The sequence below is a fragment of the Frateuria flava genome, assembly GCF_017837635.1.
Classification (GTDB): Bacteria; Pseudomonadota; Gammaproteobacteria; order Xanthomonadales; family Rhodanobacteraceae; genus Frateuria_A; species Frateuria_A flava.
In genome coordinates this window covers 229,476-287,146 of the sequence record NZ_JAGJRS010000013.1, presented here as the reverse complement: position 1 = coordinate 287,146, position 57,671 = coordinate 229,476, and the positions used below count along the sequence as shown (strand labels likewise).

The window sequence follows — 57,671 nt, the reverse complement described above, 5'->3', positions numbered from 1 at the left end:
CGGCAAGGTCGGCGACATCCCGATCGCGCAGCGTTGAAGGATCGACCCGGCACCTGCCGGGTTTCCACCCCAAGGAAGGAACGACATGCGTACCCTGCTCGTCGGCAGCCTGTGGCTGCTCGCTTTTGCCGCCACCGCCTCGGACACCCTGCGTGTCGGCAGTCACCTGCTGGTCGCCGGCGACAGTGCCGCGAAGGTGCGCGAACTGCTCGGCCGGCCCACGCGGGTAGCGCGCCACCGCACGCGACGCCACGGTCGCGGCGTCGTGGTGGTCACGCCCGCCAGCGAAAGCTGGATCTATCGCGACAGTGGGCACGAGATCACCATCACGCTGGTCGACGGCGAAGTGGCGGAAATCGAGCAACGCCCCTGAAACGCGGCGGGCATGACCGATGGCACGGCATGACGCCTGGCCCATGCCGGTGACGTCGGCTGGCGGGAAGCTGGCGCCATCGTCACCGCGGAGCCGGCCCATGCGCACGCTGATCCTTTCCCTCGCAATCGCCACCGGTCTGGCGCTGGCCGGGCCGGCGCAGGCGGGCGGGCTGCATGTGAACCACGAGCAGTGCAGCTTCGGCACCGACTACGACGTGCTGGTCAAGCCCGCGGGCATCACCTTCGAGCGCCAGGACGGCACACCCGGCAGTGTGTTCATGCACGACGGCGCGCTGCGCATCGACGGCCGCGACGTGGCCGTGTCCGGTGCCGATGCGGGCCGCCTGCGCGAGTATGAAAGCCAGGTGCGCACGCTGTTGCCCGAAGTCGCCTCGATCGCCCGCGAGGGGGTGGACATCGGCTTCGACGCACTCACCACGGTGGTCGCCAGCTTTGCCGACGATCCGACCGAACGCAGCCGGTTGATCACCCGGCTCAACGACCAGCACAAGCAGGCACTGACCAAGATCGACGAAGGCCTGGGCCGGGGACAGTGGCGCCAGCACAGTGTCGAGGACTTGATGGAAAACCAGGTTGGCGACGCGGTCGAGTCGCTGGTCAGCACGGTCACCGCCAAGGCGGTGAAGGCTGCGCTGAGCGGCGACCAGAGCCAGGTTGCCGCGCTGGAAGCGCGTGCCGACGCGTTGGACAAGACCATCGACGAGCACGTCGACGCCCGCGCGGACGCGCTTTCCGAGCGCGCCGAGGCACTGTGCCCGCACATGGCGCGGCTCGACCAGTTGCAACAGCAGTTCGAATTCCGCCTGAAGGACGGCTCGCGCCTGGCGCTGGTCGACCATCAGCCGGAGCACTCCAACGAGGCTTCCGCCAAGACGAAGCCCCAGACCCGCTAGCCGCCCCCCCGGCTCGCGGGCCGGCCGCTCCCCCACAACCATCCATGCGGCCCATGCGCCGCGCCGGTTTCCCCAGACCGGCGCGGCGCTTTTTTTCGCCTGCGCACGGCCGCCTGCGGGGCATCGTCACGGCACGCCCTGTTAGGCTTCGGGGCTGGTTCGACCGCGGAGTGACGCCATGCCCGACCTGCTTGCCCGGATTCACCTGTCCGAGAACGCCACACTGCTGGGGATCAACATCCTGATGGCGCTGCTGATCCTGCTGATCGGCTTCTGGCTGGCGGCGCGGGTGGCCAACCTGGTCCAGCGTGCGATGCACCGCGCGAGCATGGACGAGACCCTGATCGGCTTCCTGCGCAACCTCATCTACGGCGTGCTGGTGGCCGTGCTGGTGGTCAGTGCGCTGATCACCGCGGGGGTGCCGTCGGCGCCGCTGGTCGCGGCGCTGGGCGCCAGTGGCCTGGCGATCGGACTGGCCCTGCAGGGCTCGCTCAGCAACCTGGCCTGGGGCGTGCTGCTGATCATATTCCGGCCCTTCCGCGCGGGTGATTTCATCCATGCCGGCGGCCTGGACGGCACCGTCGAGGCGGTCAACCTGATGTACACGTTGCTGTCGCTTCCCGATGGCCGCGAGGCGATCGTGCCCAACGCCAAAGTGGGTAGCGACGCGATCATCAATGCCAACCGCCGTGGCACGCGCCGCTTCGAGCTGAAGGTCGGCATCGGCTACAAGGACGACATCGGCCAGGCGATCGGCGAGATCGAAAAGCTGTTTGTGGCCGATCCACGCATCCTGAAGGAGCCGCCGCCGACCGTGGTGACCGGCACGCTGGCCGAAAGCTCGGTCGAGTTGATCATCCGTGCCTGGACGCGCAGCGAGGACATGTGGGGTGCGCAGACCGAACTGCTGCGCAAGATCAAGGAACACTTCGCCGAGGCGGGCATCAGCATTCCGTTCCCGCAACGCGAGTTGACGGTGGTGCAGGGTGCCTTGCCGGAGGCAAAGGCCGGCTGAGATTCGTCGGGCGGGCTTCAGCCCACCGCCTGCATGCGGCGGGACGACGGTGCGCTGAAGCCCAGCCGACGTGATCCATGCCGCGGATGCGCGGCAACGCCATGCGAGGTGCGCAAACCCAGGAGAGGGGCGCAGTGCGGCAGGTCGCGTGGTTGACCCATTGCAGGGGAAAGGCGCAGGCCCTTGCCCTCGGCGCAGCCGTCTCCCAGGCCTACTGCACCGTCACCGGCCGCGGTTGTCGCCGGACACACGATCGATCAGCTCGTTGAACGGATCGATCCCGGCCTCCGCCGGCGTGCCGTCGACGGTTACCGTGAGGGTGCTCTCGCCCGCCGGTAGCAAGCGCTTTTCCAGGTACAGCGGCTTGCCGTCGCGACCCTTGCCCGGCGAGGCGGCGAACACGCCGATCTCCACCGGCACGTCCGGTTCGGCCGGTGTCTCCCTGCCGGAGCCATCGACGTGGACCTTGCCCGCGTGCACCTTGAGCGTCACCTCGTAGCGACCGTCCGGCCGTTTTCTTGCCGTCGCCTCGCTGATGCGGTTGTCGAACAGGGCGATCCTCCAGAACAGATCATCCAGCAGCCCCTTCCACCGCGGTTCCAGTGCGCTGGCGAGCGTGTCCATCAGATCGCGCGAACTGGGGTAGGGCGGGCCGCGGAACTGCCAATGCTGCAGGAACTGCTTCAGTGCCCCGTCGAGGACGTTCTCGCCGACGTAGTCCTGCAGCGCGTAGAACACCAGCGAGCCCTTGTTGTAGTGGATGTACTGCTGGTTCTCCACCTTCGCCAGCGGCTCCTCGGCGACCTTCTCGGTCGCGCGGCTCATCAGGTACTTGTCCAGCTCGTACTTGAGGAACTTGCGCATCTGGTCGGCGCCGTACTTCTGCTTCATCACCATCAGCGCCGAGTACTGCGCCAGCGACTCGCTGAGCATGGTCGAGCCCTGCATGTTCGCGCCAATGGCCTGGTGCGCCCACCACTGGTGCGCGACCTCGTGCGCGGTGACGTAATAGACGTAGTCCACCCTGGATGCATCGCGCAGGTCGGCGATGAAGCCCACGCTTTCCGAATACGGGATGGTGTTGGCAAAGGACTGCGCGAAGTGCGCGTAGTTGGGGAACTCCAGGATGCGCACCTGGCGGTACTGGTAGGGCGTGAAGTGGGCCTGGTAGTAGGCCAGCGCGTCCTTGGTCGCCTGGATCATGCGGTCCACGTTCCAGGCGTGCGCGCTGTCGTAGTAGACCTCGATGGCGATGCCGTCGTAACTGTCCTTCTTCACCGTGTACCGCGCGGACAGCCACGCGAAGAAGTCCAGCATCGGCCGCTCGGCGGTGTAGGTGAAGTAGCGCCGGCCGTTGGCGGTCCAGCTTTTCTGGAGCACGCCCGGCGCGAGCGCGATCTGGTCGGCAGCGGTGGAGACGGTGGTGCTGAAGTCGATCCAGTCGGCATCGTTGCTGATGTAGTTGTTGGCCAGTGCCTTGCTGTCGCCCAGTTTCGGCATGCGCGGCACGTCCGGCGGCAGGCCGTACTTGCGCCGGTCGCCGCGGTCGGTCAGCTGCACCTGGCTCTGGTAGCCGAAGCGTGGCAGTACCTGGCTGTTGAAGAAGCTGCCGTTGGCGACCAGGAACTTGCCGGAGGGCTCGTTGGTGAAGCCGCGCGGCGCGTAGGCGAGGCGGAAGTCGAACGCCATCGAGGCGCCCGGCGGGAGCGGCCTTTTCAGGCGGTAGATCGCGTAGCCCAGCCGCTTGTCGTCGCTCACGGTGTCATGCGGCGCGAAGCGCAGCGACGCGAGCGTGAAGTCGGTATCGGTGTTGACGTGCAGCGTGTCGATCGGCTGGCTGCTGCGGTTGACCAGCGTGTAGTGGCCGCGGATCTCCAGTCGCCGCTGGTACGGATAGATGTCCACGTCCGTCTTCACTGCGGTGATGCGTGGCTGCGGAAGGCCCTCGTACCTGGCGTATTTCTTTTCGTAGTCGGCACGCTGGCGCGTGTCGTCGTCGCTACTGGTGTAATGGTTGAGCACGTTGGTGTTGTAGAAGATCCACACGCCGGTCGCGACGAAACCAGCCAGCGCCAGCCCCAGTGCGATCGCCGCGGGCCGGCGCAGCCGGGTGCGCGCTTCCTGCAGGCGCTCGCGCCAGGTCGTGCCAGTGCCGCGCACGTTGAACAACGCGGCAACCACCAGCATCGCCACCGCTGCAAAACCCCAGTAAAGGTCGAACCACAACGCCGCGGCGAGGAAATGGCCGAAGCCGTTCATGTCCGAATACGGCACCGACGAGGCGTGGCCGAAGATAGTCAGGTTGTGGTCCCAGTGCAGCAGCGGGAAGCCGATCAGCGAGGCCACCAGCCAGACGATGCCCAGCAGGTAGCCCATGAACTTGCTGCCGGCCAGCGTCTGGAACAGCAGCATCAGCACCGCCAGCAGCACGAACGGCGCCGCGTCCAGTCCCAGCGTGGCCAGGTACAGGCCAATCTGCAGATGCGTGTAGCCGTGGCCGAGCTGCCAGAGGATGCCGACCAGGTCGCCGATCACCAGGTACGCCAGCACCACCGCGAACAACGCCAGCAGCCGCGCGGTGAGCGGGAGCCAGTCCGGCAGCGGAAACGCATCGACCACCTCGGCGGTGTGCCGGTCGCGCTCGCGCCAGACCAGCTCACCGGCGTAAAAGGTCACGATGATCGCCAGCAGCCAGTGGAAGCTGCCCTGGATGGTCTCCAGCACCGTATGGGTCACCGGATAGACCGGCGTGCCGTAGAACTCGCTGCTGAAGGCCAGCGCGAACAGCAGGTTGACCAGCCCGAACACCAGCATCACCAGGAACGGCACGCCGCGCAGCACCTGGCCGATGTCGAAGGCCAGCAGCGCGCGCAACTGCGCAAGCCGCGCGCGCAGGTCGTGCGCCAGCCGCACGCCCGGCACGCCGGTGTGCACTGCGCCGGCCATGGGGCGCAGCAGCGGCGGCTCGGCACGGGGCTTGCGCCCGGGCAGGCGCAGGCCCTCGCGGTTGGTGCGGAAGAGCACGAATGTCGCGCCGGCCAACAGCAGCGAGATGCCCAGCCACAGCAGCCGGTTCCACAGCAACAGCCCTTCCAGCGGCGGCAGGCGATGGTTGAGTTCGTCGGCCGACCAGTAGCGCGTGACGATGCCCAGTGTGCGGCCGCCGAACGGGTCGAGCAGGGCCGCGACGATGTGGTGGTTGACGTCCCGCGTCAGCAGCCCCGACAGCGACAGCAGCACGATGAAGGCGATGATGCCGATGTAGGTCGCCAGCAGCGAGCGGGTCACCGTGGCGAGCAGGAACAGCAGCGAGGCGACGAACAGCATGTCCGGCAACACCATCACGCCGAACGCCCAGGCGTAACCCTGCCAGCCGGACGGGCCCAGGCGCGCCGGGTCGACCCACGGCATCGCGCCGCCCAGCGCCACGCCCAGCGCCACCGCCAGCATGATCGCCACCGCCGCCGCGTAACCGGCGGCCAGCCGTCCACCCAGGTAGGCGCCGCGACCGACCGGCGTGGCGAACACCAGCTCGGCGGTGTTGTGGTCGAAGTCGCGCAGCGCCGCGCCGGCGACGAATACGCCGCCGGCAAGCATGCCGAAGATGGTGAAGGCGCTGACCAGCCGCACGATCACCATCGGCGCGTTGCGCAGCACGTTGCCGCTGGCGCCGCCGATCACCACCGCATCGGTGCTGGCCACCGCGAAGGCAAGCCCGCCGAAGGCCAGCGCCATGATCCAGAACAGCGGCGCGCGCCACTGCTGGCGCCATTCGAAGCGGAATACTTCTCCCAGCATGGCGTCAGGCCGCACGCGCCGTGGCCTGCGCGCGCAGGCGGCCGAAATAGACGTCCTCCAGGTCAGGCACCACCGGTTCGAATCCCGGCTCCGGCGGCGCGTCGGCCAGCACGTGCAGCAGCGTGCGTCCACCGGCCAGGCGGGTGGAGAGGATGGTCATGCGGGCGCGGTAGTTGTCCAGCTCCGCCTTGTCGATCGTGCGCCGCCATACGCGCCCGTCCAGGCTGCGGATCGCTTCGCGCGGTTCGCCGGTCAACAGCACCTGGCCCTGGCCGATGATCGCCATGCGCGGGCACAGGTCGGTGACGTCGGCCACGATGTGGGTGGAGAGAATCACCACGACCTTTTCGCCGATCTCGGCCAGCAGGTTGAGGAAGCGGTTGCGTTCCTCCGGATCCAGGCCGGCGGTCGGCTCGTCCACGATCACCAGTTTCGGGCTCCCGATCAGCGCCTGGGCAATGCCGAAGCGCTGGCGCATGCCGCCGGAGAAGCTGCCCAGCTTGCGCTTGCGCACGTCCCACAGGTTGACCTGGCGCAGCAGTGCCTCGGTGAGCTCGCGCCGCTCGCCGCGCGCGGTGACGCCCTTGAGCACGGCGAAGTGTTCCAGCATCGCCTCGGCGGACACCTTCGGGTAGACGCCGAATTCCTGCGGCAGGTAGCCGAGCAGTCGGCGGGTGGCCGGCTTGTCGGCCAGCAGGTCCGTGCCGTCGAGCTCGATGCTGCCCTGGTCGGGGTCCTGCAGCGTCGCGATGGTGCGCATCAGCGAGGATTTGCCCGCGCCGTTGGGGCCCAGCAGGCCGAACATGCCCTGCGGGATGTCCAGGTCGATCCCGCGCAACGCGTGCACGCCGTTGGCGTAGGTCTTGGACAGGTGGCGGATGGTCAGCATGCAGTCTCCTCCGCGCCGCCCCGCGCGGCACCGACGGGGGCCAGCATAGGGAGCACGGCCGGCGGGCACATCGGCACAAGGTCATGCCTGCGACGGGGAGGCGCGGAACGAACCGCCAGCGGAGGTGCCACACGCGGCGCTTTTTTTGTCGATGTGGAACGCGCAGGAAGGACGGGGAGCCTTGGCGGGCCCGCTTCCGAACATTCCGCCAAGAGCGCCCCCATCCGCCTGTCGGCACCTTCCCCCGCGTACGCGGGGGAAGGCCCCAGCGGGGGCTTGCCGCGAGATATCCCTCCGTTACGAAGAGGCTCGAGCGCGGGCTTGCCGCGCGATCTCCCTCCGCTGCGACGAGGCTCGAGCGGAGGCGTGCTGCGAGATCCCTTCGTCCGATCACGGGGAAGGTGCCCTAGGCGGATGGGGGAAGCCTCGCCACGGCCCGTCCCGACCATCCCGCCCGGAGCTACCGGCCTGCTGATGCCGCGCACCGGATGTGCGACCGCCGGATCGCCATCCACCGGCAAGGCCTACGCATCGGGCGGCCGTTCGCTATCATGGAAGCCTTGCGCGCCGCCATCCCCGGGCGCTGCGCCCTTGCCATCGCAGGAGACCCCATGGCCGACCTCAAAGAAGCACGCGTCCCCGACATCGGCGGCCACGACAACGTGCCGGTGATCGAAGTGCTGGTGAAGGCCGGCGACCGCGTGGAGAAGGAACAGAGCCTGATCACGCTTGAATCGGACAAGGCGACCATGGAAGTTCCCTCGCCGGTCACCGGCGTGGTGAAGGAGGTCAAGCTCAAGGTCGGTGACGAGGTTTCCGAGGGCGCGCTGATCGCCGTCATCGAGGCCGAGGGTGCCGCCCCGGCTCCCGCACCCGCCGCGGCGCCGAGCGCCTCCGCCCAGCAGGCCAGGGCGGCCGAGCCGCGCTCGGGCAAGGGCGCCGTCGACGAAGCGCCGCCGCAGCCGCTGCCCGCCGCGGCCCCGGCCGGCGGTGGCATGCGCGAGGCGCGCGTGCCGGACATCGGCCACGACAACGTCCCGGTGATCGAGGTGCTGGTGAAGGTCGGCGACACGGTGGCCAAGGACCAGAGCCTGATCACGCTGGAATCGGACAAGGCCACCATGGAAGTGCCCGCGCCGTTCGAGGGCGTGGTGAAGGAGCTCAAGCTCAAGGTCGGCGACGAGGTCTCGGAGGGCGCGGTGATCGCCCTGATCGAGACCGGCGCCGCCGCGCCGGCTGCCGCCGCGCCGTCGCCCGCGGCCTCGCCCGATGCGCAGTCGGCCACTGGCCTGCCGGTCAGCGGCGGTGGTCCCAAGGCGTCGCAACAGCCGGCCCCGGTCGGTGGCCGCGGCGTGCAGCCGGGCAACGTGCCCGAGGGCGATGTCGCGCCGCGCGCACGACCGCCGCTGGACGCCAGGGTGATCATGCCCGGTGACGCGCCGTATGCCAGCCCGGCGATCCGCGCCTTCGCGCGCGAGCTGGGCGTGGACATCGCGCAGGTGAAAGGTTCCGGTCGCGGCGGGCGCATCCAGCGCGAGGACGTCAGCGCCTACGTCAAGCACGCGCTGGCCTCGGGCGCGCGTCCGGTGCAGGGTGCGCCGGTCGCCGCCGGCGGCGGGCTCAACCTGCTGCCGTGGCCGAAAGTGGACTTTTCCAAGTTCGGCCCGGTCGAGGAGAAGCCGCTCACCCGTATCCAGAAGATTTCCGGCGCGAACCTCTCGCGCAACTGGGCGATGATCCCGCACGTCACCCAGCACGAGGACGCGGACATCACCGAGCTGGAGGCGTTCCGCAAGCAGCTCGGTGCAGAGAACAAGGACCTGAAGGTCACCCCGCTGGTGTTCCAGATCAAGGCGGTGGTGGCGGCGCTCAAACAGTTCCCGCAGTTCAATGCCTCGCTGGACGAGACCGGCGAGAAATTGATCCTCAAGAAGTATTTCCACATCGGCATCGCCGTGGACACGCCCGACGGCCTGGTGGTGCCGGTGATCCGCGACTGCGACCAGAAGGGCCTGCTGGACCTGGCCCGCGAGCTGGGCGAGATCTCGAAAAAGGCGCGCGAGAAGAAGCTCGGGCCCAGCGAGATGTCCGGCGGCTGCTTCTCGATCTCCTCGCTCGGCGGCATCGGCGGTACCGCGTTCACGCCGATCGTCAACGCGCCGGAAGTGGCGATCCTGGGCGTCTCGAAGGCCTCCATCAAGCCGGTATGGAACGGCAAGGAGTTCGCGCCGCGCCTGATGCTGCCGCTGTCGCTCTCCTACGACCACCGCGTGATCGACGGCGCGCTCGCCGCGCGCTTCGCCGCCTTCCTCGCCACCCAGCTCGGCGACATCCGCCGGCTGCTGCTCTGACGGAGGCGCGGCCATGGCGAACACGATCGAAGTGAAGGTTCCGGACATCGGCGGCCACGACAACGTGCCGGTGATCGAGGTGCTGGTGAAGGCCGGCGACCGCGTGGAGAAGGAACAGAGCCTGATCACGCTGGAGTCGGACAAGGCCACGATGGAGGTGCCTTCGAGCGCCGCCGGCGTGGTCAAGGACGTGAAGCTGAAAGTCGGCGACGAGGTGTCCGAGGGCGCGGTGATCCTCAGCCTCGAGGCGAGCGACTCGCTCCCCTCTCCCGCCGGGAGAGGGGTCGGGGGTGAGGGTTCGGGCGAAGCGAAAGCTCCCGCTCCGGCCGCACCCTCTCCCGCCCCTGAGCGGCATCCTCTCCCGACGGGAGAAGGCAAGGCGCCGCAAGCTGCCAGCCATTCCGGCCGCCGGCCGGACATCGAATGCAAACTCGTCGTCCTCGGCTCCGGCCCCGGCGGCTACACCGCCGCGTTCCGCGCCGCGGACCTGGGCGTCGATACCGTGCTGGTCGAACGCTACGCCTCGCTCGGCGGCGTCTGCCTCAACGTCGGCTGCATTCCGTCCAAGGCGCTGCTGCACGCCGCCGCGGTGATCGACGAAGCCGAGGCCATGGCCACGCACGGCGTGAGCTTCGGCAAGCCGAAGATCGAACTGGACAAGCTGCGCCACTTCAAGGAGCAGGTGGTCGGCAAGCTCACCGGCGGCCTGGCCGGCATGGCCAGGCAGCGCAAGGTGCGCACGGTGCAGGGCACGGGCAGCTTCGTCTCGCCTAACGAGCTGGAAGTAAAGACGGCCGAGGGCACGAAGCTGATCCGCTTCGAGCAGGCGATCATCGCTGCCGGCTCGCAGGCCGTGCGCCTGCCGATGTTCCCATGGGACGACGAGCGCGTGATGGATTCCACCGGCGCGCTGGAACTTGCCGAGATCCCCAAGAAACTGCTGGTCGTCGGCGGCGGCATCATCGGCCTGGAAATGGCCACCGTTTACGCAGGCCTCGGCAGCGAAGTGACCGTGGTCGAGTTCATGGACCAGCTCATCCCCGGCGCCGATGCCGACCTGGTCAAGCCGCTGGCCAAGCGACTGGGCGGCAAGCTCAAGGGCGTGCACCTTAGAACGAAGGTGGTCGAGGCCAAGGCGACGAAGAAGGGCATCGAGGTCCGCTACGAGGGCGAAAGCCTTCCCGACACCACCGTGTTCGACCGCGTGCTGGTCGCCGTTGGCCGTTCGCCCAACGGCGGCAAGATCGGCGCCGACAAGGCCGGTGTCGCCGTGAGCGAACGCGGCTTCATCAATGTCGATTCGCAGATGCGCACCAACGTGCCGCACATCTTCGCCATTGGCGACCTGGTCGGCCAGCCGATGCTGGCGCACAAGGCCACCCACGAGGCGCGCGTCGCCGCCGAAGTGGTGGCGGGTGAGAAGAGCCACTTCGACGCCCGCGTGATCCCGTCGGTCGCCTACACCGATCCGGAGATCGCCTGGGTGGGCGTGACCGAGCGCGAGGCCAAGGAAAAAGGCCTCAAGGTCGGCGTCGGCAAGTTCCCGTGGGCCGCCTCCGGCCGCGCGATCGGCATCGACCGCACCGAGGGCTTTACCAAGCTGCTGTTCGACGAGGAAACCCACCGCGTCGTCGGTGCCGGCATCGTCGGCCCGCACGCGGGCGACCTGATCTCCGAGCTGGCACTGGCCATCGAGATGGGCGCCGAGGCGGCCGATATCGCGCTGACCATCCATCCGCACCCGACCTTGAGCGAGTCGGTCGCGATGGCGGCGGAGGTCTACGAAGGCACGATCACCGACCTGTACATCCCGAAGAAAAAATAGCGGCGGACGTCGCGCCTCGCGCAGGAAGACTCATGGATCGAGCACGCGTCGTACTGCTCACCCTGCTGGCCGCATGGCCGGTCGGCGGATTTGCCACGGACACGGACGCGGCCCTCATGAAAGCCTGTCCCGGACTGGCGGCCTGGGCAGAGCAGCATCCCCATGGGGATGCTGCGGCTGCGAAGGCGGATGGCGGCCGCCATGCCTTGGCACCGACGTTGCGCGAGGCGCTGGCAGTGCGCGCGGCGGCCGACGCACGCGTGCGCGACGCCGCGATGGCCCAGGGCACGCCAAGCCAGGACGCCATGCAGGCGGTACTGGCGGTCGATCGCGACAACCTCGCCTGGCTCAAGGGCGTGGTGGCGCGCCAGGGCTTTCCCACCCTGGCACAGGTGGGAGCGCAGGGCATGGCCGACGCCTGGTTGCTGGCGCAGCACGCCGACCGCGACAGTGCATTCCAGCTCCAGCTGCTGCGCACGCTGCAGGCGCGAGGCGCCGATGCCGGCGTACGCAAGCAGGACCTGGCGATGCTCACCGACCGCGTGTTGCTGGCGCAGGGCAAGCCGCAGCGCTACGGCACCCAGTTCAAGCCCGATGCGAGCGGCGCGCTGGCGATGCAGCCGGTCGAGGATGAAGCGGGACTGGACGCCCGCCGCGCTTCCGCCGGGCTGATGCCATTGGCGATCTACCGCTGCGTCCTGGGCGCCTCCTACGCCCTGCCGGTGGCGCAGTAAATCGACCCGAACTGCCTGGCCCCGTCGGGGCCGGCCAGCCAGCTTCGGCGGGTTTCCCGATCGCCGCCCGAGCCGCCGACGCCAGCCGAACCCTGCGAATTCCAGACGCGGTCACGCTCGCTGGTCAGTCGGGTGTCCGGACGGTTTCGAACAGGTCGCGCTGCGCGGCAAAGTCGTCGCGATCGACAAAGCCGGCCAGGCCCACGCCGACCAGCCGGTAGCGCGTGTTGACCGGACGGTCCACCCGTGCGCGCAGCGCGCAGGCGAGCTCGGCCAGCGCGTGCGCCGAGTCGGGCAGGGTGGCGGGCGACAGGCTGCGGGTCAGCGTGCGGAAATCGGCGGTCTTGAGCTTGAGCACGATGGTGCGCGCGATGCGTCCCTGCTCGCGCTGGTGCCCGGCCCAGGTCTTCTCGGCGAGGCGGTGGATGTGCGGTTCGAGCTCGTCCAGCGTGAGGTCGTGCTCGAAGGTGTCCTCCGAGGACACCTGCAGGGTGAGCCGGTCCGGCTGAACCGGGTGGTCGTCGATGCCCCAGGCAAGCTGATGCAGGCGCCGGCCCCAGCGGCCGAAGCGTTGTTCCAGCTCCGCTTCACCCAGCCGCCGCAGGTCCGCCGCGGTGGCCACGCCCATGGCCGCGAGCCTGCCTTCCATGACCTTGCCCACGCCCGGCAGGCGGCCGACCGCGAGCGGGGCGAGAAAGGCCTCGACCTGGTGCGGGCGGATCACGAACAGCCCGTCGGGCTTGCGCCAGTCCGAGGCGATCTTGGCCAGGAATTTGTTCGGCGCCACGCCGGCGGAGGCGGTCAGGTCCGTTTCCTGCCGAATCGCCGCGCGGATCGCCTCGGCCGTCGCGGTCGCCGAGGCCAGGCCGCTCTTGCTGGCGGTGACGTCCAGGTAGGCCTCGTCCAGCGACAGCGGCTCGATCAGGTCGGTGTGCCGCGCGAAGATCGCGCGCACCTGCCGCGACACCGCCTTGTAGCGGGTGAAATCCGGCGGCACGAACACCGCCTGCGGACAAAGCCGCTCCGCGCGCACCGCCGGCATGGCCGAGCGCACGCCGAACACGCGCGCCTCGTAGCTGGCCGCGCACACCACCGAGCGTGCGCCGCGCCACGCCACCACCACCGGCCTGCCGCGCAACGACGGATCGTCGCGCTGCTCCACCGACGCATAGAACGCGTCCATGTCGATGTGCAGGATCTTGCGCGGGGAAGGGGACACGCTGGGTAGCCGGGGATGCCTGGCGCCCATTCTAGGCGAGCGGCGGCTTGCGAGCGGCCGTCGCCCGCGTCATCGGCACATGCGCGGTTTGACACGCGATTGATAGCGGCCGGACTAGCGTGCTCGCGTAAAGTCGGAGGCCCGCCATGAATGATTTCGCCGAACAGCGCCAGCGCATGGTCGAGCGCCAGCTGGCCGGGCGGGGCATCAGCGACGCGCGGGTGCTGGAGGCAATGGGCACAATTCCGCGCGAGGCGTTCGTGGGCGGCAGCCTGCACGAGTTCGCCTACGAGGACTCGCCGCTGCCGATCGAGGCCGGGCAGACCATCTCGCAGCCGTTCATCGTCGCGCGCATGCTCGAAGCGGCCCAGTTGCGCCCGAGCGACAGCGTGCTGGAGATCGGCGCAGGCTCGGGGTATGCGGCGGCGGTGATGGCGGCCATCGCCGCGAGCGTGCACGCGATCGAGCGCCACGCGGAGCTCGCCGACCTCGCGCAGCAGCGCTTCGATGCACTGGGTTACCGCAACATCCGCCTGCGCGTGGGCGACGGCAGCGGCGGCTGGCCGGAGGCGGCGCCGTTCGACGCGATCATCGCGGCGGCCGGCGGCCCGGCGGTGCCGGACGTGCTGCGCCGGCAACTGGCCATCGGCGGGCGGCTGGTGATGCCGGTAGGCGGGGCGCTCTACCGGCAGCGTCTGGTGAAGGTCATCCGCGTGGCGGAGGACCGCTTCGACGAGGAGCCACTGGACGAGGTGCGCTTCGTGCCACTGGTCGGCAGCTACGGGTGGAGCGAGCAGGACGCCAGCGGCACGCCGCGCATGGAGCCGGTCGCGATGCGGGCGCCGGCCGATGGCGTCGGCCTCGCAGGGCTGATCCGCGCGGCCGTCGAGCCATTGCCGGACCTCGATGACCCGGCCTTCGGTCGGATGTTCGACCGCTACGGTGATGCACGCGTCGTGCTGCTGGGCGAGGCCAGCCACGGCACCAGCGAGTTCTATCGCGCCCGCGCGGCCATCACGCGCCGGCTGATCGAGGCGCACGGCTTCGGCATCGTCGCGGTGGAGGGCGACTGGCCGGATGCGGCCGTGCTGGACCGCTACGTGCGCGGACGCCCGGCTGCGCACGAGGAACCGATCTTCCAGCGCTTCCCGACCTGGATGTGGCGCAACCGTGACGTCGCCCGCTTCATCGACTGGCTGCGCGACTACAACGCGGACAAGCCGGCCACCAGGCAGGCCGGTTTCTACGGGCTGGACCTGTACAGCCTGGACAGCTCGATCCGCGCGGTGATCGATTACCTGGACAAGGTCGACCCGGAAACCGCGCAGGTCGCCCGCCATCGCTATGGCTGCCTGATGCCCTGGAGCAAGGAGCCGGCGCAGTACGGCCGCATGGCGTTGAACGCCGGCTACCCGCTGTGCGAGAAGGCGGTGGTGCAGATGCTGCGCGAACTGCTCTCGCGGCGCATGGAATACGCGCAGGCCGACGGCGAGCATTTCCTGGACGCGGCGCAGAACGCGCGCCTGGTCAGCAACGCGGAGGCGTACTACCGCGCCATGTACTACGGCTCGGCCGAGTCGTGGAACCTGCGCGACAGCCACATGTTCGAGACCCTGGAAAACCTGCTGGCCGCCGGCGGTCCGCGCTCGAAGGCGGTGGTGTGGGCGCACAACTCGCACATCGGCGACGCGCGCCACACGGAGATGGGCCAGGTGCGCGAGGAGTTGAACCTCGGCCAGCTCTGCCGCCAGCGCTTCGGCGACGACGCGGTGCTGCTCGGTTTCGGCACGCACACCGGCACGGTGGCCGCGGCGGACGACTGGGGCGAGCCGATGAAGGTGATGGACGTCAAACCCTCGCGCCCGGACAGCTACGAGCGCCTGTTCCACGACGCCGGCCAGCCGCGCTGCCTGCTCGACCTGCGCGGAAACGCCAACCGCGAACTGTGCGGGCGCCTGGCCCGCGGCCGGCTGGAGCGCTTCATTGGCGTGATCTACCGCCCGGACACCGAGCGCTGGAGCCACTACGTCGAGTGCTCGATGCCGCGCCAGTTCGACGGCTACACCTGGTTCGACGAAACCCACGCGGTCGAGCCGCTGGGGGAAGAGCCACGCGCCGGTGCCGCGGAAACCTGGCCGTTCGGCCTTTGAGCGAACGCTCGAGCGCCTCGGTGCGATCGTCGCCAGGCGCGGCAAGGGACAAACAGGAACTGGCTCAACCGGCATCTCCCGCGAGCCCCGGCCCCTCACCCCAGCCCTCTCGCCGGAGGGGAGAGGGAGCCAAGTGCGGCGCATGCACACACACGCCCGCGAGTGTCCTTGCCTCAGCTACCGGGCGCCCGCGGCGGCAGCTGCTCCAAGAGCAAGGGACTGACCAGGCAAAGCGCACAGGCACCTGGCTTCTTGGCCACTCCGTGCCCAGCCGGGCCGCTGCTCCTGGTTGCTCCTTTTCGGGGCCGCAAAGAAAAAGCGACGAGCGCGGGCAGGCGATCGCAAGCCCGCGGCAGGCGAGCCAGGCCACGGACGAACGCCGCTAGAACGACAATCCAGTGCCCACGTCACGAAGCCGATGCTGACCGGGCCTTGCGCCGGCGCGACTCGAACAGGCCCAGCGCCAGCGCCGCCACGCCGAACGGCAGCAGGTTGTAGACCAGCCGGTAGCAAAGCAGCCCGGCCAGCACGTCCGCACGCGCCTGGGCGGGAAACGCACCGAGCAGGATCGCCTCGAACACGCCCAGGCCGCCGGGCGCATGGCTGACGATGCCGGCCAGCAGCGCGGCCAGGTAGATCGGCACGAAATCCGCGAACGACGGCGCGACCTCCGGCGGCAGCACCAGGTACATCGCGCCGATCGCCGCGCTCATCTCCACGCCGCCGACCAGCATCTGCAAAAGGGCTGCGCCCGAGCCCGGCAAAACGATCGACCAGCGACCCGCGCGCAGGCTGTGAGGCCGCGCCAGCCACACGACCAGGGCCGCCAGCAACAGCACGATGGCGGCACCCGCGGCGCGTCCCCAGCCCGCGGCGATCGCCGGTTCCATCAACAGGCCGGCCGCCCCCAGGACACCGTAGCCCAGCCCCACGCCCAGGCTCGCCAGGGCGACCACGCGCGCGATGTCGCCGGCCCCGAGCCCCGCGCTGGCATAGACGCGGTAGCGCACCGCGCCGCCGGTGAAGGCGTGGAAGCCGAGCGTGTTGGACAGCGCGTGCGCGGCGAAGCCGGCGAAAGCCGCCAGCCTCGTCGATGCCCGCGCAGGCGCCACGCTGCGCGCGGCCAGCACGTCGAAGGTGGCCAGCATCGCAAAGCTGACCGCCGTCGCCAGCACGGCGCCGGCCACGTGCATGCGCGGCAGCTGCTTCAGTGCCGTCGCCACGTCGCGCCAGCGCATCGCACCCAGATACCGGTGCAGCAGCCAGGCCGCCAGCGCGAGCAGGAGCAAGGAAACCAGCCAGGACAGCGCGCGCAGCCAGCGACGCGGGAGGGAGGAGGGCAGGGAGGACATCGGCGCAACCTTACGGCGCATGCGCAAGGGGCCGCGGGTGCGGGTTCGTCATGCGCTCAAGCGTAGCGGCTTTCCGCCGCCTCCTTCGCAGCGGTCGAGCGTCGAGCCTCAGCCAGCGGGCCGGCCGAGGTCTGTTCCGAGCCTGGACACCCACCCATTCCCTGCAGGAGCGCACTGGTGCGCGACCGCGCGGCTTGCGCAGCGCGAGGCGGGACAACCGGCGGTTCTGCACAATTGCGCCCGCAGGGACCACCGGCCGCGTGCGCCACCGGCTGAACCCGGGCGGCAACTCACGCTATCGTTGCCGCTTCCGCCGCCGACGATGCCCACCCACGCATGAGCACCGAATCGAACACCTACCTGCGCCGCCTGGGCACCTGGGACGCGGCGATGATCGTCATCGGCGGCGTGATCGGCGCGGGCATCTTCAGTACGCCCTCCACACTCGCCCAGCGCACCAGCTCGGGCTGGGAGTTGCTGGCGTTGTGGGTGGTCGGCGGCCTGCTGACGCTGACCGGCGTGCTGAGCTACGCCGAGCTGGGCGCGCGGCGGCCGCAGGCCGGCGGCAGCTACATCTACCTGCGCGAAGCGTTTGGCCAGCTGCCGGCGTTCCTGTTCGGCTGGACGATGGCGCTGATCAACTATCCCGGCAGCGTGGCCGCGGTGGCGACGATTTTCGCGCAGTATTTCTGCGCGGCGCTCGGGCTGTCGCTGTTGTACATCAAGCCCGTGGCGGCCGGCGCGATCGCCTTCATCGTAGGGGTGAACCTGTTCGGCATCCGCGCCGGCGCGTGGGTGCAGAACATCTTCACGCTGCTGAAGCTGGCGGCCATCGTGCTGCTGGTGGTCGCTGGCGTCGTGCTGGCCGATGGCCACCTGGGCGTGTCGCTCGCGGTCGATCCCGGCCGCGACGTGCCGGCGGGCGCACTGTTCGGTGCGCTGTTGCCGGTGCTGTTCACCTACGGCGGCTTCCACTACCTCAACGACCTGGCCGGCGAAGTGCGCAACCCGCAGCGCACGCTGCCTCTGGCGCTGGGGCTGGGCATGGCCGGCGTGATGATCGCCTACGTGCTGGCCAACTTCGCCTACCTGGCCGGCCTGGGCCACGCCGGCCTGGCGTTCAGCACCGCGCCGGCGGCCGACGTGATGCACAAGCTGCTGGGCGAACGCGGCGCCACGCTGATGGCGCTGGGCATCGCCTGTTCGACCTTCGGCTACTGCAACATCGCCATCGCCGGCGGCGCGCGCGTGCTGCAGACGATGGGCGCCGACGGCATGTTCTTCTCCGCCGTCGGCCGTATCGAGCCGCAGAGCCGCGCGCCGCAGGTGGCGCTGGCCACGCTCGGCGCGTGGGCGATCGTGCTGGCGATCTCGGGTAGCTTCAACCAGCTGCTGGACTACACCACGGTCGGCGAGTGGCTGGCGCACGCCTGCAGCATCGCCACGCTGTTCTGGTACCGCCGCTACCTGACCGAGCCCTCGCCCTACCGTGTGCCGTTCTATCCGTGGCTGCCGATGATCTTCGTGGTCACCGTGCTGTGCGTGATCGGCGCCACCGCCATCCACAACCCGGCCGATGCCGGCATGAGCCTGGTGATCATCGCGTGCGGTATTCCGGCGTATTACGGCTGGCGCTGGCTGGAACGCAGCGGGGCCTAGGGCGCGAACACGCCAGGAACACGGTAGGAGCGCACCCTGTGCGCGAGCGCGGGCGTCCCGGTCGCGCACAGGGTGCGCTCCTGCGAAGGTTCGAGGTCGCCATGAAGATGTGCTTTGCGCTGGTTTGCCTGGCCGTGTCCATTGCATGTCGCGCGACCTCGCCCGACCCGCGCGCGGCCGTCCAGGTCGAGCTGTCCCACGTCCGCGCTGGCGGATCGGAGCAGGCTGCCGGAGACACCCTGCGCCGCTATGTGTTCGAACCTGCGGCGAACCCCTATGTGCGCCTGGCGCCGGCACGGCCCTGGCGCGGGACGGGCGAATGGCGCCTGCGCGTGCAGAACGCGATGCCCTGGGCCGTCACGCTGTCGGTCGACATCGAAGGCACGGCAGGCGCGCACCTGACGGCGACGGTCGGCCTGCCCGCTGGCCCCGCGCAGACCCTGGTGGTGCCGCTCCACGCGGTCTCGCCGCGCGCTTTCGGCATGCAGGCCGGGCCGCCGATGCCGGTGGAACTGGCTGGCCAGCGGATCGTGCTGGCGACGACCGTGGAAGGCGCGCCTGCCCTGCAAGCCATTCGCGCGGTGCGCCTGTCCATCCCTGCGCCGCAGGCCGAGCAGATCCTGCGCATCGGCGACGCCGAGGTCGCCGCGGACGCCACGCTGCACGCCGCCTACGCCGGCATCGTCGACCGCTACGGCCAGTACACGCGCGGCCAATGGCCGGAGAAGATCGACAGTGACGCCGCCTTGCGCACCGCTCATGCGCGCGAGCGTACGCAGCTGGCCGAGGCAGTCGCGCGGGGGCACGAAGGCAACCCACTCACGGAGGCGCCCGGCTGGTTCCACACGCGCAAGCGCGACGGTCGCTGGCAACTGGTGGCGCCGGACGGCCAGCCGTTCTTCTCGCTGGGCGTCAACGCGGTGGTGGCCGATGGCGGGCGCAGCTACGTACAGGGCCGCGAGTGGATGTTCAACGACCTGCCGCCGGCCAAAGGCCCCCGGGATACGTTCTACGGCGAGGGCGACAGCCGCCGCGATACGGGCGCGTCCAGCGGAATGGCCTACGACCACGGCCGCTGGTTCGACTTCTACGTAGCCAACCTTTACCGCGTGGACGGGGCGGGCTGGCGCGAAGCCTGGCGCACACGCGCGCGCCAGCGCCTGGCCGCATGGGGTTTCAACACGCTGGGCAACTGGAGCGACGAGGCGATCGCACGCGGGCACGGCCTGGCCTACACGCGCTCGATCAACATCGCCGGCGACTACGCCAACGTCGCCACCGGCTACGACTGGTGGGGCCGCATGCCCGATCCGTTCGACCCGCGCTTCGAGGCTGCGACCGAACGTGCCGTCGCCGCCGCCACGGACGGTGTGCGCGACGATCACTGGCTGCTCGGCTACTTCGCCGACAACGAACTGGCCTGGGCCGCGCCCGGGCCGCAGGGCCGCTGGGCGCTGGCCATCGGCACGCTGCGCGGCGACCCGCGCAGCCCCGCCAAGCAGGCCTTCCTCGCCACGCTCAAGCGCAAGTATGGCGATGCCCTGCGCCTGGGCGTGGCGTGGGGCATCGGCGTGACGCGCTGGGAGGCGCTGGAGCCGGCCGGGTTCCAGGCGCCGTTGCCGGACGAGGCGCATCCGGCCATCGCCGAGGACTACAGTGCCTGGCTGCGCGCCTACGCCGAGCGCTACTTCCGCACCGTCGCGCAGGCGCTGCGCCGGCACGACCCGCACCACCTTTTCCTCGGCGGCCGCTTCGCCGTGCGCACCCCCGAGGCGGTCGCCGCCTGCGCCCGCTGGTGCGACGTGATCAGCATCAACGTCTACGCCGACCTGCCGCAGCACGGCATGGATCTGGACCGATTGCACCAGCTCGACAAGCCGGTGCTGGTCAGCGAGTTCTCCTTCGGCTCGACCGACCGCGGCCCGTTCGGTGCCGGCCCGGTGCCGGTCTGGAACGAGGCCCAGCGTGGCGAGGCCTACGCCCGTTTCCTCGCGGCGGCCGCCGCCGATCCGGCGATCGTCGGCGCGCACTGGTTCCAGTACGCCGACCAGCCGGTCACCGGCCGCCTGCTCGACGGCGAGAACGCGCACTTCGGGCTGGTCGGCATCACCGATATTCCGTTCGACGGATTCGTTCTCGCCGTGGGCAGCGCAAACGCTGCGGCGACCGCGCCGTAGGGTGGGCTTCAGCCCACCGGCAACTTGGCGAAAAGCGGTGGGCTGAAGCCCACCCTACGATTTACGCCAGGCTGGTTGCGAGACCAAAGGCCACGGCAGTCACCGCCGCCATCGCCATGCAGGCGCTGGTCGGGCGGATGCGACGGGCGTCGACGCGGGGCGTGAGTCGCCACAACAGCAGTGCGCCGACGAGCATGTCCACGACCAGCGCCAGGCGCAGCGGCAGCGAGGCCAGCAGCGGCCCGTACGGCGGTCGGACGTTTCCTTCGTGCGCGGCCGCCAGGCCCACCAGCAGCAGCCCAAACAGGCTCCACAGCAGGCAGGCGAAATACACGCGGTTGAACACGACGTTGCTGCGCTCGCTCCAGCGCAGCACCGGCCACGCGACCAGGCTGGCGAACAGCGCGACGATCGAGCCGTACAGCACCCACCAAAGCAGGGTGCTGAGCAGGGTAAGCAGGGTTTGCATCTAGTCGTGGGCCTTGAAGCCGAGCCGGCGCAGGAACTTCTCCATCAGCCAGGCCGGGCCGACCAGCAGATAGGACAGGTCGGTGAGGAAACTGGGCCGATGGCCCTCGAACTTGTGGCCCACGAACTGGCCGATCCACGCCAGCACGAACACCGCGAGCGCGACCCAGCGCAGCCGCACCGGGCCAAGTACGTCGAACAGCCACGCGGTGAACAGCGCCAGCACGACGAAGGCGACCAGCAGCGCGCCACCAAGGCGGTGCGAGTGCTTCCAGTACCAGGCGAACGCCAGCACCATCGCGAACACGGCCCATGCGCCCGGCTTCAGGAAGGCGCTGGGCACCGGCACGGTCCACAGCAGCGCCACCACGGTCCACACGATCGGCGGCACGCAGATCCAGTGGATCACCTGGTTGACCCGGTTGCGGTGGTCGGCGCTGTAGCCGTCGAGCCAGCTTTGCATCGTGCGCATCGGTTCATCCTCGTCAGCGGATCAGTCGAGCCGGATGCCGGCCAGCCGCTCCAGCGCCTCGGCGTACTTGGCGCGGGTGCGCTCGATCACCTCGGCGGGCACCTTCGGGCCGGGGGCCTTCTTGTTCCATTCGAGCGTCTCCAGATAGTCGCGCACGAACTGCTTGTCGTAGCTCGGCGGGCTGATCCCGGTGCGGTACTCGTCGGCCGGCCAGAAGCGCGACGAATCGGGCGTGAGCATCTCGTCCATCACGTACAGCTTGCCGTCGGCGTCGGTGCCGAACTCGAACTTGGTGTCGGCGATGATGATGCCGCGGTCGGCCGCGTAGTCGGCCGCCCAGCGGTAGATAGCCAGGGTCGCGTCGCGCACTTGCTCGGCCAGCTCGCGGCCGACCGCGTTCACCACCGCGTCGAAGCTCACGTTCTCGTCGTGGTCGCCCACCGCGGCCTTGGTCGAGGGGGTGAAGATCGGTTCGGGCAACTGTTGCGCCTGCTTTAGTCCGCGCGGCAGCGCGATGCCGCAGAGGGTGCCGGTGGCCTGGTAGTCCTTCCAGCCCGAACCGATGATGTAGCCGCGCGCGATCGCCTCGACCGGCACCGGCTTCAGCCGCCGCGTGACCACCGCGCGGCCGGCGTAGAGCGACAGGTCGGTGCCCTCGGGCAGGACCTCGCCCAGCGGCACCTGCAGCAGGTGGTTGGGGATGATGTGCGCGGTCTTGTCGAACCAGAAGTTGGAGATCTGGGTGAGCATCTCGCCCTTGCCGGGGATCGGGTCGGGCAGCACCACGTCGAAGGCGGACAGGCGGTCGGTGGCGACGATCAGCAGGCGGTCGTCGGACAGTGCGTAGACATCGCGCACCTTGCCGCGATGGATCAGGTCCAGGCCGGGCAGGTTCGATTGCAGCAGGGTGGTGGGCACGGGACGATCCGCCGTCGGAGGTGGGAAGCGGCCTATTCTAGCGAGTCGCCGTGGGGTGGGCTTCCGCCCGCCATCGCGGGTGTTGGGCGCAGGTCCGCCACGGTTGCCGAGGCCCGCGGTGCCGCGCTGCTAGAATCGCGCTTCCCGGGAACCCATCTCGCCCCACGCCTTGCCGATGCGACTCGTCCTGTTCGCGGCGCTCCTGGCCGCCGCCCTGCCAGCCTTTGCCGCCGGCCCCGCCCGTCCAGCCCGCCTGGGCCTGTGCGCCGCCTGCCACGGCGAGATCGGCATCGCGCAGATGCCCGGTGCGCCGAACCTGGCCGGGCAGCGGCTGGACTACCTGCGCAACGCGCTGGCGCAGTACCGCGACGGCCGCCGCGACGCGGCGGTGATGCGCGCGGCGGTCGGCCCGGTCAGCGACGCCGAGCTGGACGCGCTGGCGCGCTGGTACAGCGCGCAGGCGCCGGCGCCGCAGGCGCAGCCATGAACCTTTCCTCCACGCTGATCCTGGCGTTCGTCGGCCTGATCCTCGGCCACGGCCTGCCTGGTGCCATCGTCGGCGCGGTGATCGGCTTCGTCATCGACAGCCTGCGCCAGAGCCAGCGCTACCGCGCGGCGCCGCAGATGGATGGCCTGTACGGCCCGCTGTTCGCCCTGCTCGGCGCGGTCGCCAAGTCGGACGGACGCGTGTCCGAGGCGGAGATCGCGGTGGCCGAACGCATGATGACCCGCATGGGCCTGATCGACGAGCAGCGCCGCCAGGCCATCGCCAGCTTCAACCGCGGCAAGCAGCCGGAGTTTGACGTCACCCCCGCGATCGACGGCCTGCGCCAGTGGGTGGGCATGCGCCGCGACCACGCCTTCCCGGTGCTGGACGTGGTGATCGAGACGGTGCTCGCCGAAGGCAACCCGCCGCCGGAAAAGATGGCGATCCTGCGCCAGCTCGCGTTCGCCCTGCGCATCAGCGACATGGAACTGATGGCGCTGATGGCGATGAAGGGCTACGCCTGGAACGCCGCCGCGGGCGACCGCCGGCGCGGGCCCGGCGGCGGTGGTTACGTGCCGCCGCACCGCAATACGCACGGACCCGACCCGTACACGGTACTGGGCATCACCCGCAGCGCCGACGAGCGCGCCATCAAGCGCGCCTACCGCAAGCTGATCTCCGAACACCATCCCGACCGCCTGGGCGACCTGCCCGAGGACATGCGCAAGCGCGCCGAATCCCGCGCGAGCGAGATCAACGCGGCATACGAGCGCATCAAGGCCGAGAAAGGTTTCAAATAGCGGGATTCGGGAGTCGGGATTCGGGATTCGTTGTCACCGGGGCCCTCACGCCTTGATGCGGCTACTCTTGTCCGAGCGCAAACCCGAATCCAGGCTGGCGACTCCCGGCCCCGAATCCCGAATCCCGACTCCCGAATCCCGCCCCATGAGCAAACAGCCCCCCGTCATCGCCCCTTCCATCCTCTCCGCCGACTTCGCCCGGCTGGGCGAGGACACCGCCCGGGTGCTCGCCGCCGGTGGCGACTGGGTGCACTTCGACGTGATGGACAACCACTACGTGCCCAACCTCACCATGGGACCGATGGTGCTCAAGGCCCTGCGCGACTACGGCATCAGCGCGCCGATCGACGTGCACCTGATGGTCAGGCCGGTCGACCGCATCGCGCCGGATTTCGCCAAGGCGGGCGCCAGCCTGATCAGCTTTCACCCGGAAGCCAGCGAACACGTCGACCGCACCCTCGGCGTGATCCGCGACGCCGGCTGCCAGGCTGGCCTGGTGTTCAACCCGGCCACGCCGCTCAACTGGCTGGACCACGTGCTCGACAAGCTCGACCTGGTGCTGATCATGTCGGTCAACCCCGGGTTCGGCGGGCAGAAGTTCATCCCGGAGGCGCTTGCCAAGCTGCGCGAGGTGCGCCGACGCATCGACGAGAGCGGCCGCGCGATCCGGCTGGAAGTCGACGGCGGCGTGAGCGCCGCGAACATCGGCGAGATCGCCGCGGCAGGCGCCGACACGTTCGTGGCGGGCTCGGCCATTTTCGGTGCGCCGGACTACGCGCAGATGATCGCTGCCATGCGTCAGGCGATCACCTGACCCACAAAGAAAAATCCCGGCGCAGGTCCTGCACCGGGATAAAAGCGTCGTCGGAATGGGACGCGTTGAGGAGTCCACCAGAGCGGGCGCCTGGACGCCACCGCCGGAAGGCGGCGGCGTATCCACGGCAATGGACGACGCCCGCCACTACAGCAAGACCCGCCCGTCGGCGGTTGGTTCCGCGCCCGGAGCAAAAAAATTTCGACCCGTGCCTCGGGCCGGGCGCCACGTTTCCATCACACTGGGCCGGCGAGGGTGCAGTCACAAGGAGACACGGACGATGGCACGGAACCTGCTGTTTTGCCTCGTTTTCGGGCTCGCCGCCCAGGTCGCGCGCGCCGGCGCGCCGACCCCGCCGGCCAGCACGGGCGCGGAGGCGCCGATCACCCTGGCCGAGCTCGGCAAACTCGGCTGTGCGCCGGGGCTGGAGCGCTTCCTTCCCGGCGTCTACTACTACTGCGTGGGCGCCCGTGACCTGGCCAACCACCGCGACGCCAGCGGCGTGGGCATGCTCAAGCTGGCGGCCGCCTGGGGCAGCAAGCCGGCACAGTTCACGCTGGGGGTCGGCTACTTCAACGGTGACATCGTCGCGCGCGACCGGGCGCGGGGACTGGCCTGGCTCGGACTGGCAGCCGAGCGTCGTGACCCCAACTATCAGGCCGTGCTGCGTTCGGCCTGGCAGCAGGCCACGCCGGCGGAGCAGGTCCAGGCCGGCCGTCTGTGGAGGGCGATGCTGCCCACCTACGGCGATGCCCGTGCCGCCCGGCGTGCCGAGCGGCGTTACCGGCATGAACGCGACCGGCTGGCCGGCCTGCAGACGTCCGGTCGCCAGGTCTGCATTGCCGGCCTCACGCAACGCGACATCGCACCCATTCCCACGCCGTCCCGTGATACCACCCTCTCGCCATTCCAGCTCTCCACCGGCTGCCCGGGTGGGGCACAGGCCAGCGTTGTGGTCCATCGTCTGGACGGCTTTGCCGGCAGCTTGTTCGAGGGCCTGGAAGGACACGTCACCGTGGGTCCGCTCTCGCCGGTTCGCGATCAGGCCGAGCCATAGCCTTGCAGAATTCCTGGGAAAGTCCCGGTGATGCGGTGGACTCCCTCGCTTCGTGGCGGCGACGGCTTCGGGCACTTCTGAAGAAGCCTCCATCGTGAACGGCTGGAGGCGCGTCGCTGGTTGAACAGTGCAAAAAAATCCCCTCGCAAGGAGGGGAAAGGAACGGCTGGCTAACGGAGGGGCGTTGCAGCGTCCCGCGGTGCGTCAGAGCGGTCGCCAGTCCGGATCCGGCTCCTGGCCCGCACCCGCCGCGCTTCCCTGCGCGACGGGTGCCTCGACGCCTTCCACGGCAAACGGGTCGACATCATCGGAGCTCATGGCGCCATCTCCTTTAGTGGATGCTCATCACCAGCCCCAGCAGCAGGGCGCCCAGGGCCAGCACCACGCGCAGGGGTTCGAAGTGGCGCAGTTCGGCGTTGGAGTCGGGTTTGGCGGTGGTGCTGCTCATGGCATCTCTCCGGTGACGGCTCCATGGAACCGCCCTGCCGGGCGCGCGCCGCGGCATCGACCGGGCGAAGCGCGGACCGGATCGGGCAAAACGCGGGCAGTCGCGCCAGGCTCCTTGCGTCGCGGCGATGCGCATAGCACGCTGCGCGCCACCACAGGGAGACTGATCGCCATGGGCCGCAGCATTGCTATCGTCGAAGACGAACCGCTCATCCGCGCCAACTACGTCGAGGCGCTCACCCGCTTCGGTTACGACACGCGCGGCTACGGCTCGCGGCAGGAGGCGTCCACCGCCTTCGGCATGAAACTGCCGGAACTGGTGATCATCGACATCGGCCTGGGCGACGAGCCCGAAGGCGGCTTCGATCTGTGCCGCGAGCTGCGCGCGAAATCGGCCACGCTGCCGATCATCTTCCTCACCGCGCGCGACTCGGATTTCGACGTGATATCCGGGCTGCGCCTGGGCGCCGACGACTACCTGTCCAAGGACACCAGCCTGCACCAGCTCGCCGCGCGCATCGCGGCGCTGTTCCGGCGGATCGAATCGCTGAAGGTGCCCGCCTCCAGCGAAACGGTGATCGCGCACGGGCCGCTCAAACTCGAGTCCGAGCGCATGCGCATCACCTGGAACGACGCGGAGATCCCGCTCACCGTCACCGAGTTCTGGATGGTGCACACGCTGGTGCGCTTCCCCGGCCATGTGAAGAACCGCGACCAGCTGATGCGCGAGGCCGAACTGGTGGTGGACGACGCCACCATCACCTCGCACATCAAGCGCATCCGCAAGAAGTTCGTCGCGGTGGCGCCGGACTTCGACGCGATCGAAACCGTGCACGGCGTGGGTTACCGGTGGAAGCCGTGAAGCGCCTGCTCGTTGTCCTGTTGCTGGTTTTCGCAGGCGCGGCCGCTGCCGCCGACGTCCCGGGCGAGGCGACCGCCACAGGCAAGCCCGACGGTGCCATTCCCGGCTGGACCCTGCGCGCGCCCACGCCGGTGGGCTGGACCGCCGATTGCTGCACCTACGCCCGCGCGATCGGCGTCACCGAAGTCATTTACCGAGGCGAGTGGACCGGCGAGCCTTATGGCGTGATGGTGCTCAACGTCTGGCCGCGCAAGCTCGCCAGCCTGGATGCCGAGCTCGATGCCGATCGCAAGCACTACCTGCAGCGCGACCCGGCGGCAAAAGTCGGGCGCTTTCCCGTGCGCCACCAGGGCATGCCCTGCGAGGCGCTGGTGTTCCAGGGCAGCGACCAGGTCGACGATGCCGTGGTCTTCTGCGATCCGGGCAAGCGCGCCGGCATCCGCCTGAGCTGGTCGATGAGTTTCAAGGACGCCGACCCGCAGCGCGCCGCACTGCTCGAAGCCTTCATGGGCGTGGTGGTCGGCACCCGCTACCGGGCCGGGACGTCGCGCTAGGCCGCGGCTCCGCTCTAGGCTCGCGCGATGAACCTGCGCCGCAAACTGCTGCTGGTCGCCCTGTGCACGCTGGCCCTGCCGGTGGCCGGCTGGCTGTACGTGCGGCAGATGGAGACCCTGCTGCGCGAAGGCCAGGCGCAGGCGCTCACCGCCTCCGCGCGCGCGGTGGCGCGCAGCCTGGTGGCGACCGGCGCCACCCTGCCGCAGCAGCCGCAGGGCTGGTACGTCGAGCAGGCCGGCACGCCGATCACGATCGATGGCTACGGCGACGACTGGGCGCCCCTTACGCCCTGGAGCCAGCCGCTCGGGCCGCGCGGCAGCGTGCTGCTCGCGGAAGATGCCGGTGGGCTCTATCTCTACGTGCAGCAACGCGGCATCAAGCGGGTCCGCGCCGATGCCGACGATCCCGGCGCACTGCACGCCGATCACCTCGTCCTCGAACTGCAACGCGGCGACACGCACCTGCGCTACCTGCTGGCCAGCGCCGCGCCGGGCACCTTCACCGCACGCCTGCTCGATCCGCCGGTCGCCGACTGGCCCGACCGCCTGGTCGGCCAGTGGCAGGAGGACGGCGGCGGCTGGCGCCTCGAGCTGCGCCTTCCGCGACCGCTGATCGTGGACCGGCTCGGCCTGGGCCTGTACGACGCCTCCGCCGGCGGCGACCCGCTGGCAGTCGAGTTGCGCCCGTTGTGGCACTACTCCCCGGCGCTGGCGCAGGAACTGGCCCGGCTGGCGCCGGAGGACACCCGTGCCCGCGTGCTGGCGCCGACCGGCTGGCTGCTGGCGCAGAGCGGCCGCCTGCAGGCGGCTGGTCCGCAGCCGGGCTGGTTCGCCGCGCTGGTCTACCGCGCGCTGCTGGCCAATCCCGTCGAGGACGCCGCGCCGTGGACGCAGGACGCCCCGCGCCTGGACCTTCCGGAGATCACCCGTGCCCGCGCGGGCGATCCGGCTACCGCCTGGCGTGACGGTGAAACCCGCGCCAGCGTCGTGCTGGCGGCGGCGGTGCCGATCGGCGCGCCCGGCCAGGTACGCGGCGTGCTGCTGCTCGAACAGGCCAGCACCACCGTGCCGTTGCTGGCCAACCGCGCGCTGCTCACCTTGCTGCTGACCAGCTTCGGCGTGCTGCTGGTGGCCGGCGGTATTTTGCTTTGGTTTGCCACGCGCCTGAGCCTGCGCCTGGGCCGCCTGCGTGATGCGGCCGAGCGCGCACAACTGGCCGATGGACGTCTGGACGGCCTTTTCGCCCAGGGGCGTTTCCCGCTGACCGCCGCGCCGGACGAGATCGGCGACCTGGCGCGCAGCTTCGAGCGCCTGTTCGAGGCGGTGGGGGGCTATACCGACTACCTGCGCACGCTGGCCTCCAAGCTCTCGCACGAACTCAACACGCCGCTGGCCATCGTCAAGAGCTCGCTGGACAACCTGGAGCACGCGCTGGAGGCCCATGCGCCGGTGCCTCCCGACGCGCGGCCCTACCTGGAACGCGCCCGCGATGGCGTGGCCCGCCTGGGTACGCTGGTGCGCGCGATGAGCGAGGCCAGCCGCATGGAACGTGCGATCGCCGCCGCCGAAGCCGAGGACGTGGACCTGCGCGAAGTGGTGCGCGGCTGCGCCGAGGCCTACCGCCCGCTGGTGGGCACGCGCACGCTGGCCTGCGAACTGCCCGACACGCCGCTGCCGATGCACTGCGCCCCGGAGCTGCTCGCCCAGGCGCTGGACAAGCTGCTCGACAACGCCCTCTCGTTCACCCCGGCTGACGGCTGGTTGCGGCTGGTCCTCAGCGCCTGCGATGACGGCGCCGAGATCACCCTCGCCAACCAGGGCCCGGGCCTGCCGGCGGCGATGCAGGCGCGCCTGTTCGACTCGCTGGTCAGCCTGCGCGACAAGGCCACCCCGGGCGAAGCGCCGCACCTGGGACTAGGGCTCTACGTAGTGCGCCTGGTCGCCGAACGCCACGGCGGGCACGCCAGCGCGCGCAACCTGGAAGACGGCAGCGGCGTGGCCTTCACCCTGCGCCTGCGCAACATGTCGCGCCAGCGCCTGTAGTTGCCCGGCGCCCGGGCGAATACGTCACCGGGAGGTATGGAAGCCGCCCTTGGTTCCGACCTCGCTGGTCCATTGGGCGCTCGAGCCTGGCCGGCGCATGGGCCATCGAACGCCCTTTGCTTCCGCAACGATCGCCGTCCTGGGCATTGCCTTCGCGCACCCATGCGAAGCCCGGTCGAATCCCCAGGCTAGCGGCACTCGGCCGGCAGGTAGCTCGGGTCGATGTCCGGGCTCTCGCAGGTCCAGCTGATCACGCCGTCGTGGCCCTCGGCAATGAAGGCCAGTTGCCTGCCACGCAGAGGCGCGGGGGCGTTGCCGCCGAAGGTGGTGACCAGCGCCGTGCCTTCCTCCATGGCCTGGACCTCGAAGCCGGCCAGGTTGGCGCTGGCGTAGGCGCCGGCTTCCTTCAGCCCGGCCTCGCTGTTGTCCTGCGGCCAGGCGCGGTTGCGGCCGATCGCATCGAGCACCTGCTGCTTGAGCGGTTCGGCCTGCAGCAGCGCGCTGGCTACCTGCGCGCGCATCACGTAGGCCTGGTAAGCGGGCCCCGCGATTGCCAACACGATGGCGGCGAAAGGCACAACCATGACCAGCCAGAACACCAGCTTGGGCGGCCTGGATCGGCTCTGGCCGGTCTGTTGCCAGCGGGCCAGCCAGGTCAGTTGCCCCTGCAGGTAAAGCGTGTTGAAGAAGAACAGCGTGATGCCGCCGATGCGCATGGGGACCCGGTAGCCCGCCATCACCCGGCGGATCGTCCCGGCCATCGCGAAATAGGCGCCCAGGAAGAGCAGCACATAGACCAGCTCCAGCAGCCAGCCGAGGCGTTCCATGGTGGTCGCCGGCGCGTCTTCGTCGAGCGGTGCGCCGTTGGCGGCAAGGAAGTAGCCGACGAAATAGCAGGTCAGCGCCGCGCCCATCATCGCCGTGGCACGGCTGTCGGGGTCGATCCGGCGCACCCAGTTGGCCTGGATGAACGACCAGACGATGGCGAAGATGCCCAGCGTGACCACACTGAGCAGGAACACCCAGCCCCAGTGCATCGAAGGCGGCGTCGGCAGGGAGGCGCGATCGGCCACTTCCCTGTGCCACTGCCCCGCGTCCCGGTCCACGAGGTCGGGCATCGTATCGGTGCGTTCCATCGTTTTTCCCCCTGTCCGGGGCGCAGATTAAGCGCGCCACTCCGAACGCCGCAAGCGATCGTGCCCGGCGGCGAATGGACTGCTATCGTGATGGGCCGCCCCCATCGATTCTTGAGCCCGTGATCTCCCGAGACCAATTCGACGCGCTGGCCGCCCAAGGGCATACGCGCATTCCGCTGGTGCGCGAGGTGTTCTCCGACCTCGACACGCCGCTGTCGGTGTACCTGAAGCTTGCCGACGGCCCGTACACGTTCCTCTTCGAATCGGTCGAGGGCGGCGCCACCTGGGGCCGTTATTCGATCATCGGACTGCCGGCCCGGCGCGTGTACCGTCTGCGCGGCCACGAGCTGGAAGTCGAGGACGCCGGCGAGATCGTCGAGCGCCGCCATCTCGATGATCCGCTGGGCGAGATCGAGACGCTCCGCGCGCAGTATTCGGTACCGCGCCTGCCCGAGCTGCCGGCCTTCACCGGTGGCCTGGTCGGCTATTTCGGCTTCGAGACGATCGGCTACATCGAGCCGCGCCTGGCGCAGTGGGACCGGCCCGACGAGCTGGGCACGCCCGACGTGTTGCTGATGCTGGCCGAAGAGGTCGCCGTCTTCGACAACCTCAAGGGCCGCCTGTACCTCATCGTGCACGCCGACCCGTCGCAACCACAGGCCTACGCGCAGGCTCAGCGCCGCCTCGACGCGCTGGTCTACCGCCTGCGCCAGGGCGGCGCGGCCTACCCGCAGCTGACCCAGTCCACTGCGCTGGATGAAGGCGACTTCAAGTCCTCCTTCACCAAGGCCGAGTTCGAGGCGATGGTGGAGAAGGCCAAGGAATACATCCGCGCCGGCGACATCTTCCAGGTAGTGCCCTCGCAGCGATTGAGCGTCGGCTTCAATGCGCGGCCGGTGGACGTGTACCGCGCGCTGCGTGCGCTCAATCCCTCGCCGTACATGTATTTCGTCGATGTGGGCAACACGCAGATCGTCGGTTCCTCGCCGGAAATCCTGGCACGCCTGAAGGACGGCAAGGTGGTCGTGCGCCCGCTCGCCGGCACGCGCAAACGTGGCGCCACGGACGAAGAGGATGCGGCACTGGAAGCCGAGCTGCTCGCCGATCCGAAGGAACGTGCCGAGCACGTCATGCTGATCGACCTGGGCCGCAACGATATCGGCCGCATCAGCGAGACCGGCACGGTCGAGGTGAGCGAATCGTTCGTGATCGAGCGCTACTCGCACGTCATGCACATCGTCTCGCAGGTGCAGGGCAGCGCCCGCCCGGGGCTGTCCTACATGGACGTGCTCAAGGCGACCTTTCCGGCCGGCACGCTGTCGGGCGCACCGAAGATCCGCGCGCTGGAGATCATCCAGGAGCTCGAACCCTACAAGCGCAACATCTACGCCGGCGCGATCGGCTGGATCGGCTGGTGGGGCGACGCGGATACCGCCATCGCGATCCGCACCGCGGTGATCCAGGACGGTCGCCTGCACGTGCAGGCCGGCGCCGGCATCGTCTACGACTCCGACCCGGCGGCGGAGTGGGAGGAGACCATGAACAAGGGCCGCGCGCTGTTCCGCGCGGTGGCGCAGGCGGCCAAGGGGCTGTGAGGCGCATGGCGCTCGCGCTGGCCGCTTTCGCCGGTGCGGCCACGGCAGCCGCGCCGACCTGGCCGGATACCCCGCTCGCGCGCGTCGAAGCACTGGCGCTGCTGCAGACGCTCAACGCCGACCTGCTCAGCCACCCGAGCGCGACGCTGACGCTGGAGCGCTGGTGCCAGGCACACCATCTGGCCGACCCGCCGACTGTCCATGCGCGTCGCGATCGCGACGCGGCCAAGCTGTTGCCCGACGACCTGCGCCGCGCGCTCGGCCTAGCACAGGACGTGCCGGTGCGCTACCGCAGCGTGCAACTGGCCTGCGGCGAGCATGTCGTGTCGGAAGCGGACAACTGGTACGTGGCCGGTCGCCTCACCGACGCGATGAACCGCCAGCTCGACACCAGCGACACGCCCTTCGGCAAGGTGGTGGCGCCGCTGCGGTTTAGCCGTCGCACGCTGTCGGCGCAGCTGCTGTGGTCGCCGCTGCCGGTCGAATGGGAAACACGCGGCCTGCCGCCGGTCGGCCCGCGCCCGCTCGCGGTGCCGCACCAGGTGCTGCAGCACCGCGCGCTGCTCGTCGATGCGCAGGGCCGGCCCTTCAGCGCGCTGGTGGAGACCTACACCGACCAGGTGCTCGCCTTCCCGGCGCCCGCGCGGGAACACCACGGCGACTGACTGCGCAGGCCGTTGCAGGTCGCAGGGCCTGCGACCGCGGCCCGCTATCATCCCTGCATGGCTGGACTTCCCCTCGACGACCTCACCCGCGGCCTTGCCGTGATCCGCGCCAGCCGCCTGGAGGCGCTGCTCGATCCGCTCGTGCAGTTGCTTGACGCAGTGCCGCCGGCCAACGTGCTCGCGCCGCAGACGGTGATCGCCGCGCATCCGGGCATGCGCCAGTGGCTGTCCGGCGCGCTGGCCCGCGCGCGCGGGCCGGGCGGCATCGTGGCCAACCTCGACATCCGCCTGCCCAGCGCCTGGCTGGACGACCTGGCCCGCACGCTGCTGGGCGAGTCGGCGGTGGCGCTGGCGCCCTACCGGCGCGAGCGGCTGCGCTGGCGCATCCACGCCATGCTGGGTGAGATCGACGACCCGCAGGTGCGCGGCTACCTCGCCGGCGGCGACCCGTCGCGCCGGCGCTACCAGCTCGCCGACCGCCTGGCGCGGCTCTATTCGCAGTACCTGGTCTACCGGCCCGACTGGCTGCGCGCCTGGCAGGTCGGTCGCGACGACGTACCCGAACACACTTTCCTTGCGCCGCTGTGGCGCGCGCTGCGCCGCGCGATCGACAAGCCGCATCGTGCCGAAGTGCTCGGCGATTTGCTGCACACGCTGCAGCGCGACCCACCCGCCAGCCTGCCGCGTGAACCGCTGCACGTGTTCGGTATCAGCCACCTGGCCCCGGCCGAGCTGGCGGTGCTCGCCGCGGTGGCGCGGCACCGGCTGGTGGTGCTCTACGTGCCCGATCCCTGCCGCGAGTACTGGGCCGGCCTGCGCGGCGAACGCGCCCAGTTGCGCGAGCTCGCACGCCGGCTGGACGAGGGCGCGCGCGAGGAAGGCTGGTTCCTCGAGCGCATGGGCCACCCGCTGCTCGCCGACTGGGGCCGCCTGGGCCAGCACTTCATGCTGGCGCTCTCCGGCCAGGCGGAGATCCGCCTGGACGTGCGCCACTGGCGCGACGAGGACGCGCACGCGCCGCCCAGCCTCTCGCTGTTGCATCGGTTGCAGGAAAGCATCCGCCGCCTCGATCCCGCGCTGCTCGAGCCCGGGCAGGGCGACGCGATGCACGACCGTTCGCTGCGCGTGCATCTGTGCCACACCCGCCTGCGCGAACTGGAAGTGCTGCGCGACGTGCTGCTCGACGCCCTGGCGCGCGACCCGACGCTGCAGCCGGCCGACATGGTGGTGATGGCGCCGGACATCGGTGCCTACGTGCCGCTGCTGCCGGCAGTGTTCGGCCCGCCCGGTCGCGCGCACGGGCCGCTGCCCTACCACCTGGCCGACGTGGCGATGGCGCGCGTGCATCCGCTGCTCGCCGCGTTCGATCGCCTGCTCGACACGCCGCAGTCGCGCCTCACCGCGCCGCAGGTGCTGGACCTCCTGCAGACGCCGCCGATCGCCGCCGCGCTGGGCCTGGACGAAAGCGCGGTGGATCTGCTCGGCCAGTGGCTGGGCGAAGCGCGCGTGGCCTGGGGCCTGGACGGCGACTGGCGCGAGGCCTTCGGCGTGCCCGGCATCGAGGAGTACACCTTCGCCTGGGGCATGGACCGCCTGCTGGCCGGCTACGTGATGGGCGAGGACGCGATCGCGACCTTGCCCGACGGCGAGCTGTCGCCGGTCGCCGGCGCGCACGGCCCGCAGGCCGCCGCGCTCGGCGCGCTCGACCGCCTGCTGCAGGAACTGGCGGCGCTGCATCGCGATGCCGCCCATCCGCGCAACGCCTCGGCCTGGGCCGCGCGGCTGGAGCTGCTGCTCGACGGCCTGTTCCGCGTCGACAGCGGCGACCATGCCGGGCGCGAGGCGCTCGGCCTGCTGCGCCGGATGATCCGCGCGACCGTCGCCGAAACCGAAGACAGCGGGCTGGATCCGGAGCTCGACTTCACCGTGGTGCGCGAAGTGCTGCGCGAGCGTCTCGCCGCCACGCCCGAGCGCCAGCGCTTCCTGCTCGGCGGCATCACCTTCTGCGGCATGGTGCCCCAGCGCGCGATCCCTTTCCGCGTGATCGCGGTGCTCGGCCTCAACGACGGCGAGTTTCCGCGCAGCGCCAGCGACGCCGGCCTGGACCTGATGCTGCGCCACCCGCGGCTGGGCGACCGCGACGTGCGCAGCGACGACCGCTACCTGTTTCTGGAAACGGTGATGGCCGCGCGCGACGCGCTGCACCTGTCCTACCTTGGCGAAGGCGTGCGCGACGGCAAGCCGCGCAACCCGGCCGCACCGCTTGCCGAACTGCTCGCCCTGCTCGATGCGCAGACGGGGCTCGCCGACGTCGCCGCCGATGCCGACGACAAGGCGCGCGCCGAGGACCCGGCCGCGCCGATCCGGCGCCCGTGGCGGGTACGTCATCCGCTGCAGCCGTTCGATGCGCGCTATTTCGACGGCAGCGACCCGCGGCTGTTCTCCTACCAGGCCGCGTTCGCCGCGATGGTGCCGGGTGGCCGCCGCGCCGGCTTCCTGGTCGGCACCGACACGCTCGACGTGTTGCCGCTGGAAGCCCCGGTGCCGCTGCGCGGATTGATCGCCTGGTACCGCGATCCGGCGCGGCAACTGCTGCGCGGACGTCTGGACGTCCGCCTGGACGCACTCGACGAGGACCGCCTGCGCGAGAGCGAGCCGCTGGAACCGAGATTCGAGGCGCTCGACCGGGTCGGCCGGCGCCTGCTGCTCGATGCGCTCGAGGCCGGGCTGGTGCTGCCGGCCGAGCCGCCCGAGTGGCTGCGCCTGACCGGCGTGCTGCCGCCGGGTCGCAGCGGCATCGCGGCGTGGGCGGCCGAGCGCGAGCGCGCGCAGGCGCTGCTGGAGGTCGCGCGCGAGCATCCGCTGTTCGCCGACGGCCTGCCGCCGTACCTGCCGCTGGCGCTGGAACTGGAGGTCGCCGGCGCACGCATCGAAGGCGAGCTCGGGCGCGTCCACCAGCACGCGGGAACGCGCTGGGTGTTCGAGCTCTTCGTCGGCCGCAAGGAGAGCGAGCTGGGCTTCCGCGAGCGCCTGCCGCTGTTCATCGAATGGGCGCTGCTGCGGCTGGTCACGCCCGCGCCCACGCCGGTGCGCCTGTGCCTGCTCGCCGAGGGCGAACATCCCTGGCAGGAGCACATCAACGCTTGGGACGAGTCGCTACTCGCGGCACCGGCCGAGGAGCAGGCCCGCCTGCGCGCCGACCTGGAATCCCGCATTGCCGAGCTGCTCGCGCTGTGGCGCGAGGCCCAGCGCCAGCCCGCGCGCTACTTCCCGCGCACCAGCTGGGCGGTGGCGCAGTGCCTGAGCGGCGACAAGCCGCCCAACTTCACCGCCTGGCTGGGCAACGACCGCAGCCACGGCGAGTGTGACTATGCGCCCGGCTACGCGCGCCTGCTCGCCGGCGACGTGCGCTTCGAGCCGGGCCAGCCCGAGTACGTGGCGCTGCTGGACACCGCCGCGCGGCTGTCACGGCTGCTCGAGCTGGGAGCGCCTGCATGAGCGCATCGCTGCGCGTGCACGACTGGAGCGAACTGCCGCTGGCGCACGCGCCGGGGCAGGGCGGCCGCTGCCTGATCGAGGCCAGCGCCGGCACCGGCAAGACCTGGACCATCGCGGTGCTGTACCTGCGGCTGCTGCTGGAGCAGTCGCTGAGTCCGCGCCAGATCGTGGTGACCACCTTCACCGAGGCGGCCGCGCAGGAGCTGCGCGAACGCCTGCGCGCGAAGCTGCGCGCCGCCGAGCGGCTGGCACAGGCGCCGGGTGCGCCAGAGAACGGCCCCGACGAGGCCTGGCTGCAGGCGCGCTGGGCCGCCGATCCGGCAATGGCCGCCGCCGACGCGCTGCGCCTGCGCCTGGCCCAGGCCGACCTGGATCTTGCCCCCGTCGGCACGTTGCACGGGCTGTGCCGGCGCATCCTCACCGACTTCCCGTTCGAATGCGGCAGCGCCTTCCGGCTCGGTGAGTTGGTGCCCGGCCGCGCGCTGGACGACGAACTGATCGACGACCTGTGGCGGCAACTCGGCCAGTCCGCCGGCGAGCTCGCGCCCGGCGACCTCGCGTGGTGGCAACAGGGCCTGGACAAGCTGCGTCGCACGCTGCGCGCGGTGATGCGGCCGGGCGTGCGCGTGCGGGTGGAACCCGACGGCGCGATCGAGGAATTGATGCAGCCGGCGCAGGCGCAGGCGATCCGCGACTGGCTCGGCGACGGCTCGCAGTTCAAGCGCAGCAACAGCGCGCTGCTGAGCGCGCTGCGCAAGCTGGCCGACTATCTCGAGGCCGGGGACCGTTCGATCCCGTTGCCGGACCTGTCCGACGCCCTCGGCAAGCCGCTCGACTCGCAACTCAAGCCGCCCTTCGTGGAGGCGGCGCGGGACAACGACGTGCTCGCCTTCGCCCATCGCGCCGCGGCCGCGCTCGCCGACCCGCACTTGCCCGCCCGCAGCGCCGCGCTCGCGCGCTACCGCGACGAACTGCTGGCCCGCCGCGACGCCCGCCTGCACGAACGCGGCCAGCTCACCTTCGACGAACTCATCGTTCAGGTGCACCGCGCACTGGCCACCCGCGGCGGCGTGCTCGCCGACCGCCTGTTCCGCGAATGGCCGGTCGCACTGGTCGACGAGTTCCAGGACACCGACCAGCAGCAGTACGCGATCCTTGACCGCATCTACCGCGACGACGCGGGCGCCAGGCGCGGACGGCTGGTGATGATCGGCGACCCCAAACAGGCGATCTACCGCTTCCGCGGCGGCGACATCCACGCCTACCTGGCCGCTCGGCAGGACATCGATGCGGAGCTGCGCCTGGACCGCAACTTCCGTTCCTCCGAGGCGCTGGTGCAGGGCTTCAACGAGCTGTACGCGCTGGCCGGGCCGGCGCTTTCGCAGCAAGCCGCGGGCGCGATCGCCTACGAGCCGGTCAGCGCCGGGCGGGCCGCCAGGGTGCTGCGCCATCGTGGCGAACCGGTCGCGCGCCCGCTCGCGCTGCACCTGTGCGCCGAGGTGCCGGTCAACAAGGACGCGCGCATCGCCTTCGCGCTGGACGCCTGCGCCAATCACGTTGCGCAACTGCTGGCGGACGACTGGAGCATCGACGGCAAGCCGCTGCGCCCGGGCGACATCGCGGTGCTGCTGCCGACCAACGACCACGTTGCCAGCCTGCGCGAGCGCCTGCGCGAACGCCATGTGCCGTGCGTCGGCGCCGGGCGCAGCAGCGTGTTCGCCACGGCGCTGGCGCGCGAGCTGCAGGTGGTGCTCTACGCGGTCGACCAGCCGGGCGACGAGGGCGCGCTGCGCGCGGCGCTGGCCACGCGCCTGCTGGGCGTGGGCCTCGCCGAACTCGCCGCGCTGCGTGAACGACCCGATGACTGGCAGCGCCACGAGCAACGCTTCACCCGCTGGCACCGGCAATGGCGCGACGAGGGCGTGCTGGCGGTGGTGCAGTCGCTGCTCCATCACGCCGCGCCCGCGCTGCTCGCCACGCCCGCGGGCGAGCGCGCGCTGACCGACCTTCGCCATCTGGGCGAACTGCTGCAGCAGGCCGAGGACGAGCATCCCGGCAGCGAGCAGTTGCTCGCCTGGCTGGCCCAGAAGCGCGGCGGCCAGGACGTGGCCAGCGACGACGCCGAGGAGGAACAGCAGCTGCGCATCGAGTCCGACGCGCGCCGGGTGCGCCTGATGACGCTGCACGCCAGCAAGGGCCTGGAGTTCCCGCTGGTGCTGTTGCCGCTGATGTGGGCGCAGGAGGGCCGCGAGGAAAAGCTGCCGCTGCGCTACGACCCGGCCAGTGGCGGGCGCGAACTGGTGCTCGGCGGTGCCGCCCACGCGGACGCCTGCTCGGAAGTGGCGGTGGAAGACCAGGACGAGCGCTTCCGCGTGCTCTATGTGGCGCTGACCCGCGCCGAGCTTGCCTGCCACGTGTACGTACTCGACCCGCAGCGCCCGACCAACGGCAAAGTGAAAGTAGCGCCGGTCGATCCTGCGCGCTCGGCACTGGATGCCACTGTCGAGCGGCTGCTCGCCGCGAACGTCGCCGCAGGCGCGCAACACATGGCCTGGCTGGCCGACGAGTGGCCCTGGCCGTATCCAGTGATCCCCGATGCGCCGCCACCGCCGGCGGATGCCCGCGAGGCCCTCGCGCCACCGGCTACGCGTCCCGTGCAGCAGTTGCACAGCTTCTCGACGCTGGCCAGGGTCGAGGCGATCGGCGCGCTGGAAGAGCAATCCGCGAGCGACGAGGCCGCTGCCACCGAGACACCCGAGATCGCCGACGAGGGCGCGCCGGACATGCTGCCGGCGCCCGCCGCTGGCGACCCCGCGTTGCTCGCGCTGGCGCCCTGGCGCGGCGCTGAATTCGGCAACGCAATGCACGCGGTATTCGAGCATCGCGAGGTCGGCGTGCCGGTGACCCGGCAGCACGCGCTGGTCGCGCGCTGCCTGCACGAGGCGGGCGTGCGCCGCGGCGAGGAGCCGGCCGAGCTGCTGGTGCGCAGGCTCGCCGCGCGCGTGCAGGCCACGCTCGATGCACCGCTCGCGCCCGGCCTCGCGCTCGGCGCACTGCCGGCCGCGGCGCTGCGCGCGGAGATGGCCTTCCACTACGTGCTCGATGCGGTCTCGCTCGATGCGCTGCGCGAGGCCTGCACGAGTCACGGCGAGCCGGCGCTGGTGCCGCGCGCGCCCTACGGTGTGTTGCGCGGGCTGATGACCGGCAAGATCGACCTGGTGTTCGAGCATGCCGGGCGCTTCCACGTGCTCGACTACAAGAGCAACTGGCTCGGCGAGCAACTGGACGCCTATGCACCCGAACGCCTGCCCACGGCGATGGACGCGCACCACTACCGCTTCCAGGCGTTGCTCTACACCGTGGCGCTGGATCGGCTGTTGCGCCAGCGCCTGCCCGGCTACCGGCGCGAGGCGCACCTGGGCGAGGCGATCTACCTGTTCGTGCGTGCGGTCGGCCTGGCGCCGGGGGCGGGCGTGTGGCGGCAGCGCTTTGATGAGGCGTTGCTGGACGCAGTCGATGGCGTGCTGGCGGCACGGGTGGGAGAACCGGCATGACGTGCCCCAATTACACAAGCCCGCCCGCCTTGCTCCCTCTCCCCTGCGGGGAGAGGGCCGGGGTGAGGGGCCAAGGCTTGCGGGGAGCTGAAGTGGAGCCGTGGCCGATCTTTCTTCGCCCGGTTGCGAGTTCCGGGCGAGCCCCGGCCCCTCACCCCAACCCTCTCCCCGCAGGGGAGAGGGAGCTTGTTTCGAGGCGGAGCCAGGCATGAGCCATTTCGACTTCCGCATCCGCGGGGACGAACCGATCGAGGCCGCCTGGCGCCCGCTCGATCGCACGCTGTGGCGCTGGGTGCGCGCACACGGCGGTTCGCCCCGGCTGGCGGCGCTGGCCGCGTGGGCCTCGTTCGCCGATGGCGCCGGCGATACCGCGCTGCCGCTCGTGGGCGAGGACGCCGGCCGCCATGGCCTGGAGCCGCTCGCGCGCGACGAGGTCGAATCCCTGCGCGGCGAAGCGCTGGTGAGTGATGGCGCGGGCGTCACCCCGTTCGTGCTCGACGCCGCCGGTCGCCTGTACCTGCGACGCAACTACGCCGACGAACTGGCGGTCGCGGCGCTGATCCACCAGCGCCTGCGTGCCGCAAAGCCGGCCACCGTTGCCGACGGCGCGCTTGACGTGTTGTTCCATGGCGAACGCGGCGCGGCGGTGAAGCGGCAGCGAGACGCCGTACGCGGCGTGGCCGGGCGGCGGCTGTTCGTGCTCACCGGCGGGCCGGGCACCGGCAAGACCACCACCGTGCTGCGCATGCTGCTGATGCTGCAGCACCAGGCGTCGCAGCCTTTGCGTATGGCCGTCGCGGCGCCGACCGGCAAGGCGGCGCAGCGCCTGCTGCAGTCGCTGCGCGCGGGCAAGCAGGGCCTGCTCGACCATCCGCGTGCGCCGCTGCCGGAGGACTGGCAGCCACTGCTCGAGCGCATTCCCGACACCGAGGCACTGACCCTGCACCGCCTGCTCGGCTACAGCCCGCGCAGCCATCGCTTCACGCGCGACCGCGAGCACCCGCTGGCCGCCGACGTGGTGGTGGTCGACGAAGCTTCGATGGTCGATCTTTCCCTGCTGCGCGCGTTGCTCGACGCGGTGCGGCCGGACGCCACGCTGATCCTGGTCGGCGACGCCGACCAGCTCACCTCGGTGGCCGCCGGCTCGGTGTTGATGGACCTGGTCGCCGTGCTGGAAGCCGAGCGCTCCCCCGCGCTGGTGCGGCTGGAACACAGCTTCCGCGCGGAGCGGCCGCTGGTCGCGCTCAACCGCGCGGTGCGCGCGGGCGACACGGCGGCGTTGGAGGCCACCCTGGGCGAGCAGGTGATGCGCCGACCGGTGGCCGGCGGCGCGACGCTGCGCCAGGCGATCGAATCATGGGCGGACGCGCTCGCGGCGCTGCCGATCCATCCGACGCTGCCGGTGGCACAAGGCGAGCCGAGCGATCCCGCGCAGGTGTCCACTGCGCTCGCGGCCTTGCGCGCGCTCGGCTCGCGCCAGTTGCTGTGCGCGCTGCGCGAGGGCGAGTTCGGCGCGCTGGCCGCCAGCGCGCTGATCGAGCAACGGCTGAAGCGGCGCTGGAACATGGCGGCCGATCGGGTCTGGTATCCCGGCCGCGCGGTGCTGATCACCCGCAACGACTACGCCAGTCGGCTGTTCAATGGCGACGTCGGCCTGTGCCTGGCCGACGCCGAGGGCCGGCTGCGCGTGTGGTTCGAAAGCGCGGGCGGCGACGGCCTGGCCGGCGCGCGCAGCTTCAGCCCCGGTGCGCTGCCGGCGCACGAAGGCGCGTTCGCGATCACCATCCACAAGTCGCAAGGTTCGGAATACGCCCGCGTGGCGGTGCTGCTGCCGCCCGATCCGGCCCATCGCATCCTGTCGCGCCAGTTGTTCTACACCGGCGTGTCGCGGGCACGGCAGGCGGTCGAGTTGTGGGCCGGCGAGGCGACCCTGCGCGCGGCGCTGGCGCTGCCGGTGCGCCGCGCCGGCGGTCTGGCCGACCGGCTTGCCGGTATACCGTCCGGCGGCGAGCCCGAACAGCTTGCATTGCTGTAGAGCGCACCTTGTGCGAGACCCGGACGCCACGGTCGCGCACAGGGTGCGCTCCTACAGGAGACGTTGTGTCTCTTCGGTCGGAGCGCCCTTGGGCGCGACGGCCACCTCCGCCGCCCGGCAGCGCTACCGGGTGCGCGTCACTCCGCCAGGAACGGCTGCGCGATCTTCAGCACCGCCTGGTACGGCTCCGGATCGTTGCGGTTGCTCAGCAGGATTACGGTCAGGTGCTGCCTCGGCCAGCGCACGATCACGTTGCGGAAGCCGATGCTTTCGCCGGAGTGCCACAGTGTGTCGCCGGTGATGCGCCAGCCGTAGCCGTAGCGGGCCTCATAGGGCTCGCCGACCACCGTCGCGTGCGGGCTGAAGGCGGCCTCGCGCGAGGCGTCGCTGAGCAGGCGGTCGTCGTAGAGCGCGGCATCCCATCTGGCGAGGTCGTCGATGTTCGAATAGATGCCGCCGTCGCCACGCGTGGCCGAGGTGACGCTCTGGTCGGTGCGCTGCCAGTGGCCGTCGATCTCGCTGTAGCCGTAGGCGCGGTTGGGCACCCGGCTTTTGGTAGACGTGGGGTCGTCGTGCACGTAGAGCAGGGTGTGGTCCATGTGCAACGGGGCGAAGATGCGCTGCTGCAGGAAATCCTGCAGTGCCAGTCCGGAGGCCTTTTCCACCACCAGCCCCAGCAGTACGTAGCCGGAATTGCTGTAGCGGTAGGCGCTGCCCGGCGCGAAGTAGCGGCGCGGGGTGGCCGAGAGCAGGCGCAGTACGTCCTGGTCGCTCACCTGGGTGGTCCGCTGCGGCGGGATCAGGTCCTCGTAGTCGATCAGCCCGCCGGTGTGGTCGAGCAGCTGGCGCAGGGTCACCTTGTCGGTCGTGGCCGGCAGCGAGGGCAGCCAGTGGCGGATGGAATCGTCGAGCGTGAGCTTGCCGTCCTCGGCCAGCAGCAGGATCGCCGCGGCGGTGAACTGCTTGCTGACCGAGGCGAGACGGAAGTCGGTGCCGGGCGTGACCTTCGTATGCTTTTCGAGGTTGGCCAGGCCGTAGCCCTTGCGCATCAGCGGCCTGCCGTCCTTGAGCACGAGCAGGGCGGCGCCCGGGACATCGCCCTGATACTTCTGCATAAGGTGGTCGGCGTTCTGCACGGCGTCGGTGGCCAGCGCCGGGCCGGAGCAGAGGATCGAGGCGAGCAACAGGGCGAGGCGCATGGCGTTCTCCGGGCGTTGAACTTGAGCCCCTCTCCCGCCGGGAGAGGGGTCGGGGTGAGGGTACGGCCAGTGCGTGGTGCACGCTCCGCCCGAACCCTCACCCGCCTGTCGGCACCCTCTCCCGGGGGGAGAGGGATTCGATCTTGGGACGTGCGGCAAGCATCACTTCACCGGCACGTCGTAGATCGTGTGCGGCGTGGGCTCGTCGGCCCAGGTGTAGTGCCACCACTCCAGCGGATAGTTCTTGAATCCTTCGCGCTCCATTGCCTTGCGCAGTAGCAGCCGGTTGGCGTGCTGTGCGGGCGGGACGTCGGCTGCATCGGTGTGCGCGCGCACGTCGAAGAAGTCGAAGTGCGTGCCCATGTCCAGTTCCCTGCAGTGGATGTCGCGGGCATCGCACCGCTCCATCGTGAGGTCGACGGTGCCGCCTCGGCTGTGGCCGGAGACCGGCGCGATGTAGTCGCCCAGCAGCACGCGCTTGTCCAGCCGCGGGTAGTGCTCGGCCTTGGTGCGTGTGTCGGCGAGGTCGTGCGCCCAGCGCACGAAGTGTGCGACGGCGCGGGCCGGGCGATAGCAGTCCCACAGCTTCAGCCGCTGGTGCTGCGCGCGCAGATCGTGCTCGACGCGCGCCAGCGCTTCGGCGACCGGGCGCTTGAGCAGGCACTTGGGTGCGAGATAGCCGTCCACCGGCACGCCGACGAAGTTGTCGTGGCCGGCGTACTTGATGTCCTCGGCGATATCGGGGACGAGCGTGCGGATGTCGACCAGGTCGGCTTCGGCGGCGGTGCGGGCGGGGGAGCGGGTGATCGCCTGGTCCGCGTGGGCTGCCGCGCAGACCATCGACAGCCACGCAATGGCGAGCAGCCGCATCGTGAGTCTTCCTCCGCTTGCGGGGGAAGGCGCCCGCAGGGCGGATGGGGGATGCCCGGAGCGGGTGCTCTCAAGCTCGAATGCCTTCCGCCAAAAGCGCCCCCATCCGCCTTTGGCGCCTTCCCCCGCAGGCGGGGGAAGGCGCGGGTTCTGGTCTGCGCCAGGAGTGGGGAGAGCGATTGGTTCGTAGCTCATGGGCAATCCCCAATGCGCTCGAAATGCAGGTCCTCGTAGTCCGAGCTGAAATCACCTAGCGGGTCGAGCTTGGCCATGGTGAGCGTGGGCGGCGAGCCGGCGTGCGGGTCGAGCCAGGCGTCGAGGTCGACGGCCGGGTCGTCCCAGTGCACCAGGTAGCGTTGCCCGAGTTGCTTCACGGTGCCATGCATGTGCGGCGACTTGCGCGATGCCCATTGCACGCTGTCTTTGCGCGGGCAAAGCGTGATTTCGCCGAACCAGGGATCGCGGTAGCGGCCGCTCCACGCGAAACTGCCCGGCGCGACCGTGGTGGCCGCGGACGTATCCGGCGCCCGCGCCGCGGCGGGGCGCTGCGCCGCCTCGTGGTCGAGCGCGTCGGCATACCAGGCCACGCCGTGGCCGTCGCCCGGTGCGGTGAAGTGCTTGGTCAGCACCTCGCCCAGCACGGTGCGCGCATCCTCGGCCTCGCCATTGATCATGAACACGAAGCCGCTCTTGCGGTCCGGCAGCAGCGCCAGCATCGAATACATGCCGCCGAGCGTGCCGGTGTGCCAGACCACCCACTCCCCGTCGACGTCGGCCATCCGCCAGCCGTAGCCATAGGCCATCACGTGAGTGTGGTCCCAGGCGCGGCGCTGATTGGAAACGGGGATCAGCATGTGCGGCGACTGCAGCACCTGGCGCTGGGTGGAGGAGAGCCACTGCAGCTGTGCCGGCGTGGGCGCCAGCCAGTTCGTTGCCCAGCTCAGCATGTCGGTGAGATCGCAGCGGATGCCGCCGGCGGCGTCGGAGGTGATCGCCGGGATAGTGGGCCCGTCCTGGCGCATCGGCAGGTTGTGGCCGTCCTTGCGATAGTGCGGCTGCGCGACATTGCCCACGGCATCGCGGTCCCATGTGCCCACCCGGCAACGCGAAAGGCCCAGCGGCGCGAACACCTCGCGCTGCATCAGCGTTTCGTAGGGTGCGCCGCCGGCCGCGGCGGCAACTTCGCCGGCGACCACGTAGAGCAGGTTGTCGTACTGGTACTGCGAGCGGAAGCTGTAGCCGGGCTTGATGTAGCGCAGGCCGTGGATGATGTCCGCCCGCGTGAAGGCATTGGGCTCGGGCCACAGCATCAGGTCGCCGCCGCCTTCGGGCAGGCCGCTGGAGTGGGTGAGCAGGTCGGCCACGCGCATGTTCTGCGTGACCCACGGATCGGCCATGCGGAAGTCGGGCAGGTACTTCGTGACCGGGTCGTCCCAGGCGAGCTTGCCCTCATCGACCAGGCGGCCGAGCAGCGCGGTGGTCATCGCCTTGCTGTTGGAGGCGATCTTGAACAGCGTTTGCGGGGTGATCGGCTGGCCGGAGCCCGCCACCGTCTCGCCGCGGGTGGCGGTGTAGACGATCCGGCCGTTCTCGATCACGCCCACGGCGATGCCAGGCAGGTGGTAGCGGGCGACGACGGCATCGACGATGGGGTCATACACCGGATCGGCAGGCTGGGCGATGGCACCGGTAGCCGCGAGCAGAAGGGAGAGGCACAGAGAGAGGCGAGCGCGCTTCTGGCTCCTCCCCCGGCTTGCAGGGGGAGGTTGGGAGGGGGTTGCTTGTCCGAAGCGAAAGGCACCCCTCCCCTGCCCTCCCCTGAGATGCAGGGGAGGGAGAAGGTCAGCGCTGCGCATCACGCTCCACCTCGCGCCACACGCGCAGCAGGTTACCGCCCCAGATCTTGGCGATGTCCGCATCGCTGAAGCCGGCGCGGCGCAGTGCGGCGGTGACGTTGCGGGTTTCGCTGGCGTCCTTCCAGCCGGTGATGCCGCCGCCGCCGTCGAAGTCCGAGGCGATGCCAACGTGGTCGACACCGGCGACGTCGGCGATGTGGCGGATCTGCCTGACGTAATCCTCGACCGTGGGCAGCGGAAATTTTTCCTGGATCTTCGCCATGCCCGCGGCCATCGCAGGCAGATAGTCGTGCTTGTCGCTGTCGTATTCCCTGTCGCCGGCCTGGTGCGCGACCTCGGCCTGCAGCTTCTCCTCCGCCGCTTCGCGTCCCGGGTCCTTCTTGAGGAATTCCTTGTAGGCCACCGCCTGGATGACGCCACCCTTGGCCGCAATGGCGCGCAGCAGGTCGTCGGGCAGGTTGCGCGGGTTATCGAGCACGGCGCGCGCGCCGGAGTGCGAGGCGATGATCGGCGCGCGCGAAGCGGCCAGCACGTCCCGCACGCAGGCGTCCGAAGCGTGCGAGACATCAACCATCATGCCAAGCCGGTTGGCGCGCGCCACCACCTGGCGGCCGAAGTCGGTGATGCCGTGGTCGCCGGCGCTGTTCATCGCCGGCTCGCCGTGCTTGGTGTCCGGCTGCGAACTGGTGCACAGGTCGTTGTTGCCCACGTGGACCAGGCCGACGTAGCGCGCACCGCGGTCGTAGGCAGCGTCCAGCCGATGCAGGTCGTGGCCGAGCGAATAGGCGTTCTCGATGCCGATCATCGCCGAGAGCAGGCCGGCCTTGCGGTTGGCCAGCACCTGCCCGGGCGAGGTCGCCGCGCGGATGCGGTCCGGATAAAGCATCAGCATGCGGCCGATCGCCTCATACTTCTGCTCGGCCTGGTCGACCGCCTTGGCATAGCCGGCCGCATCGAGCTTGTGCTGTGGGACCCAGATCACGAAGAACGCGGCGTCGAGGCCGCCACGCTGCATCTTGCCCAGGTCGACCAGCAGCGGCGTGTCGTGGCCGACGTCGAAGCGCGGCTCGCGCATGTAGGTGAACGGGATATCGACGTGGGTGTCGATGGTGATCGGCGGGTCCTGCTGCGCCTGCGCAGGCAGCGCGGCGGCGAAGGGCAGGGCGAGCAGGGCAAGGCGGGCAAGATTACGCATCGTCGACGGGTGTCCTCATGGCGTGGCCCAATCCTGCGCCGACTGTTCGCCGGCGACCATCTCCTCCAGGGTCTGCCGGCGACGGATGACCGCGTAGCGGCCATCGTCGAGCAGCACCTCGGCGGCGAGCGGGCGCGAGTTGTAGGTGGAGGCCATCGACGCGCCGTAGGCGCCGGTACCCTGGATGGCGAGCAGGTCGCCCGGTTCGCAAGCCGGCAGAACGCGTGCGCGTGCGAAGGTATCGCCGGTTTCGCAGACCGGACCGACCACGTCGTAGGTCGCCAGCGGCCGCGGCTCGGGCGACACCGGCACGATGTCGTGCCAGGCGTCGTAGAGGCTTGGCCGCTGCAGGTCGTTCATCGCTGCGTCCAGCACCAGGAAGGACCGTTCGGTGCCCTCCTTGATGCGCAGCACGCGGGTCAGCAGCACGCCGGCCTCGGCGACCAGGTAGCGGCCCGGCTCCAGCAGCAGGTGGCCATGGAAGCCGGCCAGCGCCGCGCGAACGACGCCGGCGAAATCGGCGGCGGCGATCGGCTCATCGTGGCCGGCGCGGTAGCGCACGCCCAGGCCGCCGCCGACGTCGATGCTGGCGATCGGGTGGCCGGCGTGGACCAATTCGCGCCAGAAGGACGCCACGCGATTCAACGCCAGCCGGAAGGGCTCCAGCTCGAGGATCTGCGAACCGATGTGCACGTGCAGGCCGTCCAGCCGCACGTTCGCCAGCTGCCGCCGCTCGGCGAACCAGCGGCGTGCCTCGGCGATGCTCACGCCGAACTTGTTCTCGGCGCGGCCGGTGGAAATCTTGGCGTGGGTGAGCGCGTCCACGTCGGGGTTGATGCGCACCGCGGCATTCGCCACCACGTGCCGCGCGGCAGCCACGCGCTCGATGGCGTGCAGCTCGTCCAGCGACTCGACGTTGAAGCGGGCGATGCCGGCGGCGAGTGCCGCGTCGATTTCGACGTCGGTCTTGCCGACGCCGGAGAACACGATGCGGTGCGCCGGGATGCCGGAGGCAAGCGCGCGCTGCAGTTCGCCGGCCGAGACGATGTCCGCGCCCAGCCCGGCGGCGGCCATCAACTCGAGGATGGCGCGGTTGGAATTGGCCTTGACCGCGTAGCAGATGGTGGCATCCAGGCCGTGCAGCGCCCGCTGGAGCTCGCCGATGCGCTGGCGGATCGCGTTCGCCGAGTAGGCGTACAGCGGGGTGCCCAGCCGTGCGGCCAGGGCGTGCAGGTCCACGCTGTCGAAGGTTGGTTGAGGATCGGGCACGAGGGCGTCGTGCCGGGGGGAAGCGGTCATGGGGATCATTCGCAGCGGCCCAAAAAAGACGGCCCGCGATGACCGCGGGCCGCCAGGCGGGGAGGGCCTTAGAAGTTCACGCTTACGCTCAACTGAGTGAAGCGCGGCGACTGGAACCCGATCGGCAGCCGGAAGGTGGCGTCGGTTTCATTGGAGATCGCACTTTGCAGGGTCTGGTCGACCTGCACGGTGCGTTGCTGGTTGAGCAGGTTGTAGACGGCCAGCTTCACGCGCAGATCGCCGCCGCCCTGGAAGGGCAGGATGTAGCTCAGGCTGGCGTCGAAGGTGTAGGTCCACGGCAGTCGGCCGTAGTCGCCGCGCGAGGAGTGCTGGTACACGCGTTCGGCGGAGTTGTCCGAATCGCAGTTCTCCACGCAGATGAAGTAGCTGTGGTAGTTGCTCGCATCGTACGGGTTGCCCACGCCGAAGCCGGTGATCGGGCCGCCGGAGTGGATGTCGGCGTTGGCACCGACCTGCCAGTGCGGGGTGATCGCGTAGGTGCCGCGCAGCTTGAGCTGGTGGCGACGGTCGTTGGGCAAGTAGCCGTTGCCGCCGAAGTTCACCCACGGATCGTCGAAGTTCTCGGTGCGGCCGGTGTCGTCGAAGTCGGTGTCGGAGTTGACCGGGCCTTCGGCATTGCCGCGGTTCCAGGCGAGCACGTAGGAGGCGTTGAACGACCACTTCTCGTCCCAGGCGCGGTCGAGCTGGAACTCAAGCGCGGTGTAGGTGCGCTTGGGTTTCACCCAGCCACGCTGGCCGATGTAGGTCATGATCGCGTCGCCGTCGGCGTCCACGCCGTCCTGGCGGTACATCGCCCAACCTTCCTTGGAGGTGTCCACGGTGAGGTAGCCATCGGCGTCGCCGTCGCAGTTGGTGTCGCCCCACACGGTCACCTTCTTGCCGGGGTTGGCCATCACCCAGCCGATGTAACCATCCTCGCCGCACTGTGAGGTGGCGCTGATCTCCATGTCGTCGATCGCGTTGTGCAGGCGGCGGTAGGTGGCGCTCACGCCCCACGACCAGCTGTTGTCGATCATCTGCTGGAAGCCGAGGATCGCCTCGTCCTGGTAGACCGGATCCATGTCGTGGTCGACCTCGGCGCGCAGGTCGCCGACGGTGCCGTCACCCTGCGAGGTGTCCACGTGGCTGCCCGGCAGCGCGTCGCCGACGATCGGCATGGCGTACTGGAAGCCATTGATCTCCTGCGTCTGCCAGCCGAGGAAGCGATGCGAGGAGCGCTCGTCCAGCAGGCCGCCGGCCTGCTTGATGTTGATCACGTTCGCCACGGGCAGGTAGTAGCGGCCCAGGTTGCCGAACAGCTTGGTGCTGCCGTCGCCCTTCATGTCCCAGGAGAAGCCCAGGCGCGGGGCGATCTGCTGGTCGATCTTGATGTAGCTGCGGCCGGCGGCGTCCTGGTTGTCGAAGCTGTCGTTGCGCAGGCCGCCGTTGAGCACAAGGTTCGGGGTGATCTGCCAGTTGTCCTCGATGTACCAGGCAGCGTTCTTGGTCTGGAAGTTGCCGGCGATCTCGTAGCGGCGCACGCGCACCCAGGCCTCGTCGCCCACGGGGACGCGGCCGCCGCCATCGGCATTGCCGACCTGGCCACCGGTGGGAACGGTGTACACGTTGTAGTAATAGCCGCCCGGGCCCGGATAGCGGCGCGCGTAGTCGGACGTGTCGACCTCGTGGTCATAACCGAAGCGCAGCAGGTGGTCGCCGAGCGTCCACTCGAAATCCGCGCGGTACTGCTTGCGGATGTCCTCGCGCGAGGCGACCTGCGAGCTGCTGGTGCAGCCCAGCGGCAAGTCACCCGGCAGCGGCACGCCGGCGCTCACGGCCACGCGGTTGCACTCGTTGTCCAGCTGCGAGCTGATGTCCGCCTGGCGCTGGTTGCGGCCGTACATCAGCTTCATCGACAGGTCGTTGGTCAGGTAGCTGGTCCAGGTCAGTGCCCAGTTCTTGCCGCCGGTGTTGGTGTAGACCTCGTTGGTCTTGGCGATGCGCCGGTCGTTGTCGAAGTCGTAGCTGTAGACGTCGCCGGTGTCCTTGTTCTTGTCCGAGAAGGCCATCAGCGACAGCGTGTTGTTGTCGGTGATGTTCCAGTCGATGGTGGTGCCCCAGAAGCCCTGGTTGGAGCTGTGGTCGGTCATCGTGGTGCCGACGTTGTCGGTGTTGTGCGGGCTGGCGCCGCGCGCTTCGTACATGGCGAAGAAGAACAGCTTGTCCTTCACGATCGGGCCGGACGCCCAGACGTTGGTCTTGATCAGCGAGTCCTGGTCGCGGCTGGCGGTGTAGTAGCGCTCGCCGTCGAAGTAGTAGTCATGCGCGCGCGAATGCCAGTTGCCCGGCTCCATGGTGATCTCGGCGCCGGCCTTGAACTCGTTGGTGCCCGAGCGCGCCACCGCGTTGACCACGCCGCCGGTGGTGCGGCCGAACTCGACCGAGTAGCCGCCGGTCTTGACCTGGAACTGGTCGTAGAACGCGAACGGCGCCTCGGAGAAGCCGTTGCGGTTGTAGAAGTCGGTGACGTTCAGGCCGTTGACGTAGAACGCGTTCTCGGCGATCGACGAGCCGCCGAAGGAGATGCCGCCGAAGCCGGCGTTGCCCTTGACCACGCCCGGCGCGAGCAGCGCCACGGAGGTGACGTTCTGGTCCACCGGCAGGCGCACCAGGTCGGCGCGCGAAACGATGGTGGCCGACTCGGTGGAACTGACGTCGATCACCGGCAGCACCGAGCTGGTGACGTTGATGGTTGCCAGGCTGGTCGCGTCGACCGCGCCCAGGTTCACCGTGGTGGTGGTGCCCAGCGCAACCGTCACGTTGCGGGTCGGGCCGACCTGCTGGCCGCCGCTGGTGGCGCTGATCGTGTACTGGCCCACCGGCAGATAGGGCAGGCGGTAGTTGCCCTCGTCGTCCGCGACGACCGAGCGGGTCAGGCCGGTATCCGGGCTGGTGACCGTCACGGTGGCGCCGGCCTGGGTGTGGCCGGCCACCGTGCCGTCGGTATTGGCCGCGTGCGCCGGTGGCGCGCCAAAGGCGACCAGCGCCAGCCCGAGCGCCGTGCCGAGCACGGTCCTGCGCATGTTCCAAACCTTGCTGCTCATTTCCCCTACTCCCCTCGACGCCGGGTCGATGTCAGTTGAACTTGTTGGTTACTTGTCGTTGCGTCCGTGCAGGAACTGCCAGTCGAAGTGGTAATCCCACTTGTCGAAATACAGATTGCCGCCGCGCCACTCGACCTCGCCGCGTTGCGAGTCGACCGTTTCGGAGCGCGGGAACTGCTTGGCCGGCACGAATGGACGGCTGTAGTCGTCGTTGAAGGCGATGCGGTACGCGTCCAGGCCGCCCAGGTAGAACCAGCGAAGGCGCGGATCGTCGCCGGCCTTCGGCTCGAGCTGGCCAAAGGTCACGTCGACCGGCACCCAGCCATAGGGCGCGAGATAGAGCTGGCCCCAGTCGTGGATGTTGTCGTAGTCGCCGTCGGAGAACATCCAGCCGGACTGCCAGCGCGCCGGGATGCCGTTGAGGCGCAGCAGGGTGAGCAGCAGCAGGGTCTGTTCGCCGCAGTCGCCGTGGCCGGCGTGCAGGGTGTAGTCGCTGATGTTGCTGATGGTGGAGTATTCGCGCGCGCCGGCCCAGGGAATGGCGTCCACCGCGGCGAAGAGCTTCTGCGCGATGCGGTAGGGGTTCTTCTCATCGCCCACCACCTTGCGCGAGAACGCGCGCAGGTCGTCGGTGAAGACGATGTGCGGCGCGCGTTCCTGCACGAAGGGTTCGAGCTGCGGCGTGATCGTGGCCGGGACCACCCTGGCCGGATCGATCGGATGCGATTGCGCGCGCAGGGTCAGCTCATAGGTGAGCTTGAACACGGTCGGCTGCCCGGCCCTGGCCGGTGCTTCCATGTAGGCGGTGCGCTGCAGCGTGTCGACCGGCGCCACGCGCGCGCCGGCCGGCTGGCTGGCGACGAAGTGGATGTCGTCCTGCTGGCCGGGGATCGCGCGCGGGTAGGGGATCCATGCCTTGACCGTCTCGCCGGCCGGCACCGCATTGGCGTCGACGGTGACCGTCTGGGTCACCCGCACGCGCATCGGCAGCACGCCGGTCTTGCCGCTTTCGACCGCCTCGCGGAAGGCGGCGCGATGGTGGTCGTTCAACAGTTCGTTCGGGCCGTTGGGCGGCAGCGCCGGCGCCGAGCGCCCACGGCGCGCACGCGCCTCGTCGCTGAGCAGGAAAAGGTTGGACGGGGCGCGGTTGAAATAGAGCGTGCGGCCGTCGATCACCATGTGTTCGAGCAGACCGGCGTGGTCCCAACGCGCGAACTCGGCATCGGTGAGGTCGGGGATCTGCTTGCGGATGCGTGCCTTGGCCTCATCCGCCGTCAGCGTGAAATCGAGCAGCATGCGATGCATGCGCTCGCGCTGGAACTGCAGCGCCTCACGCGCCTGCGGGGTCAGTCCCTGCTGTTCGAGTGCGGTATCGATCGCCTGGCGCGCGGCGGCAAAGTGACCGTGGTCGATTTGCGCGACGATGGCGGGCGGGCCTGGCGGTGGCAGGCTCGCCAGCGACGACGTCGCGCAGCAAAGCAGGCCCGCCAGCACGGTGCCGGCCAGCACGGTCCGCCGGCGCGCCGGTGCGTGTTTGCGTTGCTTGCCTGGCACCCTCGTCATTGCACGAACGCCCCCGCCAGTTGGCATCAAGGCCTTGTGTAACACGCTTGCAAAAGGTGGTCAATAATTTATGCTTCAGCTCAATGTATGAGGAATGGCATATTCCTGACACGACGCACGAGGGGTAGCGCGTGATCCACACGGTATGGCCGTACCTGGCCGTGATGCTGCTGGCCGCCGGCCTGTTTCCGGCGCTGGAGCGGCGCACCGGCTGGCGCGTGTTCAACGTGCTGCCGCCGATCGTCTTCACCTACCTGCTGGTGACCGCGCTGGCGGTGTCAGGGCTGTGGCAGGTCAACGAGGAAATCCGCACCGCGCAGTCGATGCTGGTATCGCACATGGTGCCGGCGCTGCTGTTCCTGCTGATGATCAACTGCGATCTGCGCGCGATCTTCAAGCTGGGGCCGCGGGTACTGGGCGTGTTCGCCTGCACCTCGATCAGCCTGTTCATCGCCTTCATCACCACCTTCCTGCTCTACAAGCGCTGGCTGCCGGGCGATGCCTGGCATCCGCTGGCGGCGCTGTCGGGCAGCTGGGTCGGCGGCACGGCGAACATGATCGCGGTCAAGCAGGCGATCGGCATGTCCGACCAGCACCTGGCGATGAGCCTGCTGACCGACGCGCTGTGCTATTCGACCTGGGTCGCGGTGCTGTTCGCGGTGGCGCGGCTGGCGCCGGCGTTCAACCGCTGGACCAAGGCAAAATCGACCGGCGACCTGCCGGTGGCCGAGGCGAAGGCGAGCGGGCCGACCACCTCCGACGCGGTGCTGCTGTGGCTGGGGCTCGCGCTGGCGGTCGCGGCGCTGAGCGCCTGGCTGGCCGGCTACCTGCCGACCTCGACCATGATCAGCGCCACGACCTGGACCATCCTGCTCGCCACCGCCGGCGGGCTGGTGGTAGCGCACACACCGCTGGCGCGCTATCCCGGTGCGGGCACCATTTCCAGCGCGCTGCTGATCAGCGTGGTGGCGGTGCTCGCCTCGCAGAGCAATTTCCACGGCATCGGCGCGGCGCCGCTTTACCTGCTCTGCGGCGTCACCGTCATCGCCGTGCATGCGGTGTTGCTGGTGGGTTTCGCCAAGCTGTTCCGGTTCGATCTCTATCTGTGCGGAATTTCCTCGCTGGCGCACATCGGCGGCGTGGCGGCCACGCCGGTGCTGGCGGCGAGCTATTCGCGCGCGCTGGTGCCGGTCGGCATCCTGCTCGCGCTGCTGGGTTACATACTGGGCACCGGCTTCGGCCTGCTGGTGGCGTCGATCATGTCGACGCTGGCGGGACCGTGAAGGCCATGAGGACCACGACCATGCGAACTGTTCTCCCTTCGGCGCTGCTGGCCCTGCTGCTGGCAGCCACGCCGCTGCATGCGCGCGACCAGGTTTCGACGCTGCCGGTGCCGCCCTCGGGCGTACTCGGCGTAGGCGAGGCGCAGCTCACCCCCGGGTTCTGGATCGGCCTGCAGCCGCAGCCGGACAAAGTGATCCTGAGCCGCCAGCAGATCGAGGCGCAGAACGCCAGGCTGTTCGCGCAGGACACCTCGATGCACGAACTGCGCAAGCTGCCGGCCACGCTCAGTGGCGCGCAGGTGCGCGGCTGGATCGAGGAGCTGGCCGATGCGCCGTCCAAGACGCTTTACGACGTCGATGGCAGGCCGGTGCCGGCTGCGACAGTGAAAGGCATCATCGATGCCCGCGCGCTGGACACCATCCCGGCCAGCCAGCCCACGCGCTACGGCATGGTGGTGCGCCGCGCCGCGCTGCGCACCTTCCCGACCACGCTGCGCGTGTTCCGCGAACCGGGCGATACCGACATCGACCGCTTCCAGGAGACCGCCGAGTTCCCGGGCACGCCGGTGGTGATCGCCCATGCCAGCCGCGACGGCCGCTGGTTGTTCGTGGTGAGCCCGCGCTACGCGGCCTGGACCGAGGCGAGCAACATCGCCGAAGGCGGCAAGGACGCGGTGTTCGGTTACGTCGACAAGACGCCGTACCGGGTCGTCACCGGCGCCAAGGTCCATACGGTCTACACGCGCGAAGCGCCGGCCGTCTCGCAGGTCGAACTGGACATGGGCACGCGCGTGCCGGTGCTCACCGACCTGGCCGCGGACCAGCCGGTCAACGGCCAGACGCCCTACGCCGCGCACGTGGTGGAGCTGCCGGTGCGCAAGGCGGACGGCTCGCTCGCCTTCAGTCCCGCGCTGATACAGAAGAACGCCGACACCGCGCCCGACTACCTGCCGCTGACGCCGCGCAACCTGATCACCCAGGCATTCAAGTTCCTGGGCGAGCGCTATGGCTGGGGCCATGCCTACGACGGGCGGGACTGCTCCGGCTTCGTCTCGGACGTCTATCGCTCGATGGGCCTGCAGATGCCGCGCAATACCTCCAGCCAGGGGGTAAGTCCGGCCTTCGCCAAGCAAACGTTCGGCAAGGACAGCACGCACGCCGAACGCCTGCGTGCGGCGGAGAGCCTCAAGCTCGGCGACCTGATCTACATCCCCGGCCACGTGATGATGTCCCTGGGCCAGTGGCAAGGGCAACCGTGGGTGATCCACGACGTGCTGGGCATGAGCTACCGCAAGGCCGACGGCTCCACGGCGCACGTCAAGCTCAATGCCGTTTCGGTGACGCCGCTGCTTCCGATGCTCTACGGCAAGGACTCCACCTTCATCGACCACGTCACCAGCATCGTGCGCATGCGGCCTTGAGCGTTCGTAGGGTGGGCTTCAGCCCACCACACGCCGCCGCGAACGGGCCGGTGGGCTGAAGCCCACCCTACGGACTACAGAAGACCAAGAACATCATGAAGATCACAGACATCCAGTTCGGTATGCTGCGGGTGCCCCTGAAGACACCCTTCAAGACCGCGTTGCGCACCGTCAACCAGGTCGAGGACATCGTGGTGATGGTGCACACCGACACCGGCCAGGTCGGCTACGGCGAGGCGCCGGCCACCGCGGTGATTACGGGCGACACGCACGGCTCGATTGTCGATGCCATCCGCCACTACATCTCGCCGCGGCTGATCGGCCAGGACATCGCCAACCTCAACCGCCTGACCCACCTGGTGCAGGGCTCGATGGAGAAGAACTCCAGCGCCAAGGCCGCGGTGGAGATCGCCCTCTACGACCTGTGGGGCCAGCTCTACGGCGCGCCGCTGTACAAGCTGTTGGGTGGCGGCGATCCGGTGATCACCACCGACATCACCATCAGCGTGGACTACATCGACAAGATGGTGGCCGATTCGGTGGCGGCGGTGGAGCGCGGGTTCGAGTCGCTGAAGATCAAGGTCGGCAAGGACATCGGCGTCGACATCGAGCGGGTCAAGGCGATCTATGCGGCGGTCGAGGGGCGCGCACTGCTGCGCCTGGATGCCAACCAGGGCTGGACCGCCAAGCAGGCCGTCTATGCGCTGCAGACGCTGGAAGAAGCCGGGATCAAGCTGGAACTGGTCGAGCAGCCGGTCAAGGCGCGCGACCTCGAAGGCATGCGTTACGTCACCGAACGGGTGCACACCCCGGTGATGGCCGATGAGAGCGTGTTCGGCCCGATGGAGGTGATCGAGCTGATCCGCATGCGCGCGGCCGACATCATCAACATCAAGCTGATGAAGACCGGCGGCATCTCCAACGCGATCAAGATCGCCGACATCGCCCAGTTGCACGGCATCGACTGCATGATCGGCTGCATGCTGGAGACCTCGATCAGCGTGGCCGCCGCCGTGCACGTGGCGGTGGCGCGCGCCGACGCGATCAGCAAGATCGACCTGGACGGCCCCTCGCTGGCGCAGTTCAACCCGGTCGACGGTGGGGTAATCTTCAACGAATCGGAAATCTCCGTGACCGACGCCCCGGGCCTCGGCATCCGCGAGATCAGGGGCCTGGAGAGGATCGCGGACTGATGTCCCCGCTGGTCAAAATCCGTTCGGAACGCGACCAGATGTCGGCGGTGGAGCGGCGCATCGCCGACTTCATCCTGGAGAATGCGCACCTGCTGCGCGACTACTCCTCGCAGCAATTGGCCAATGCGCTGGGGATCAGCCAGTCCAGCGTGGTCAAGTTCACCCAGAAGCTCGGCTTCAAGGGCTACCCGGACCTGAAGTATTCCGTCGGCGAGGCGATCGCGCGCGCCGACAACGGCGATGCACCGGCGATGGAGCGCGCCGGCAGCGGCCAGGAGGAGGGCCCCGGCGCGCTGTGGCGGCGCAAGTCGGAAGCCGAAGAGGCGACGCGGCTGATCAATCCGCCCGAAGTGATCGACACGATCGCCGCGGCGATCGAGCAGGCCGGGCGCGCCGGCAAGGTCTTCATCATCGGCCTGGGCGAGGACGACATCTACGCGCGCAACTTCGCGCTGCGGCTGTCGCTGCTGGGCATCCTCACGGTGCACAACTTCGACACCGCGCGGATGACTGCGAACGTCTCCGCCGCCGGCGCCGGCGACGTGCTGCTGGTGTTCTCCGAGCACGGCAACCATCCGGCGCTGTGCAAGATCGCACGCTACTTCCGCGAGCGGCGCGGGCAGGTGATCACCGTCACGCGGCACACCGCCAACCCGCTGCGCACGCTGGCCGACATCCAGCTGCTGGTCAGCGCGCACGACGAGCGGCCCTACATCCAGCCGCTGCTGTATCAGTCGGCGCTGCAGCACCTGCTCGACTGCGTGTTCGTGCTGCTGTGCGAAAGCCACGACGACCGCCATGCGCAGCTGCTGGCGAACCTGGAGC

General features: G+C 69.8%; 41 protein-coding genes (2 of these 41 cut by a window edge). 26 read left to right on the top strand and 15 right to left on the bottom strand.

The features are described from left to right. The 4 genes from J7I44_RS06575 to J7I44_RS06560 form a co-directional block, all read left to right on the top strand. A protein-coding gene (locus J7I44_RS06575) for a hypothetical protein (protein ID WP_209617734.1) crosses the window boundary here: on the top strand, positions 1 to 37 show its end. The gene continues 176 nt to the left of window position 1, outside the view; 37 of the gene's 213 nt are visible here — the last part of the coding sequence; its start codon lies off the left edge, out of view; its stop codon occupies positions 35 to 37. A gap of 48 nt (positions 38 to 85) precedes the next feature. Further along, positions 86 to 373 (top strand): hypothetical protein, encoded by a 288-nt coding sequence (locus tag J7I44_RS06570; RefSeq protein ID WP_209617731.1) that lies wholly within the window; start codon positions 86 to 88, stop codon positions 371 to 373. A gap of 100 nt (positions 374 to 473) precedes the next feature. Next, positions 474 to 1,289, top strand: coding sequence for a DUF2884 family protein (locus tag J7I44_RS06565; protein WP_209617728.1), 816 nt, complete (start codon positions 474 to 476; stop codon positions 1,287 to 1,289). A 178-nt stretch (positions 1,290 to 1,467) separates the two neighbouring features. Continuing rightward, positions 1,468 to 2,304 carry a mechanosensitive ion channel family protein gene (locus tag J7I44_RS06560; protein ID WP_209617725.1) on the top strand — a complete coding sequence of 279 codons (837 nt, stop codon included), beginning with the start codon at positions 1,468 to 1,470 and terminating at the stop codon, positions 2,302 to 2,304. Between the two features lie 222 nt (positions 2,305 to 2,526). On the opposite strand, the gene J7I44_RS06555 is transcribed toward J7I44_RS06560, so the two are convergent. Together J7I44_RS06555 and J7I44_RS06550 are read right to left on the bottom strand one after the other, a co-directional pair. Beyond that, positions 2,527 to 6,102, bottom strand: coding sequence for an ABC transporter permease/M1 family aminopeptidase (locus J7I44_RS06555; RefSeq protein ID WP_245187997.1), 3,576 nt, complete (start codon positions 6,100 to 6,102; stop codon positions 2,527 to 2,529). Between the two features lie 4 nt (positions 6,103 to 6,106). After that, positions 6,107 to 6,991 carry an ABC transporter ATP-binding protein gene (locus J7I44_RS06550; protein ID WP_209617719.1) on the bottom strand — a complete coding sequence of 295 codons (885 nt, stop codon included), beginning with the start codon at positions 6,989 to 6,991 and terminating at the stop codon, positions 6,107 to 6,109. A gap of 611 nt (positions 6,992 to 7,602) precedes the next feature. Here J7I44_RS06550 and aceF point away from each other — a divergent pair. Genes aceF through J7I44_RS06535 form a run of 3 tightly spaced genes read left to right on the top strand, consistent with a single transcriptional unit; the run spans position 7,603 to position 11,901 of the window. Further along, a complete protein-coding gene (gene aceF, locus J7I44_RS06545) occupies positions 7,603 to 9,342 on the top strand; it encodes a dihydrolipoyllysine-residue acetyltransferase (RefSeq protein WP_245187965.1) in 1,740 nt (579 codons plus the stop codon). Positions 9,343 to 9,355: 13 nt separating this feature from the next. Next, positions 9,356 to 11,167, top strand: a complete 1,812-nt coding sequence (lpdA, locus tag J7I44_RS06540; protein WP_245187964.1) for a dihydrolipoyl dehydrogenase — start codon at positions 9,356 to 9,358, stop codon at positions 11,165 to 11,167. Between the two features lie 32 nt (positions 11,168 to 11,199). Next, a complete protein-coding gene (locus tag J7I44_RS06535; RefSeq protein WP_209617715.1) occupies positions 11,200 to 11,901 on the top strand; it encodes a DUF6624 domain-containing protein in 702 nt (233 codons plus the stop codon). A gap of 124 nt (positions 11,902 to 12,025) precedes the next feature. Here the strand turns inward: J7I44_RS06535 and dinB are convergent, their stop codons facing one another. Then, entirely contained in the window at positions 12,026 to 13,120 is a 1,095-nt protein-coding gene (gene dinB, locus J7I44_RS06530) for a DNA polymerase IV (protein WP_209617712.1), read from the bottom strand. 146 nt (positions 13,121 to 13,266) lie between these two features. On the opposite strand from dinB, the gene J7I44_RS06525 reads away from it, so the two are divergent. Then, positions 13,267 to 15,270, top strand: coding sequence for a protein-L-isoaspartate(D-aspartate) O-methyltransferase (locus J7I44_RS06525; protein ID WP_209617695.1), 2,004 nt, complete (start codon positions 13,267 to 13,269; stop codon positions 15,268 to 15,270). A 407-nt stretch (positions 15,271 to 15,677) separates the two neighbouring features. On the opposite strand, the gene J7I44_RS06520 is transcribed toward J7I44_RS06525, so the two are convergent. Then, positions 15,678 to 16,622: a putative bifunctional lysylphosphatidylglycerol flippase/synthetase gene (locus J7I44_RS06520; protein ID WP_209617692.1), complete on the bottom strand. Its 945-nt coding sequence runs from the start codon at positions 16,620 to 16,622 to the stop codon at positions 15,678 to 15,680. A gap of 336 nt (positions 16,623 to 16,958) precedes the next feature. Here J7I44_RS06520 and J7I44_RS06515 point away from each other — a divergent pair, with 336 nt between their 5' ends. Then, the gene (locus tag J7I44_RS06515; protein WP_209617689.1) at positions 16,959 to 18,281 is read left to right on the top strand and encodes an APC family permease; all 1,323 of its coding nucleotides are present in this window, start codon (positions 16,959 to 16,961) and stop codon (positions 18,279 to 18,281) included. Between the two features lie 101 nt (positions 18,282 to 18,382). Then, positions 18,383 to 20,458, top strand: coding sequence for a hypothetical protein (locus tag J7I44_RS06510; protein WP_209617687.1), 2,076 nt, complete (start codon positions 18,383 to 18,385; stop codon positions 20,456 to 20,458). A gap of 61 nt (positions 20,459 to 20,519) precedes the next feature. On the opposite strand, the gene J7I44_RS06505 is transcribed toward J7I44_RS06510, so the two are convergent. The 3 genes from J7I44_RS06505 to J7I44_RS06495 are packed head-to-tail and all read right to left on the bottom strand — an operon-like array spanning position 20,520 to position 22,316. Beyond that, the gene (locus tag J7I44_RS06505; protein WP_209617684.1) at positions 20,520 to 20,927 is read right to left on the bottom strand and encodes a hypothetical protein; all 408 of its coding nucleotides are present in this window, start codon (positions 20,925 to 20,927) and stop codon (positions 20,520 to 20,522) included. After that, positions 20,928 to 21,398 (bottom strand): Mpo1 family 2-hydroxy fatty acid dioxygenase, encoded by a 471-nt coding sequence (locus J7I44_RS06500; protein WP_209617681.1) that lies wholly within the window; start codon positions 21,396 to 21,398, stop codon positions 20,928 to 20,930. Between the two features lie 21 nt (positions 21,399 to 21,419). Then, on the bottom strand, positions 21,420 to 22,316 hold the full coding sequence (locus tag J7I44_RS06495; protein WP_342451876.1) for a phosphoribosylaminoimidazolesuccinocarboxamide synthase: 897 nt from the start codon (positions 22,314 to 22,316) through the stop codon (positions 21,420 to 21,422). Positions 22,317 to 22,491: 175 nt separating this feature from the next. Between J7I44_RS06495 and J7I44_RS06490 the strand changes: the two genes are divergently transcribed. The 7 genes from J7I44_RS06490 to J7I44_RS06460 all read left to right on the top strand — a co-directional run bounded on the left by J7I44_RS06490 (position 22,492) and on the right by J7I44_RS06460 (position 29,380). Then, on the top strand, positions 22,492 to 22,803 hold the full coding sequence (locus J7I44_RS06490) for a c-type cytochrome (protein WP_209617678.1): 312 nt from the start codon (positions 22,492 to 22,494) through the stop codon (positions 22,801 to 22,803). After that, the gene (gene djlA / locus J7I44_RS06485; protein WP_209617662.1) at positions 22,800 to 23,603 is read left to right on the top strand and encodes a co-chaperone DjlA; all 804 of its coding nucleotides are present in this window, start codon (positions 22,800 to 22,802) and stop codon (positions 23,601 to 23,603) included. Before J7I44_RS06490 ends, djlA begins: the two co-directional genes overlap by 4 nt. 145 nt (positions 23,604 to 23,748) lie before the next feature. Continuing rightward, positions 23,749 to 24,417 (top strand): ribulose-phosphate 3-epimerase, encoded by a 669-nt coding sequence (rpe, locus tag J7I44_RS06480; protein WP_209617660.1) that lies wholly within the window; start codon positions 23,749 to 23,751, stop codon positions 24,415 to 24,417. A gap of 280 nt (positions 24,418 to 24,697) precedes the next feature. Beyond that, the gene (locus tag J7I44_RS06475; RefSeq protein WP_209617658.1) at positions 24,698 to 25,474 is read left to right on the top strand and encodes a sel1 repeat family protein; all 777 of its coding nucleotides are present in this window, start codon (positions 24,698 to 24,700) and stop codon (positions 25,472 to 25,474) included. A 619-nt stretch (positions 25,475 to 26,093) separates the two neighbouring features. After that, positions 26,094 to 26,783, top strand: coding sequence for a proteobacterial dedicated sortase system response regulator (gene pdsR, locus J7I44_RS06470; RefSeq protein ID WP_209617656.1), 690 nt, complete (start codon positions 26,094 to 26,096; stop codon positions 26,781 to 26,783). After that, on the top strand, positions 26,780 to 27,337 hold the full coding sequence (locus J7I44_RS06465; RefSeq protein WP_209617654.1) for a hypothetical protein: 558 nt from the start codon (positions 26,780 to 26,782) through the stop codon (positions 27,335 to 27,337). The genes pdsR and J7I44_RS06465 overlap by 4 nt, the downstream gene beginning before the upstream one ends. A gap of 27 nt (positions 27,338 to 27,364) precedes the next feature. Then, entirely contained in the window at positions 27,365 to 29,380 is a 2,016-nt protein-coding gene (locus tag J7I44_RS06460) for an ATP-binding protein (protein ID WP_209617652.1), read from the top strand. A 188-nt stretch (positions 29,381 to 29,568) separates the two neighbouring features. On the opposite strand, the gene J7I44_RS06455 is transcribed toward J7I44_RS06460, so the two are convergent. Beyond that, positions 29,569 to 30,516: a pilin gene (locus J7I44_RS06455; protein ID WP_209617650.1), complete on the bottom strand. Its 948-nt coding sequence runs from the start codon at positions 30,514 to 30,516 to the stop codon at positions 29,569 to 29,571. Positions 30,517 to 30,635: 119 nt separating this feature from the next. Here J7I44_RS06455 and trpE point away from each other — a divergent pair, with 119 nt between their 5' ends. The 5 genes from trpE to recD all read left to right on the top strand — a co-directional run bounded on the left by trpE (position 30,636) and on the right by recD (position 41,863). Beyond that, positions 30,636 to 32,111 carry an anthranilate synthase component I gene (gene trpE / locus J7I44_RS06450; protein ID WP_209617649.1) on the top strand — a complete coding sequence of 492 codons (1,476 nt, stop codon included), beginning with the start codon at positions 30,636 to 30,638 and terminating at the stop codon, positions 32,109 to 32,111. A gap of 5 nt (positions 32,112 to 32,116) precedes the next feature. Next, positions 32,117 to 32,776, top strand: coding sequence for a hypothetical protein (locus tag J7I44_RS06445; RefSeq protein ID WP_209617646.1), 660 nt, complete (start codon positions 32,117 to 32,119; stop codon positions 32,774 to 32,776). Positions 32,777 to 32,833: 57 nt separating this feature from the next. Next, entirely contained in the window at positions 32,834 to 36,274 is a 3,441-nt protein-coding gene (recC, locus tag J7I44_RS06440; RefSeq protein WP_209617643.1) for an exodeoxyribonuclease V subunit gamma, read from the top strand. After that, complete coding sequence (locus J7I44_RS06435; protein ID WP_209617641.1) at positions 36,271 to 39,828, top strand: UvrD-helicase domain-containing protein; 3,558 nt, start codon at positions 36,271 to 36,273, stop codon at positions 39,826 to 39,828. The genes recC and J7I44_RS06435 overlap by 4 nt, the downstream gene beginning before the upstream one ends. Before the next feature lie 208 nt (positions 39,829 to 40,036). After that, entirely contained in the window at positions 40,037 to 41,863 is a 1,827-nt protein-coding gene (gene recD, locus J7I44_RS06430; protein ID WP_209617638.1) for an exodeoxyribonuclease V subunit alpha, read from the top strand. 137 nt (positions 41,864 to 42,000) lie between these two features. On the opposite strand, the gene J7I44_RS06425 is transcribed toward recD, so the two are convergent. The 7 genes from J7I44_RS06425 to J7I44_RS06395 form a co-directional block, all read right to left on the bottom strand. Next, positions 42,001 to 43,062, bottom strand: a complete 1,062-nt coding sequence (locus J7I44_RS06425) for a serine hydrolase domain-containing protein (protein WP_209617634.1) — start codon at positions 43,060 to 43,062, stop codon at positions 42,001 to 42,003. A gap of 162 nt (positions 43,063 to 43,224) precedes the next feature. Beyond that, positions 43,225 to 43,932 carry a M15 family metallopeptidase gene (locus tag J7I44_RS06420; protein ID WP_209617632.1) on the bottom strand — a complete coding sequence of 236 codons (708 nt, stop codon included), beginning with the start codon at positions 43,930 to 43,932 and terminating at the stop codon, positions 43,225 to 43,227. A gap of 191 nt (positions 43,933 to 44,123) precedes the next feature. Then, entirely contained in the window at positions 44,124 to 45,593 is a 1,470-nt protein-coding gene (locus J7I44_RS06415; RefSeq protein WP_209617630.1) for a serine hydrolase domain-containing protein, read from the bottom strand. 181 nt (positions 45,594 to 45,774) lie between these two features. Continuing rightward, complete coding sequence (locus J7I44_RS06410) at positions 45,775 to 46,983, bottom strand: dipeptidase (protein WP_209617628.1); 1,209 nt, start codon at positions 46,981 to 46,983, stop codon at positions 45,775 to 45,777. 15 nt (positions 46,984 to 46,998) lie between these two features. Next, the gene (gene lysA / locus J7I44_RS06405; RefSeq protein ID WP_425599747.1) at positions 46,999 to 48,291 is read right to left on the bottom strand and encodes a diaminopimelate decarboxylase; all 1,293 of its coding nucleotides are present in this window, start codon (positions 48,289 to 48,291) and stop codon (positions 46,999 to 47,001) included. 59 nt (positions 48,292 to 48,350) lie between these two features. Then, positions 48,351 to 51,386 (bottom strand): TonB-dependent receptor, encoded by a 3,036-nt coding sequence (locus J7I44_RS06400; RefSeq protein WP_209617624.1) that lies wholly within the window; start codon positions 51,384 to 51,386, stop codon positions 48,351 to 48,353. A gap of 48 nt (positions 51,387 to 51,434) precedes the next feature. Next, complete coding sequence (locus J7I44_RS06395; RefSeq protein WP_209617622.1) at positions 51,435 to 52,949, bottom strand: transglutaminase-like domain-containing protein; 1,515 nt, start codon at positions 52,947 to 52,949, stop codon at positions 51,435 to 51,437. A gap of 131 nt (positions 52,950 to 53,080) precedes the next feature. On the opposite strand from J7I44_RS06395, the gene J7I44_RS06390 reads away from it, so the two are divergent. The 4 genes from J7I44_RS06390 to J7I44_RS06375 form a co-directional block, all read left to right on the top strand. Beyond that, on the top strand, positions 53,081 to 54,232 hold the full coding sequence (locus tag J7I44_RS06390; protein ID WP_209617620.1) for a DUF819 family protein: 1,152 nt from the start codon (positions 53,081 to 53,083) through the stop codon (positions 54,230 to 54,232). A gap of 20 nt (positions 54,233 to 54,252) precedes the next feature. Beyond that, entirely contained in the window at positions 54,253 to 55,653 is a 1,401-nt protein-coding gene (locus J7I44_RS06385; RefSeq protein ID WP_209617618.1) for a C40 family peptidase, read from the top strand. Between the two features lie 95 nt (positions 55,654 to 55,748). After that, a complete protein-coding gene (locus J7I44_RS06380) occupies positions 55,749 to 56,846 on the top strand; it encodes a dipeptide epimerase (RefSeq protein ID WP_209617615.1) in 1,098 nt (365 codons plus the stop codon). Then, on the top strand, positions 56,846 to 57,671 hold the 5' portion of the coding sequence (locus J7I44_RS06375; RefSeq protein ID WP_209617612.1) for a MurR/RpiR family transcriptional regulator. 26 nt of this gene lie beyond the right edge of the window; the window shows 826 of its 852 coding nt (coding positions 1-826); its start codon is at positions 56,846 to 56,848; its stop codon lies beyond the right edge, outside the window. The genes J7I44_RS06380 and J7I44_RS06375 overlap by 1 nt, the downstream gene beginning before the upstream one ends.

Excerpts from the sequence above, each read along its gene's own strand:
- J7I44_RS06570 (WP_209617731.1), top strand. The coding sequence starts at position 86 with ATGCGTACCCTGCTCGTCGGCAGCCTGTGGCTGCTCGCTTTTGCCGCC.
- J7I44_RS06565 (WP_209617728.1), top strand. The coding sequence starts at position 474 with ATGCGCACGCTGATCCTTTCCCTCGCAATCGCCACCGGTCTGGCGCTG.
- J7I44_RS06560 (WP_209617725.1), top strand. The coding sequence starts at position 1,468 with ATGCCCGACCTGCTTGCCCGGATTCACCTGTCCGAGAACGCCACACTG.
- J7I44_RS06555 (WP_245187997.1), bottom strand. The coding sequence starts at position 6,102 with ATGCTGGGAGAAGTATTCCGCTTCGAATGGCGCCAGCAGTGGCGCGCG.
- J7I44_RS06550 (WP_209617719.1), bottom strand. The coding sequence starts at position 6,991 with ATGCTGACCATCCGCCACCTGTCCAAGACCTACGCCAACGGCGTGCAC.
- aceF (WP_245187965.1), top strand. The coding sequence starts at position 7,603 with ATGGCCGACCTCAAAGAAGCACGCGTCCCCGACATCGGCGGCCACGAC.
- lpdA (WP_245187964.1), top strand. The coding sequence starts at position 9,356 with ATGGCGAACACGATCGAAGTGAAGGTTCCGGACATCGGCGGCCACGAC.
- J7I44_RS06535 (WP_209617715.1), top strand. The coding sequence starts at position 11,200 with ATGGATCGAGCACGCGTCGTACTGCTCACCCTGCTGGCCGCATGGCCG.
- J7I44_RS06525 (WP_209617695.1), top strand. The coding sequence starts at position 13,267 with ATGAATGATTTCGCCGAACAGCGCCAGCGCATGGTCGAGCGCCAGCTG.
- J7I44_RS06520 (WP_209617692.1), bottom strand. The coding sequence starts at position 16,622 with ATGTCCTCCCTGCCCTCCTCCCTCCCGCGTCGCTGGCTGCGCGCGCTG.
- J7I44_RS06515 (WP_209617689.1), top strand. The coding sequence starts at position 16,959 with ATGAGCACCGAATCGAACACCTACCTGCGCCGCCTGGGCACCTGGGAC.
- J7I44_RS06510 (WP_209617687.1), top strand. The coding sequence starts at position 18,383 with ATGAAGATGTGCTTTGCGCTGGTTTGCCTGGCCGTGTCCATTGCATGT.
- J7I44_RS06505 (WP_209617684.1), bottom strand. The coding sequence starts at position 20,927 with ATGCAAACCCTGCTTACCCTGCTCAGCACCCTGCTTTGGTGGGTGCTG.
- J7I44_RS06500 (WP_209617681.1), bottom strand. The coding sequence starts at position 21,398 with ATGCGCACGATGCAAAGCTGGCTCGACGGCTACAGCGCCGACCACCGC.
- J7I44_RS06490 (WP_209617678.1), top strand. The coding sequence starts at position 22,492 with ATGCGACTCGTCCTGTTCGCGGCGCTCCTGGCCGCCGCCCTGCCAGCC.
- djlA (WP_209617662.1), top strand. The coding sequence starts at position 22,800 with ATGAACCTTTCCTCCACGCTGATCCTGGCGTTCGTCGGCCTGATCCTC.
- rpe (WP_209617660.1), top strand. The coding sequence starts at position 23,749 with ATGAGCAAACAGCCCCCCGTCATCGCCCCTTCCATCCTCTCCGCCGAC.
- J7I44_RS06475 (WP_209617658.1), top strand. The coding sequence starts at position 24,698 with ATGGCACGGAACCTGCTGTTTTGCCTCGTTTTCGGGCTCGCCGCCCAG.
- pdsR (WP_209617656.1), top strand. The coding sequence starts at position 26,094 with ATGGGCCGCAGCATTGCTATCGTCGAAGACGAACCGCTCATCCGCGCC.
- J7I44_RS06460 (WP_209617652.1), top strand. The coding sequence starts at position 27,365 with ATGAACCTGCGCCGCAAACTGCTGCTGGTCGCCCTGTGCACGCTGGCC.
- J7I44_RS06455 (WP_209617650.1), bottom strand. The coding sequence starts at position 30,516 with ATGGAACGCACCGATACGATGCCCGACCTCGTGGACCGGGACGCGGGG.
- J7I44_RS06445 (WP_209617646.1), top strand. The coding sequence starts at position 32,117 with ATGGCGCTCGCGCTGGCCGCTTTCGCCGGTGCGGCCACGGCAGCCGCG.
- recC (WP_209617643.1), top strand. The coding sequence starts at position 32,834 with ATGGCTGGACTTCCCCTCGACGACCTCACCCGCGGCCTTGCCGTGATC.
- J7I44_RS06435 (WP_209617641.1), top strand. The coding sequence starts at position 36,271 with ATGAGCGCATCGCTGCGCGTGCACGACTGGAGCGAACTGCCGCTGGCG.
- recD (WP_209617638.1), top strand. The coding sequence starts at position 40,037 with ATGAGCCATTTCGACTTCCGCATCCGCGGGGACGAACCGATCGAGGCC.
- J7I44_RS06425 (WP_209617634.1), bottom strand. The coding sequence starts at position 43,062 with ATGCGCCTCGCCCTGTTGCTCGCCTCGATCCTCTGCTCCGGCCCGGCG.
- J7I44_RS06420 (WP_209617632.1), bottom strand. The coding sequence starts at position 43,932 with ATGCGGCTGCTCGCCATTGCGTGGCTGTCGATGGTCTGCGCGGCAGCC.
- J7I44_RS06410 (WP_209617628.1), bottom strand. The coding sequence starts at position 46,983 with ATGCGTAATCTTGCCCGCCTTGCCCTGCTCGCCCTGCCCTTCGCCGCC.
- lysA (WP_425599747.1), bottom strand. The coding sequence starts at position 48,291 with ATGATCCCCATGACCGCTTCCCCCCGGCACGACGCCCTCGTGCCCGAT.
- J7I44_RS06400 (WP_209617624.1), bottom strand. The coding sequence starts at position 51,386 with ATGAGCAGCAAGGTTTGGAACATGCGCAGGACCGTGCTCGGCACGGCG.
- J7I44_RS06395 (WP_209617622.1), bottom strand. The coding sequence starts at position 52,949 with ATGACGAGGGTGCCAGGCAAGCAACGCAAACACGCACCGGCGCGCCGG.
- J7I44_RS06385 (WP_209617618.1), top strand. The coding sequence starts at position 54,253 with ATGCGAACTGTTCTCCCTTCGGCGCTGCTGGCCCTGCTGCTGGCAGCC.
- J7I44_RS06380 (WP_209617615.1), top strand. The coding sequence starts at position 55,749 with ATGAAGATCACAGACATCCAGTTCGGTATGCTGCGGGTGCCCCTGAAG.